This window comes from Mesorhizobium mediterraneum, assembly GCF_002284565.1.
GTDB classification, from domain to species: domain Bacteria; phylum Pseudomonadota; class Alphaproteobacteria; order Rhizobiales; family Rhizobiaceae; genus Mesorhizobium; species Mesorhizobium mediterraneum.
This window is the reverse complement of the sequence record NZ_NPKI01000032.1, coordinates 220,000-274,095: the sequence shown is the minus strand read 5'-3', so window position 1 is coordinate 274,095 and position 54,096 is coordinate 220,000. Positions and strand designations below refer to the sequence as shown.

Sequence of the window (54,096 nt, the reverse complement as noted above, 5' to 3'; positions counted from 1 at the left end):
GTCATGTACGAAGGCGTCAATGTCGGCGACAAGGACTTCTCGGCGCTGATCGCCAAGATGAAGCAAGCCGGCGTTTCCATCATCTATTGGGGTGGTCTGCACACCGAAGCCGGCCTGATCATCCGCCAGGTGGCTGACCAGGGCCTCAAGGCCACGCTGGTTTCCGGCGACGGCATCGTGTCGAACGAGCTGGCCTCAATCGCGGGCGACGCGGTTGCGGGCACGTTGAACACGTTCGGCCCGGATCCGCGTCTGATCCCGGCGAACAAGGAACTCGTTGAGAAGTTCCGTGCGCAGGGCTTCGAGCCGGAGGCCTACACGCTCTACTCCTACGCCGCCATGCAGGCTATCGCGGGAGCCGCCACAGCCGCCAAGTCGAACGATCCGATGGAAGTTGCCAAGGCTCTCAAGGCGAATGGCCCGTTCAAGACGGTGCTGGGCGATCTTTCCTATGACGCGAAGGGCGATCCGACGCTGCCTGGCTACGTCATGTACGAATGGAAGAAGGGCGACGACGGCAAGTACACCTACATCCAGAAAATGTAAGCCTGTCGACGACGGCAGTTCCGGAATGCCCGGCGCTTCGCGCCGGGCATTTTTCGTTTGATGTGTTACCCGTTGTTAAAGCGTCCTTTGCGCATTCGAGGGAAACACGCGGCGCTCAGAGCAAAAAGAATCGATTTAAATCGGTTTAATCGCCGCCCGATTTTGTTTGCGCTGCAGCATTTTCGCGTTAATCATGGCGCCAGTTTCCTTCCCCGTCAGCGTCCGGAGCCTTGTCCTTGGCAATTTCGAAGATCCTTGTCGCCAACCGGTCCGAAATCGCCATCCGCGTCTTCCGCGCGGCCAACGAACTCGGCCTCAAAACCGTGGCGATCTGGGCCGAGGAGGACAAATACTCGCTGCACCGCTTCAAGGCCGACGAAAGCTACCAGGTTGGGCGCGGGCCGCATCTGACCAGGGATATGGGACCGATCGAAAGCTATCTGTCGATCGAGGAGGTGATCCGCGTCGCCAGGCTTTCGGGCGCCGATGCCATCCATCCGGGCTATGGGCTGTTGTCGGAAAGCCCCGAATTCGCCGAAGCCTGCGCCAAGGCCGGCGTCGTCTTTATCGGACCCAAGCCGGATACGATGCGCAGGCTCGGCAACAAGGTCGCCGCGCGCAACCTGGCGATCGAGGTTGGTGTGCCGGTGGTCCCCGCTACCGAGCCGTTGCCGGACGATATGGAGGCGGTGAAGGCGCTCGCCAAGACGATCGGCTATCCGGTGATGCTGAAGGCATCGTGGGGCGGCGGCGGCCGCGGCATGCGCGCCATCCGCTCGGAAACCGATCTCGCCCGCGAAGTGACGGAGGGCAAGCGCGAAGCGAAAGCCGCCTTCGGCAAGGACGAGGTCTATCTCGAAAAGCTGATCGAGCGCGCCCGCCATGTCGAGGTGCAGGTGCTGGGCGACACACACGGCAATGCCGTGCACCTGTTCGAGCGCGATTGCTCCATCCAGCGCCGCAACCAGAAGGTGGTCGAGCGCGCGCCGGCGCCGTATCTCGAAATGTCACGGCGCGAAGAGCTTTGCGATCATGCGCTGAAGATCGCCCGCGAGACGAGCTATATCGGGGCCGGCACGGTCGAGTTCCTGCAGGATGCCGACACCGGCAAATTCTACTTCATCGAGGTCAACCCTCGCATCCAGGTCGAGCACACCGTCACCGAGCAGGTGACGGGCATCGACATCGTCAAGGCGCAGATCCACATCCTCGATGGTTTCGCCATCGGCACGCCTGAATCGGGCGTGCCGGCGCAGAAGGATATCAGGCTCAACGGCCACGCGCTGCAGTGCCGCATCACCACGGAAGATCCCGAGCACAATTTCATTCCCGACTATGGCCGCATCACCGCCTATCGCGGCGCCACCGGTTTCGGCATCCGCCTCGATGGCGGCACCGCCTATTCGGGCGCGGTTATCACCCGTTTCTACGATCCGCTGCTGGAGAAGGTGACGGCCTGGGCACCGACGCCGGCCGAGACCATCGCCCGCATGAACCGGGCGCTACGCGAGTTCCGTATCCGCGGCGTGGCGACCAACCTTACCTTCCTCGAAGCGATCATCAATCACCCGAGTTTCGCCGACAATTCCTACACGACCAAGTTCATCGATACGACGCCGGAACTGTTCGCCAGCGTGAAGCGGCAGGACCGCGCCACCAAGCTGCTCAACTACCTGGCCGACGTCAGCGTCAACGGCCATCCCGAGACGCGCGGCCGGCCGCAGCCGAAGGCGGATGCGGCGGCGCCCATGGTGCCCTATCTCAACGGCAATGTGCCTGATGGCAGCAAGCAGAAGCTCGACGCGCTGGGGCCGGAGAAATTCGCGGCCTGGATGCGCGCGCAGAAAGAGGTGCTGGTCACCGACACGACGATGCGCGACGGGCACCAATCCTTGCTCGCGACGCGCGTGCGCACATATGACATCGCCGGCATTGCCGGCACCTATGCGCGCGCGCTGCCGCAGCTTTTGTCGCTCGAATGTTGGGGCGGGGCGACCTTCGACGTCGCCATGCGCTTCCTCACCGAAGACCCATGGGAACGGCTGTCGCTGGTGCGCGAGGCAACGCCCAATTTGTTGCTGCAAATGCTTTTGCGCGGCGCCAACGGCGTCGGCTACACCAACTATCCCGACAATGTCGTCCAGCATTTCGTCAAACAGGCCGCCGCCGGCGGCATCGACCTGTTCCGCGTCTTCGACTGTTTGAACTGGGTCGACAACATGCGTGTCGCCATGGACGCGGTCGGCGCCGAGGGCAAGCTGATCGAAGCGGCGATCTGCTACACCGGCGACATACTCGACCCGGCGCGAGCCAAATACGACCTCAAATACTATGTCGCGCTGGCCAGGGAGTTGCAGGCGGCCGGCGCCCATATCATCGCGGTCAAGGACATGGCAGGGCTCTTGAAGCCGACGGCGGCGCGCGCACTGTTCAAGGCGCTGCGCGAGGCGACCGATCTGCCGATCCACTTCCACACGCACGACACGTCAGGCCTGTCGGCGGCGACGGTGCTGGCGGCGGTGGACAGCGGTGTCGACGCCATTGACGCGGCGATGGACTCCTTGTCGGGCAACACCTCGCAGCCTTGCCTGGGCTCGATCGTCGAGGCGCTGAAGGGCACCGAGCGAGATCCGGGCCTCGACCCGCAATGGATCAGGAATATCTCGTTCTACTGGGAGGCGGTGCGCAACCAGTATGCCGCTTTCGAAAGCGACCTGAAAGGGCCGGCCTCGGAGGTCTACCTGCACGAAATGCCGGGTGGGCAGTTCACCAACCTCAAGGAACAGGCGCGCTCGCTCGGTCTGGAGACGCGCTGGCATGAAGTGGCGCAGACCTATCACGACGTCAATCTGATGTTCGGCGACATCGTCAAGGTGACGCCGTCGTCCAAGGTTGTCGGCGACATGGCGCTGATGATGGTAAGCCAGGACCTGACGGTTGCCGATGTCGAAAATCCAGCCAGGGACATCGCCTTCCCGGACTCGGTCGTTTCCATGCTGCGCGGCGATCTCGGCCAGTCGCCCGGCGGTTGGCCGGAGGCGCTGCAGAAGAAAGTGCTGAAGGGCGATAAGCCGATCACCGTGCGACCTGGCTCTCTGTTGAAAGCAGCCAATCTCAAGGCCAGCCGCAAGGAGATCGAGGACAAGGTCGAGCGCAAGCTTAGCGAATTCGAATTCGCCTCGTGGCTGATGTATCCTAAGGTCTTCTCCGATTTCGCCGCAGCGCAGGAAACCTACGGGCCAGTCAGCGTGCTGCCGACGCCGACCTATTTCTACGGCATGAGGCCTGAAGACGAGATCTTCGTCGACATCGAGAAGGGTAAGACGCTGGTGGTGCGGTGCCTCGCCATCGGCGATGTCGACGAGAAGGGCATGGTCACTGTGTTCTTCGAGCTCAACGGCCAGCCGCGCCGGATCAAAGTGCCGGATCGCGCGCATGGCGCTTCCGCCGCCAAGGCGCGGCGCAAGGCCGAGCCGGGTAACGAGGCGCATGTCGGCGCGCCGATGCCGGGCGTGGTCTCGGCACTTGCCGTCGCCGCCGGCCAGGCGGTCAAGGCCGGCGACGTGCTTTTGTCGATCGAGGCGATGAAGATGGAGACGGCATTGCATGCCGAGCGTGACGGCACAATCGCCGAAGTGCTGGTGAAGGCCGGCGACCAGATCGACGCCAAAGATTTGCTGATCGCCTTCGGGTAAGGTGCGTTGACATTCAGGTGATGCCGGCCTGCAAACGCCAGCTGCCTGCGCTTCCGGTGCTCACGTACTTAAGTACGCTCCGCTCCGGTTCTCGGCAGCCACCGTTTTCGGCTCGGCCTGACCTGAATCTCAACACACCTTGGGGTGTGCCTAACCCTTCATGCCGCATCGATAACAGCTTGACCGGTCGCCCCCGGTCGGGCATCGAACCGCTGCAAATTCGCCGCGACACGTTCCTGAGTCGCGGCATGGAAAACGACGCGGAGAAAAAAATGGCCGACGACATCACCGAGACCAGCCAGACTGTTGCCGCCGGCCAGCTGCGTGCCTTCATCGAGCGCATCGAGCGGCTCGAAGAAGAGAAGAAGACGATCGCCGACGACATCAAGGAAGTGTTCGCCGAGGCCAAGGGCACCGGCTTCGACACCAAGGCGATGCGGTCGATCATCCGGCTGCGTAAGAAGGACCAGGCCGAGCGGCAAGAGGAGGAAACCATCCTCGACCTCTACAAAGCCGCGCTCGGCATGGTGTAAGGCTGGTAACAGCCCTGGGCGGCGGTTGCGGCGCCATCAACGGGGTCGAACCATGAGCGAATTCGACTTTGGCGTCCGTCGCGCCTCTGAATTCCGCCAACGCGGCTTCTGGACGCTGTTCGCGGAACGGCATCCGGAAGAAAGGGCTCTGATGGCGCGGCGCGGACCCTGGTTCTGGCAGCGCGGGCTGCCCGACTTCGCCTTGGTCCTTTCCATGTATGTCGCGCCGGCGCAGAACCATGTCGGCGTCTTCTTCGGCCGCAACGAGAAGTTCGGTGCCACGCAAGCCTGGTCGCGGTTGAAGCCGTTCCAGCCGGCGATCGAAGGCAGATTGAAACTCAGGCCGGAACAGAGTTGCGAGGGCCTCGGCATCAATTCGATGTGGCGGGTGAACTGTTTTGCCGAGGACAATTGGCCGGCCATGGCCGACTGGCTGGTGACGGAAGCATCGCGTTTCGAATGCGCCGTAGCCGAGGTTCTGGGAGACGATGGCGCAGCCGGTTCGTGACTTCACCTGCCTGTTGGCCGCTTGAGCTAGTTCGGCTTCGGCGTGTCGCGGCCGATCGCATCGATATGCTGTTGCAGCGCCAGATGGTCGAGCGCACCCATCGGCAGATTGGTGAACAGCGAGATGCGGTTGTTGAGCATGCGATAGGCATCGGCAAAGGCAAGGTGAAGTTCGGCTTCGGCGCCGTCTGCCTTGGCTGGGTCCGGTATCGACCAGAGTGCGGTCATCGGATGACCCGGCCAGATCGGACAGGATTCGTTCGCGGTGCTATCGCAAAGCGTGAAGATGAAGTGCATCTCCGGCGCGTCGGGCTCGGCGAACTCGTCCCAGCCTTTCGAACGGGCAAAGCTCGTATCGTAGTTGAGGCTTTCGAGCAGTTGCACTGCGTAGGGATTGACCTTGCCCTTCGGCCGCGAGCCGGCGGAAAAGGCCTTGAACCTGCCGACACCAATCCGATTGAGGATGGCTTCGGCCATAATGGATCGCGCCGAATTGGCGTTGCAAAGAAACAGCACGTTGTAGACATTATCGCTCATCTCAAGACCTCCTTGACAGGCGACTGGATGATGGGGGCGGCAGATTCCGGCAATTTATCTCTGCCAAGATGCCGGCAAGGGCGACGTAGAAAGGTTTCACGACCGTTTGATGACGATCTGTCAAATCATATGCTTGCGTGCCGATGATCGACTTGCGTTGACAGGCTTGCTGCGTTCGACATTCCTGCGGCTGTCGATAGAGAGAAGGCCGCGTCGATGAGTGCTCAAAAACCCCTGGAAGGCGAAGGCGGTGAGGCAAGCCGCGCTCTGGGCTTCTTCCGCTCGCGCTGGCAAGGCATGGCCCCGCTCGATCGGCTGTTCTGGCGCGATCTTGTCCTTGTCGGCACGGCGATCAACATCGCAGTGTCGGTGCTGGCGCTGATCTTGCTCGGGCTAAAGCTGCCGCTCGCTCTCGTTCTGGCGGTGCATTTCGCGCCGGTGCCGTACAACTTCTTTCTGACTTTTGCGGTGTGGCGGATCGCCGAGAAATCCCCCAGCATCAAGGCTTCGCTGATGACGCTGGGGGCTGTGCTGTGGCTGATACTGGTGGTGGTGGTCTGACAGGACAGTGCTGCCAACGTCGAATTCCAGTCAGGCAGCCGGCTCGAATTTCAGCGCGACGCCATTGATGCAATAGCGCAGGCCGGTCGGCGGCGGACCGTCCTCGAAGACGTGGCCGAGATGGCTGCCGCAGCGAGCGCAGTGGCATTCTGTGCGGACCATGCCGTAGCTGCGGTCGACGGTCGTCTCGACCGAACCGGGCACCGGGTCGTTGAAGCTCGGCCAGCCGGTGCCGCTCTCGAATTTCAGCTTGGACTCGAACAAGGGCTGGTCGCAGCCGACACAGGAAAAGGTGCCGGCGCGCTTCTCGTGGAGCAAGGCGCAACTGCCTGGCCGCTCGGTGCCGTGGTTGCGCATCACCGCATATTGCTCTGGCGACAGGCGCGCGCGCCATTCGGCATCGGTGCGGGTGACTGGGTAGGTATGGCTATCCATTTTTTGCCTCTTAGCTCATGCCGCTATTTGGGTTGCCTTCCCAAGTTCGCCTAAAATAGGCATTCGTTACGGCGTTTGCCCATATTTTCGATGCCGCGAAGAATTCCTCAGGCGATCGCCGCGAGATACCGCGCAACCGACGCTGCAAATGCCGCCTTTGCGTCTCCGAGGACGTTCTGGTTCCACCATGCGCCATAGATATGGTCGAACGCGAAAGGCTCCAGCGCGGCCTTGATGCCGAGCACTTTCGCCGCATTGAGCGGGATGTAGTTCGGGTAGCTGTACATGAAGCTGACATGGCGGCGCGTAGGCGTCACCTGCAAGATGTCGCCGGCCAGGATGGCGTCGCCGCCGTCGCGCTTCCAGTGCAGCACCTGGCCGCCGGCAAAGTGACCACCACAACGGATAAGTGTCAGCGAGGGATTTAGGGCACGCGTCTCGCCCTCCCAGCTGATAACAGCCGGATGCGGTCGCATGATCCACTTGCGATCATCGGTGTGCAGGTAGATCGGCACGCCGCCAAACGCTTCGCTCCACTCGACCATTGCCGAATAATAATGGCAGTGCGAAATGGCGATCGCGGCCAGGCCGCCCCGCCGGTTGATTTCGGCCACCGCCTCGTCATTGACCATCGAGATACAGTCCCACAGCACATTGCCGTGCGGCGTTTGCGCCAGCAACGCACGCTGACCGATGGCGAAGCGTGGCTCGATGCCGAAGGCGAGCACGCCGGCGTCGTCTTTCATCACGATCCGATGCCCGGCGGCGAGCTCTTCCGGCGTGATCCAGGCCTGGCCCTCCCAACGCACATATTGCCGCTCGTCCTCACAAATCGGGCAGTGGTCCGGCGGCGCGGCTGCTGCCGCGAACTGGACGCCACATTGCAGGCAGAGGAAACAGGTCATCGGTCTTCCCGTCTTGCGTTCCGAAAGCCCGCTCAGTGCTTCCTTGAAAGCTGTTTCGTCGCGGCTTCGAGCCCTGCGAGCGTCAGCGGAAACATGCGGCCGCCGAAGATGTCGCGGATCATGGCGATCGAATGAGTATAGCCCCAGTGCTTCTCATTTTCCGGGTTGAGCCATACCGCGTTCGGCCATTGCTGCAGCAGACGGCCAAGCCAGACGACGCCGGCCTCCGGGTTCCAGTGCTCGACCGAGCCGCCGGGATGCGCGATCTCGTAAGGGCTCATCGAGGCATCGCCGACGACGATCACCTTGTAGTCCAGACCGTATTTGTGGAGGAGGTCGAAGGTCGGAATCACCTCCGCATGGCGGCGGCGATTATCTTTCCACACGCCTTCGTAAAGGCAGTTGTGGAAGTAGAAATATTCGAGCTGGCGGAATTCGGCGCGGGCAGCCGAAAACAGCTCTTCGACGCTTTTGATGTGATCGTCCATCGAGCCGCCGACATCGAAGAACATCAGCAGCTTCACGGCATTGCGCCGCTCGGGCCGTGTCTGCACGTCGAGATAGCCATGTTCAGCCGTGGCGTGGATGGTGCCGGGCAGGTCGAACTCCTCCTCGGCGCCTTCGCGCACCCAGCGGCGCAAGCGCTTCAGCGCGATCTTGATGTTGCGGGTGCCGAGCTCGACGGCATCGTCGAAATTCCTGAATTCGCGCTTGTCCCAGACCTTCACCGCGCGGCGGTTGCGGCTTTCATGCTGGCCGATACGAACGCCTTCAGGGTTGTAGCCATAGGCGCCGAAAGGCGAGGTGCCGCCGGTGCCGATCCATTTCGAGCCGCCCTGGTGACGGCCCTTCTGTTCTTCCAGCCGCTGCTTCAGCGTTTCCATCAGCTTTTCGAAACCGCCGAGCGCCTCGACCAGCTTTTTCTCCTCATCGGTCAGGTGCTTTTCGGCAAGCCGGCGCAGCCATTCCTCGGGAATGTTTTCGACGTCGACCGCGTTTTCGCCCGCCAGCGCTTCGACCCCCTTGAAGATATGCGAAAAGACCTGGTCGAAACGGTCGATGTGGCGCTCGTCCTTCACCAGGGCTGCGCGGGCGAGATAGTAAAAACCCTCGACATCATAGTCGACCAGACCTGCCTCCAGTCCTTCCAGCAGCGACAAATATTCCCGGAGCGAGACGGGAACCCGCGCTGCCTTCAGTTCGAGGAAGAAGGGGATGAACATCGCATCAAACCAAGGGAGATGGTAAGACGCGGAACCACCGCTTGGCCGGCAATAAATAGAGATCGACAAGATCCTGTCGGCCGAGCTGTAAAAGTTCCTGCAGGAAAGTACCTCGGTCACTGTGGTGGTCGCGATAAAAATTGGCTAGTTCGACCAGTTTGGGAGGCGTTTCGACGACTTCGTCGGCGATGTTGTCGCCGATCGCCCCTGCAACAGCGGCAAGCGAACCAACCAGTTCTCCAAAATACGCTGGAGCACAAAGGATTGTCTCAATGTGCTCAAGCTCGTGAAGCTCATAATTCAGCTTCCCACATAGGCGGCTGAGATAAGCGTATTGGTAGCGTGGATGGGATGGTTCCAGCAGAAACGCGACTTCCTTGCCATCGACATCACGAGATTGATTGCCAAAATTGTAGACCCAAGCCTCGGGATTAGCAGGCTCGCGCTCTCGCCATTCGCACCAAATCGGCCCGATCAGCGTCTGCAACATTTGTTCAGGCATCTGCCAGTTGTCTGGAGCTGGCCAATAGTCCCACGACCCCTCAATTGCACCAATGAGATGCTGGGCTATCGAAAGGCGTATTTCAAACGGGTCAGCTATGATTTGACCAATAAAGACATCAAGCTGCGAAAACGACTGCTTCCTCAGCCCGCGTTCACGCAGCTCCAGATATCTTATGTAGCTGGCATAGAGCGGCTCAAATTCGCTTTCTTGCAAAGCGGTACGGACGCGTTCCAGCGCTTCAAACCGATCAGCGTTCCAAGTCAGCTTTGCTCGCTGAGCCGGCGATTTCATTACAGCAGATCATACTCGATGAAACCGGTCCTGCGCGCCACGTGGTCGTAGAGTTTGCGCGCGGTGGTGTTGGTTTCGTGCGTCATCCAGTAGACGTTCTTGACGCCGATCTTGCCGGCTTCCTGCTTCACCGCCTCGATCAGGGCGGCGCCGACGCCCTTGCCGCGCACATCAGCATCGGCGAACAGGTCTTGGAGATAGCAGTTGTTTACCTGGGACCAGCAGGAGCGATGGTAGAGGTAGTGCGTCAGGCCGACCGCCTTGCCGTTGAGGGTGGCGATGAAACCTTTCGGCTCGAACTCGCCTGCCGTGAACAGGCGCTTCCAGGTGACGGCGTAGACGTCCTCCGGCAGCTTGGTTTCGTAAAAGGTGAGGTAGGCGGTCCACAGACGCTGCCAGTCGGCATGGTCAGATTGTGCAAGTGGGCGGACGGTGATCTCGGTCATTTCATTTCCCTCTGAGGTCTGCAACCCGATCCATCCAACAGAATCGGGATCAGGAATATCTTTGCCTATCCTGCTGGCAAATTATACTCGCGAAAAGCGGTCGCGAGCATACGCAGCGCCTCTCGTGCCCGCGGCGCCAAAGCGTGCGAGTGCAAAACGATCTCCGAAGACGGAATTGGCGGCAGGCCGAGTTTGCGGCCCACGTCGACAAGGCCGGGGGGAACGACACGGTGGGCGAGGGCGGAAATGGCGAAGCCGGCCGATACCGCGATGTTGACGGCCGCGCCGCCACCGCCCACGAAAGCCTCACTCCAGGCGATGCCTGCCCTATCCAGCGTCTCAACCGCCCTCAGGCGGTCTGGGCAATTGCATACGGTGCTCAAAAGGGCCAGGCGCAATGGCGTTCCGGGTCGCCATTCGAAGGCAGGGGCCGCGAACCAGCCATAGTGGGTGCGCGACAGGGCTTCGCCGCGTCGGATGTCATCTTCCTGGTGCACGATCACAGCGTCGAGCTCGCCGCGATCGAAAGCTCCTTCCAGCATGGAGCTGGTGTCGATCCTTATGTTGAGCGCGAGCGACGGATCATGGGCATGAAGCTGGGCTATCAGTGTGGAAAGCTTAGGCCCCGCGACATGATCGACAAAACCGAGAGCAAGCCGACACGGCGCTGCGGAAAACTCCGCGACGGCGCGTTCATGGGCGGCAAGGAATTCACGGGCCGCGGGAAGGAAGACCGCTCCCCTTGCGGATAGAGCCACACGGCGCGGGGTTCGTTCGATCAAACGCGCGCCGAGCTTTTCTTCGAGCCGGCGCAGCTTGACGCTGATCGTCGCCTGGGTGCTCCCCATCGCGGCAGCTGCCCGGGTGAAGCTCTGCAGGTCGGCCACCATGACGAAGGTGCGCACGGCGTCGACATCAAGGCTAGCCATTGCCATCATTCCATTTTGTCATTTCTGAAATAGAAACGCATAGCCTTTTTTCATAGTCAAGGCTCGTCTATGTCATGTCGGCCGCAGTTTGAAGGGCGCCGCTCGCAGCCCCTGTGAATGCTCCGATGGAAAGTGATCGATATGACGTTTCAAATTGACCGAAATACCGTTGCGCTTGCGGGCGCCTGCCTTGCCTCGCTGCTGTTCGGCCTCGAAATCTCCAGTGTGCCGGTGATCCTTCCGAAACTGGAAAGCGTGCTCGCCGCCGACTTCAAGGATCTGCAATGGATCATGAACGCCTACACCATTGCCTGCACCACTGTGCTGATGGCGACGGGGACATTGGCCGACCGTTTCGGCCGCAAACGCGTGATGGTGATCACCACCGTCGCCTTCGGCTTCGCCTCTCTGCTATGCGGCCTCGCACCGAGCGCTCCACTTCTGATCGTCGCGCGCTTTCTGCAAGGCCTTGCAGGCGGCGCGATGTTCACTTGCAGCGTGGCGGTGCTGTCCCACCAGTTCCAAGACGGCAGTGAACGCGGCAAGGCCTTCGTTGCGTGGAGCGTCGTCTCGGGCATCGGGCTTGGTTTTGGTCCCGCCATTGGCGGATTGATCGTAACGCTGTCGAGCTGGCAGTGGGTGTTCCTCATCCACGTGCCACTCGCTATCCTTGCCCTGGTCTTCATCGGCGCCGGTGTCACCGAATCATCCGATCGCAACGCCCAGAAGCTTGACCGGACCGGCATCCTGACGCTCTCGCTTGCGGTGTTCGGCTTCTCCTATCTGATCACGCAAGGGGCCGATCTCGGCTCTGGCGCCCGCATCGGTGTGACAAGCGCGGCCGTGCTGGCCTTCATCGCGTTCCTTGTTGCCGAAAAGATCAATCCCTATCCGATGTTCGATTTCTCGGTATTCCGCATTCGCCAATTTTCGGGAGCGATCATGGGCGGCATCGGCATGAATTTCAGCTACTGGCCGTTCATCATCTATCTGCCGATCTATTTTTCGGGAGTTCTCGGCTACGACAGCACCACGACCGGCCTGTTGCTGCTCGTCTACACGCTTCCCCTGATGCTGATGTCCTCGATCGCCGAGCGCTTGCGCGCCCGCTATCAGGCGCGGGTGGCGATCCCGCTCGGGTTGCTGACACTGGGGATCGGTTTTATCGCCATGTGGATAGGTTCCGGGCTCGACGGAGCCAACTGGCTGACCATGCTGCCCGGCACGTTGATTGCCGGCATCGGCATCGGCCTGACCAATTCGCCGACCACCAACACCACGACCGGCTCAGTGTCGCCGGATCGTGCCGGCATGGCTTCGGGCATCGATATCAGCGCGCGCTTGATCACGCTCGCCATCAATATCGCGGTGCTGGGTCTGCTGTTGACGCAGGGGATTGTTTCTTATCTGCGGGACGCATTTGGCACGACCTTCGACCCGAATGAACTGCAGACGCTGGCGGAAAAGATCGCCGCCGGAAATCTCGACGGCCTCTCGCAACACTCGCCCAAGCTGGCGACCCTCGATCCGTCCGGCACCATCGTGCATGCCGCCCTGGTCAACGGTTTTGGCTGGGTCATGCTCTATAGCGGGATCGGCGTTCTTGTTCTTGCCGTGATCAGCTTCATCATCTTCGGCCCCAAAAATGTCGCGCTACAGGAGGCAAGAGGCCATCATCCTGCTCACAGCGCAGGCGAAGCCCGCTCATAGCAACGCCTTCTAGCTCGGCGTCAGAGGCCGAGTTCTTGCGGCTCAGGATGACCGTTCCTCACCCCTGCCTTCGCGCCATGAAAGCCAGTCGCTCGAACAGATGCACGTCCTGTTCGTTCTTCAAAAGCGCACCGTGCAGCTTGGGCAGCGCGTTCTTTGGGTCGGCGCGCAAATCCTCGGGCGCGATGTCGTCGGCGACCAAGAGCCTGATCCAGTCCAATGCCTCGGAGGTCGACGGCTTCTTCTTCAGGCCCGGCACATCGCGGATCTCGTAGAACTGGGTCAGCGCGGCACGCACCAGGTTCTGCTTGATACCGGGATAGTGCACGTCGACTATTCTGTGCAGCGTCTCGACGTCGGGGAAGCGGATATAGTGGAAGAAGCAGCGGCGCAGGAATGCGTCCGGCAGTTCCTTCTCGTTGTTGGAGGTGATGATGACGATCGGGCGCACCGCGGCGCGAATCGTCTCGCCGGTCTCGTAGACGAAGAACTCCATCCGATCGAGTTCCTGCAACAGATCGTTGGGGAATTCGATATCGGCCTTGTCGATCTCGTCGATCAGAAGCACCACCTTCTTGTCGGCGGCGAAGGCGTCCCACAGCTTGCCGCGCTTGATGTAGTTCCTGATGTCGTTGAACCTGATATCGCCGAGCTGGCTGTCGCGCAGCCGCGAGACGGCGTCATACTCGTAGAGGCCCTGCTGCGCCCTGGTGGTCGACTTGACGTGCCATTCGATCAGTTCGAGGCCGAGCGCTGCGGACACTTGCCTGGCCAGTTCAGTCTTGCCGGTGCCAGGCTCGCCCTTGACCAGCAATGGCCGCTCCAGCGCGATCGCCGCGTTGACCGCCACCATCAGATCCTTGTCGGCGACATAGGCCGCCGTGCCTTCGAAACGCATTCTTGCTCCTCAGTTTTCATGGCAACCGTAAGGAGACAGCCCAGCCTGTGCAAGGCGCAGCGGCGAGGGCGCGGCAAAACCTCGTGCCGACGCAGTTCCCAGGCAGGCCATCGTGACGAATTAAGCCGCCGAACATGGTCGTGTCTCTGGCGCTTGGCCGACCGCCGGCCTATATTGGTTGCGACGGTCTGCGCTTCCCGGCAGGAGAACATTTTCCCCGGGGCCTTAATGATCCCTAGGGAGCTGTCCCTGGGAAGACCCGTGGGTTTTCTCATACGGCGCCCACCTACTTTGTAGGTTCCCGGGATCGCTCTCTCCACCGGTTGTGTGGATCGTCACTCGACCCAAAGGATTCACTCGCGTTTCGGTGGATCATGCGGTGGAAAACGTCGCTCCCAAAACCTCAACCAGATCCGACCTTTTCTACCTTGGCTCCATGATTTCTCCCAAAGAACTGAAAAAAAATTTGCGACGCGAAGCGCTCAGGCGACGCGACGCGCTCGATCCGTTCTGGCGGGTGGAAGCGGCGCTCGAAATGGCCGAGACGGCGCGGGATAACATCGCCATAGAGCCGGGCCAGATCGTCTCCGGCTTCTGGCCGATGCGCTCGGAGGTCGACGTCCGGCCGCTGATGTTCGCCTTGCGCGAAAATGGGGCAAGGCTTTGTCTGCCGGCCATTCTCGACAAGACTACCATCGTTTTTCGCGAACTGGTGCGTGGCGCGCCGATGGTCGAGATGGGCTTCGGCACGGTCGGACCGCACGAGGAGGCGGAGGTGCTTGATCCCCAGGTGATGCTGGTGCCGCTCGCGGCTTTCGACGCGCGCGGCCATCGCATCGGCTATGGCGCGGGCTACTATGACCGCGCGATTGCACGTCTTGCCGACAAGGGGCAACCGCCCCGGCTGATCGGCATTGCTTTCGACTGCCAGGAGGTGGCGCTGGTGCCGGACGAGCCGCACGATGTGATCATTCCGGAAATACTCACCGAGAGCGGGTTGCGCCGGTTCGCGCCGAAATTGTAGATAAGTTCCTGGACGCATGGTCTTTTGCGAAAGTCATGCAGGTTTTTTGCTTTGCTGACCTTTGGTTCTGGATCATGTTTAGATGAGACTTCTCTTCCTCGGCGATATGGTCGGCAAGACGGGACGTACGGCGGTGTGGGAACAACTGCCCGGCTTGATCTCGGATTTCAAACTCGACTTCGTTATCGTCAATGGCGAGAACGCCGCCGGCGGCTTCGGCATCACCGAAGAGATCTTTCGCGAGACGATTTCGGCGGGCGCCGATGTCGTCACCACCGGCAACCATGTGTGGGACCAGCGCGACGCACTGGTTTTCGCACCGCGCGAAGAGCGGTTCCTGCGTCCGTCCAATTTCCCCAAGGGCACGCCGGGGCGCGGCTCCGGCGTCTACATCGCCAGGAACGGTGCGCGCGTTCTGGTCGCCAACATCATGGGCCGGGTGTTCATGCATCCCGAACTCGACGATCCATTCCAGGCCGGTGAGCGCGAGCTTGCCGCCTGTCCGCTCGGCGAGCAGGCCGATGCGGTGGTCATCGATTTCCATGCCGAGGCGACCTCTGAAAAGATGTGTTTTGCGCATTTCGTCGATGGTCGCGCCAGCCTGGTCGTCGGCACCCACACGCACCAGCCGACCGGAGACCATCATATCCTCAATGGCGGCACCGGCTACATCTCCGACGCCGGCATGTGCGGCGACTATGATTCATCGCTCGGCATGGATAAGGAGGAGCCGCTCAACCGGTTTTTGTCGAAGGTGCCGAAAGGACGCTTCGAGGCGGCGACCGGCCCGGCGACTTTGTGCGGCGTCGGCGTCGACATTTCGGATCGCAGCGGGCTGACCGAGCGGATTGCGCCGTTTCGTCGCGGGCCGCGGCTCGAGGAAACGGCGCCATCTTTCTGGTCGTGATATTGATATCAACGCCTGCGATACCTAACTGCCGGCGACACTGCTCTAGATCGTAAGAGGGGACGACCTCCATGCAGCTCATCGAATTCCTGGCGCCACATTTCGCTTTTGTCTCCGATCCGACCGCATGGGTCGCGTTGCTGACGCTGATCGTGCTGGAGGTCGTGCTCGGCATCGACAATCTGATCTTCATCTCGATCTTGACCAACAAACTGCCGGAGGCACAACGGGCCCGCGCCCGGCGGCTCGGCATTTCTGCCGCGCTGATCATGCGGCTGGTGCTGCTTGCCACCATCTCGATCATCGTCCAGTTGACGGCGCCGGTATTCACCGCTTTCGGCCATGGTTTTTCCTGGCGCGACCTGATCCTGATCGCTGGCGGCCTGTTCCTCGTCTGGAAGGCGACCAAGGAGATCCACCACACGGTCGATCTCGAGGATCATCAGGACACGATGATGGGCCAGACGCTGCAGCTTTCACTGGCCGGCGCGATTTTCCAGATCCTGCTGCTCGACCTCGTCTTCTCGATCGATTCGATCATCACCGCGGTCGGCATGACGGACGAGATTGCCATCATGTACATCGCCGTCATTGTGGCGGTCACCGTGATGATGCTGGCGGCCGGGCCGCTCGCCGACTTCATCGCCAAGAACCCCAGCATCGTCATGCTGGCGCTCAGCTTCCTGCTGATGATCGGCATGACGCTGATCGCCGACGGCATGGGCTTCCATGTGCCGAAGGGCTACATCTACGCCGCCATGGGTTTTTCCGCCCTTGTCGAGGGTCTCAACATGCTGGCGCGACGCCGGAGGAAGGCAAAGGCTGGCGGGCACTGAGATCGGGCGCTTAGGGACGCCGGTGCGTTTTAACTCGCAGGCACCCCCTTCGGGTGACGGTCGCCGATCAGGCCAAGCGTCAGGCCTTGCTCCAGCCACGCCTTGGCGCCGGCGAGCACCAACGCGAAGCCATCGGTCGAGCCGATCGCCTGCTTGACCTGCTCGTCGGCACTGCCGGCAAAGCCGAAATTGCGAACTTCGACGAAGGTCGTGCCGCCGGGCATCTCGGTAAAGGTCCAGACCACCGTGGTCGGCGGATCGCTCCATTGCATGACGATCTTTTCGTTCCTGACGAATTCGCTGACCGTGACCGGCGTCGAGACGCCGTACATGCGCCATTCCCAGCGAACCTCCTTGCCGCTGTCCAGCCTGCCGCTGCCATGAGTGAACCAGAATTTCGTCGTGATCGCCGGATCGACGATGGCTTCGAACATTTCTGCGACCGGCCGCCGGATCAGCATGCCGGCTTCGGCGGTCGGTGTCTCACGGATTTCCATATCGTCCTCCTTTCCGAACAGGCCTCCGTCACCAGGCGTCGGGTTCGCGCACCATGTGAACGATGTTGGCCGGGTTGGTGATCCAACCGCCACGAAAACCCTCACCCAGCGCCTCAATGGCGTCGCAGCGCACGATACCGGCCTTGGCGAGATGATCGGCTGCGGCCGGAAAATCGTCGGTGAACAGTTCCAGCCAGATTTCGGCCTGGCTCAGCATCGGCGCTTCGTCGATCCATAGGCGATTGGGGCCGAGTTCGAAGCCGATAGCCGGCGCCTTGGCCGTGAACGGCTTCAGGCCGACGACGTCCCGGTAGAAGGCGATCGTGTCCTGGTACTGGTGTGGCGGCACTTTCATGGCGATGTTGATGCCGCCGGTGATCTTCGCAGTCATCCTTCCTCCGTCTTCTCAGATATTGTCTTCGCTGGCCGGCTCGCCCTTCATCTCGCTGCGGTAATAGCCGTCGCGCAAATTGATGCCGTATTCGACATAGGCCTTCATGCAGGCCAGCATCTGCGACCAGCCCTCGCAATTGAGGTAAGACTTCTTCAGACCGACGGCGTCCTCGTGCCAGCCGGTCTCGGCGATGGTGACGAAGGTGCCGCCGTCATCCAGCGGCTCGAAATTCATCTCGATGCGCGTCTTGTAAGCCGGCTTGCCGTCGGCGTCGGTGGCGTCCCAGCGCAGCACGATGCGGCTGTCTTTTTCCACCTGGTCGACCTCGACCGGGACCTTGCCCCACCAGACGACGCCGGCGCCTGCCACCAGCGGCGCGCTGGCGCCGCCGATCGTGGTGAAATAGCCGCTGAGCTTGGTCGGATTGACGACTGCGTCGAAGACCTCGGCGACCGGTTTGCCGATGCGGCCCGAAACTCTGAATCCAAGAGACATATCCACAGCTCCTTCCTTGATCAGGCCGATATTATGTTATAAAAATATAACATGTCAAGCAAAGCGCAGGACGACAATGTTTTCAAGGCGCTGGCGCATCCGCGCCGGCGTGCGCTGCTGGACGAGCTGAAGGACGCGCCGCGGACCACCGGCATGCTGTGCGATGCCTTTCCAGACATGGACCGCTGCACCGTCATGCTGCATCTGAAAGTGCTGGAAGAAGCCGACCTAGTCGTGGCGCGGCGCGAGGGCCGCGAACGCTGGAACCATCTCAACGCGCTGCCGATCAAGCAGATCCACGACCGCTGGATCAGCCAATACGCCACGCACGCGATCAGCATTCTCGACCGGCTGAAATCCGATCTGGAAGAATGAATGGCCGCAGGAATGCAGCTGGCGGGCGCATTGCGCGCCACCGTTACGGCGCGGCTGGACGAATTGAGCCGATTTATCTATAAGCCGGCCATTCCGACATAGAGCGCCGTACGTCCATCCGGACGCACCAGGGACGTTCTGAAATTTTGAATTCGAGCATTTTGGCAAAAGGCGAGGTGACTACCTTGCTGCAGAATGCTCTGCCAAGAAGACGACAGGGGTGCCATGGCTGGCCATTCACAGTTCAAGAACATCATGCACCGCAAGGGCCGCCAGGACGCGGTGCGGTCGAAAATGTTTTCCAAGCTGGCGCGCGAAATAACCGTCGCCGCCAAGAGCGGCACGCCGGATCCGTCGATGAACCCGCGCCTGCGCTTGGCCGTGCAGAACGCCAAGGCGGTGTCGATGCCGAAAGACAATATCCAGCGCGCCATCAACAAGGCATCGATGGGCGACGCCGAGACTTACGAAGCCGTGCGCTACGAAGGCTACGGACCCGGTGGCGTCGCGCTCATCGTCGAGGCGCTGACCGACAACCGCAATCGCTCGGCGTCGAATGTGCGCGCCGCCTTCACCAAGGCCGGCGGGGCGATGGGGGAAACCGGCTCGGTGTCGTTCATGTGGGACCGTGTCGGCGAGATCTTCTATCCGGCGTCAGTCGGCAGCGCCGAGAAGGTCATGGACGCGGCGATCGAGGCCGGCGCCGACGACGTCCAGTCAGACGAGGAAGGCCACACGATCTATTGCGCCTTCGAGAATCTCGGCGAGGTGTCGAAGGCGCTGGAAGGCGCGCTCGGCGAGGCAGAGTCGGTGAAGCCGATCTGGAAGCCGCAGACCAACATTGCGGTCGACGAGGAGCGGGCACAGTCGCTGATGAAGCTGGTCGCGACGCTCGAGGACGATGACGACGTGCAGAGCGTCTACGCCAATTTCGAGGTCGACGACGAGACCATGGCGAAGCTCAGCGCGGCATGAGCGGAACTCAGCCAGACATGAGCGGACCTCAGTCCGAGATATGAGCGGAGCTCAATCTGACATGACCGAAAAGCCGCTGCCGACCATCCGCATCACCTATTGCACGCAGTGCCAATGGCTGCTGCGGGCCGGCTGGATGGCGCAGGAGCTGCTCTCGACCTTCGGAACGGATCTGGGCGAGGTCACGCTGGTGCCCGGCACCGGCGGCATTTTCACCATTTCCTGCAACGACACGCTGGTCTGGGACCGCAAGCGCGACGGCGGCTTTCCCGATGCCGCAAAGCTCAAGCAGCTGGTTCGCGACGTCATCGATCCGGACCGCGATCTCGGCCATGCCGACCGGAAGGGCCATAAGTCAAAAGACCCCACATCAAAAGACTCTGCCTGACGTAGGGTCTTTTGCGTTTCTACCCCTGCATTCACCGCCATCCCATGATGAAGCAGCCCAGAGCTGCGATGGCGGTGATGGTGCGGACATGGTTCCACATCACCCAGTCCCTGAGATAGGTGGTCCACACGGCGGCGCCGATGGCGCTTGCCGGATCGACGGCGGCCAGAGCGTTGTTGAGCGGCACGTTGAAAATCATGGTCACGATCAGGTTGCCGACGAGATAGATCAGGGCGCCAGCGAGAAGCCACAACGAACCCGGCTGGTTCCAGCCGAGGATGGCGCCGACGGCGAGGACAAGGCAGATCAGCCCTGTGCCGAAAAGCGCGGTCATGAACATCGGCGTCACCGCGGTGACGTTGATCGAATTCATCGCGGCGATGCCGCCCGCGGCAGGCATGCGGGCGAGGCCCGGCATGACGAAGCTGGAGAAGGCGAAGAAGACACCAGCGACGACGCCGGAGCCGAGCGCGGCGATGAAGGTGAGGGTGGGAAGCAGTTTCATGATCATGTCAGTTGCTCCAGATGCCGGTAGCGGCGGTTTCGGTTAAATAGGCGGAAAAATCTTTTGGGGCGCGGCCGAGCACGCGCTGGACGCCGTCAGTCAGCGCCTCGTTGCGGCCGTCGAGCACCTCGATGAACAGCTCGTTGAGCAGCCAGGCGAACTCGGCCGGCAGCTCGTACCCGGCTATCGCTGCAGTGAACTCGGCATGCGAAATCCTGACAAACCGGATGTCGCGACCGCTCGCCTTGCCGATCTCGGCGACCGCGTCGGCGAAGCTCAGCAGCCGTGGCCCGGTCAGCTCGTAAAGCTGGCCGATATGGCTTTGCTTGGTAAGCACCGTCACGGCGGCGTCGGCAATGTCGTCAGCGTCGACGAACGGTTCTCCGACATTGCCGACCGGCAAAGCCACCTCCCCGGCGAGCAGCGGATCGAGCAAAAAACTCTCGCTGAAGTTCTGGGAAAACCAGGCGCAGCGCAGGATCGTCCAGTCGGCGCCTGAGACTTTCAGCATCTCTTCGGCACGTTGCGCTTCCGTTTCGCCGCGCCCCGACAGCAGCACCAGCCGGCGCACACCGCGCTCCACGGCAAGGTTGGCGAAGGCGCCGACCGCTTCGGCCGCACCGGGCACCGCAAGATCAGGATAGTAGCTGATGTAGACGGCGCCGACACCATCAAGCGCAGGTTCCCAGGTCGTGTCGTTTTCCCAGTCGAAGGGCGGCGTGCCCGAGCGCGAGCCGATCCGCACCGGCAGGCCCTGCGCCGCCAGCTTGTCCGCGAGACGACGGCCGGTTTTGCCTGTGCCGCCGAGGATCAAAGTCGGTTTTTTCGCTGTGTCGTTCATGGTGGTTCTCCTTGCTTGAAAACATGAGTTTTCCTCACATTTGCAAAACGTGATAAACCCTCGTATTTTGTGAGTCAAGCCAGTTTGTTGGTCAATTTGTTGGATCATTCGCCAGGAGACAGTGATGGAAGGCTCGACCGTATCGGGTTCACAGGATGGCCAGATCGCGTTGCCGCGCCGGGCGCCAAGCCAACAGCGCAGCCGCGAGCGGGTCGAGCGGATGCTGGCTGCCGCCTCCGCGCTGATCGCCGAGCAAGGCAGCGATGCCATGCGCATGGGCGAAGTGGCGGAACGGGCCGGCGTGTCGATCGGATCGCTCTACCAGTTCTTCCCGGACAAGCGGGCGATCATCTGGGCGCTGGCCGAGCGTTACACCGCCGAAAGCCAGGCCTGCATCTCAGCGGCGCTGGCAGATGTCATCGATGCCGAAGGCCTGCGGCGGGCATTTTCGGAGCTGGTGGATATCTATTACCGGCTGTTCCTAGCGTCGCCTGTCATGCGCGACATCTGGTCGGGCACGCAGGCCGACAAGGCGCTGCGCGAACTCGAGCTCGCCGACAGCCGGGCCAACGCTGACTTCCTCACCGCCGTGTTGAAGCGGCTGCGGCCTGCCGCCGATCCGGCGGCGTTGGAAACGACGGCATTTCTCATCTGGCAGATGGGCGAGGCCACCATGCGGCTGGCAATCTCGGTCGAGCGGCAAGAAGGCGACGACCTGGTCGCCGCCTACAAGCGCATGGCGCTGCGCGAACTGGTCAGCGAATAGGCCGCATTTCGGCAACAAAAAAACCCGCCACGAGGGCGGGTTTCTTCGATCCGAGAAAGGCCTGCGGCTTAGAGGCCGAAACCTTCGAAACGCTTCTTGAACTTCGACAAGCGGCCGCCGCGATCGAGCAGGGTCTGCTGGCCGCCGGTCCAGGCCGGATGGGTGGTCGGGTCGATGTCGAGGTTCATCGTGTCGCCTTCCTTGCCCCAGGTCGAACGGGTCATGTATTCGGTGCCGTCGGTCATGACGACCTTGATGGTGTGGTAGTCGGGATGGATGTCGGTCTTCATTGTGCTATTCCTGGTTCGCCGGCGCTGACGGGCATAAAGCCTGCGTCGATGCGCCCCTTTTTAAAACTCGAAGCCGCAGCTATTGAGGAGCCACGGCTTCTAAAACGGTCGGCGAGCCTATACATCAGCCGGAATTGAATCACAAGGCCGCGGTAAGCGCATATTGAGGCGCATACCCATAAGAGCCAGAGGAAACGGTCATGGCGCACACTAGCGGCGATGCAGACGAGCGTAGGCGCTCGCTCAAGCCGCTGCGGCGCCTGTTCCCCTACATCACCCGCTACCGGAAAATGGTCATTGGCGCGGTCGTCTCGCTGACCGTCGCGGCGGCGACGACGCTGGCGCTGCCGCTGGCGGTGCGGCGGATGATCGACCACGGCTTTTCCGCTTCCGATTCCAGTTTCATCGCTGAGTATTTCGCCATGCTGGTGGTGATGGCTGCCTTGCTCGCTGCGGCGTCAGCCAGCCGCTACTATTTCGTCATCACGCTCGGCGAGCGCGTCGTCGCCGACATCCGCAGCGATGTGTTCCGCCATGTCACGACGCTGTCGCCATCCTTCTTCGATACCGCCCAGTCGGGCGAGATCGTGTCGCGGCTCGCCGCCGACACGACGCAGGTCAAGTCGGCGGTCGGTGCCACCGCTTCGGTGGCGCTGCGCAACGTCATCCTCGGCCTCGGCGCCGTGGCGATGATGGTCTTCACCAGCCCGAAACTGTCGGGCCTCGTCATCGCCGCCATTCCGGTGATCGTGCTGCCGCTCGTCGCCTTCGGCCGTTCGGTGCGGCGCAAATCCCGGCTGGCGCAGGACACGCTGGCCGACGCCACGGCCTATGCCAGCGAGCAGATCGGCGCGGTGCGCACGCTGCAGGCCTTCACCAACGAGAAGCTCGTCACTGGGCATTTTTCATCTGCCGTGGAAACCGCGTTCGAAGCGGCGCGATCCTCGATCTTTGCCCGCTCCTTCCTCACTTTCTTCGCCATCTTCATGATCTTTTCCTCGGTGGTGGCGGTGCTGTGGTTCGGCTCGCGCGACGTGCTTGACGGCACGCTGTCGCCGGGCACGCTCGGCCAGTTCCTGCTTTATTCGGTGTTCGCCGCCGGCGCCCTCGGCGCGCTGTCAGAAGTGTGGGGCGAGCTTTCCCAGGCGGCGGGTGCTGCCGAACGGCTGACCGAGATCCTGGCCGAGAAGCCCGCGATCCAGGCCCCCGCGCATCCGAAACTGCTGCCGGCGACGGCCAGAGGCGCAATAAGTTTCGACGACGTATCGTTCTCCTACCCCGCTGGGCCCGACCGCGCCGCCGTCCACGGCCTGAGTTTCCAGGTCAAGCCCGGCGAGACGGTGGCGATCGTCGGCCCCTCCGGCGCTGGCAAGAGCACTGTCTTTTCGCTGCTTCTGCGCTTCTATGATCCCGAGACGGGCAAGATCATGATCGACGGCGTTAACGTGCGCGAGGCCGACCCCGTCGCCATACGAGAGCGCATCGCCATCGTGCCGCAGGATGTCACCATTTTCGCGGCCAGCGCACGTGACAACATCGGCTTCGGCCGTCCGGACGCCAGCGACGCCGAGATCGAGGCGGCGGCCAAGGATGCGCTTGCCGACGAATTCATCCTCAAACTTGAGAAAGGCTACGACAGCCAGGTCGGCGAGCGCGGCGTGACGCTGTCCGGCGGCCAGCGCCAGCGCGTGGCGATTGCCCGCGCGATTCTGCGCGATGCGCCGATCCTTCTGCTCGACGAGGCGACCTCGGCACTCGACGCCGAAAGCGAGACGCTGGTGCAGACGGCGCTGGAACGGCTGATGCAGGACCGCACCACGATCGTCATCGCCCACCGGCTGGCGACGGTGCTGAAGGCCGACCGGATCCTGGTCATGGATGGCGGCTGCATCGTCGAGGAAGGCACCCACCAGAGCCTCGTCGCCAAGGGCGGCATCTATGCGCGGCTGGCCAAGCTGCAGTTCGAGACCGGGGCGAGTGCTTTCAGAGGTGCTGCCGAGTAGACAGGGGTATCTGCGCCGCGATTCTACTGCCGCCTCACGCCGCTCCATACCGCTTGCGCAAGTGATCGGTGAAGTGTGCGGCGTTCAGTTTTTCACCTGTCGCCCGTTCGAGCAGCTCCGGCGTCGACCAGCGCGAGCCTTGCCACCAGATCTTTTCGCGACGCCAATTGTTGATGGCGCTGAAGTCTCCCTTGGCGAGATCCTCGTCGGCGGAGGGATGGTCTCTGGTCAGCGCCGCCCATTGCTGCGCCGCCATCATGGCGCCCAGCGTGTAGGACGGGAAATAGCCGAAGGCGGCACCCGGCCAGTGCACGTCCTGCATCGGCCCGTCGGCCGGGTTGTCCGATGTCGACAGGCCGAGATAGTCGCGCATCTTGGCATCCCAGGCCTCTGGCAGGTCGGCGGCCTCCAGCCGCCCCGAGACAAGCTCCTGCTCCAACTCGTAGCGCAGGATGACGTGCAGCGGATAGGTGACCTCGTCGGCGTCGACGCGGATCAGGCCGCGCTCGACCCGATGCACATGCGGCAGGATGTCGTCGATCGACCACGTTTCGCCGAGGTGCCTTTCGACCACCGGCAGCGCCCAGCGCCAGAATTCCGGATTGCGACCGATCTGCTTCTCGACGAATAGGCTCTGGCTTTCATGCACGGCCATGCCGCGCGCCTTGCCGAGCGGCCAGTGCGCCCACGCCTTCGGCAGGTTCTGTTCGTAAAGCGCGTGGCCGGTCTCGTGCAGCACGCCCATCAGCGCCGACAGGAAGTCGGTCGTCTTGTAGCGGGTGGTGATGCGCACGTCGCTCGGCACGCCGCCGCAGAACGGATGATGCGACACCGAAAGCGAGCCGTGCGTCAGGTCGAAGCCGACCGCCGCCATCATGGCGAGGCCAAGCTCGCGCTGCTTTTCGATCGCATAGCTGCCCGAAAGTGGCTTCAGCGGGCGCTTCGTCAGCCGCGCCTCCTGCACGGCCAGTGCCTCCGGTACGAAATCCCTGAGGAAGGTCTTCAACTCGGCGAAGACCGGCGTGATGTCGGCGACGCGGTTGCCGGGATCATATTGCTCCATCAGCGCGTCATACGGATCGAGGCCGAGCACGTCGGCGCGAAGCGCTGCTTCCTCGCGCACCAGCGCCACGACGCCTTCGAGCGCCGGCAAAAACCCTGCCCAGTCGTTTTTCGCGCGCAGGTCGCGCCAGAGCTGCTCGGAGCGCATGCGCGCCGTCGTTTGGCGCTCGACGAATTCGACCGGCAGGCAGGTCAGGTTGGTGTATTGCCGCCGGAACTCCTTGACCGCTGCCTGCTGTTCCTCGTTCAGCGTTTCCTGCTCGGCCGCCGCGATCCAGTCGGCGATCTCCGGCGCGGTCGCTCTGGCGTGATGCATGCCGGCCAGCGCCGACATCGCTTCGGCGCGCTTTTCGCCGCCGCCGACGGCCATATGGGTCGCCTCGTCAGCACCGAGAATGGCGAGCGCATGTTCCAGCGCTTCGAGCTTGTGGCCGAGGTCGTCGAGTTTTTGAAAGGACATGGCAGGTTCCGCTGAATTTGAACGGCGGGAAAAGATACCAATGCGTCGGCATTGGCAACCCTGAAGGCCGTTTTGCGACGGGGCGCTTTGATCGCGCCATACCTCGACGTGATCCGGCGGAAGCAAGGGCATCCTGCGGAAGCGAGGACGGCGTGATCAATATCGCCTCGCCGGCCTTTGCGCGTCCCAAAAGGATGCGCGGCGCTGTCATGAAAGAGGCGCCCGCGGGGCAAAAACCCCGAGGGCGCCGGGCAGTCCATTCCTCGATATGATCAGCCGTTTGGATTTCCGCCATCGGTGTAGTCGCCGATGTTGGAGGCGTTACCAGTGTCGAACAGCAGCGCCTGGTCGACATTATCGAGCCGGCGCAACAACTGCCGGTATTGCGCGCCCGGTATCCTGCCATGATCTGTCGTAGCCAGTCTTTCAAAGGCCTGGCTGATATGGGCCGCTCGCATGTGCAGCCTTTGTGCCTCGGCCGGCGTGATCGTGTTCTCCTGCCTCGCGTCCGCGATGCCCTTGTCCACGCCCTGAACCTGATCGATCAAGCTTGTCACGCGCGGACCGTAGAAAACGGTCGGCGTCGCCTCGTCGAGGGCGCCTTTGTGATGTCCGGCGGCGTAGGCGCCCGCGAACGGAACGGCGATGAGAAATGCGGTGAGGGTTGCAGTCCTGAGAGTCTTGAAAGAGCGCACGGCGGCGTCTCCTTTTATCGGGGAAGACGGCGGCTTGGGCCGCTCCGCCTTCCAGTCGCGGGCCGTCCGGTTCCGTCGCGTCGCGATGAGGGAGGGCATCGCCGGCGGTTCTCGGCCTTGCAACGGAAGCTAGGAGCGGGCCGCAGCAAAGTGTAATTAAAAAAAGATAATCTTTTCAGGCCTTGTTGACCACGAACCGGCGCCCTAGCTGGCGCCGCTCCGCCACAAATCGCCCCCCGGACCGATGTCTGGTGTCCCGCATTCCCCACAGCATGCGAGATAAAAGCCTGCCGACAAGCAACGAAGGCCCGCATCAGCGGGCCTTCGTTGCGGAAGGGATCATGCGCAAAATCAAAGGATCATGCGCAAGATCAACTGCGGCGCTGTAATGGATGATTTCAGCCCCTTGGATAATTTTGGCCGTAGCCGTTTGGATAATATCCGCCATCGGCGCCGTTGCCGATAAGGAAGGCGCTGCCGGTGGCAGCCCGCAGCTTTTGGCTCACATCATCGAGCTGCGCCAGCAACTGCTGATATTGCGTGACCGGTATCGTTCCATCTCGCGCCGCCCTCTGGGCGGCCCGATCAAGTTGGGTGATCTGCGTGCGCAAGTCACGCGCCTCGCCCGGCTCGAGCTGGTTCGCCTGCATGGCGGGCCCGGATACCCGTATCCACGCTCTGGATCTGATTGATCAAAGCTGTCTCACGCGGGCCGGCGTAGGCGCCAGCAAACGGAACGGCGACGAGAAGTGCGGCAAGCGTTGCAGTCCTGAGGCTTTTGGGCCTGAGGGTTTTGGGAGTGAAAGAGCGCATGGTTGCGTCTCCTTTTACTGGGGAAGGCGGCGGTTGGGACGCTCACCTTCCGGCCGTGGGCCGTCCGGTTCCGTCGCGTCGCGATGGGCGGTTCCACCGCCGGCGGTTCTCGGCCCCTTGGTACAACCTAGGAGCGGTTCTCGGCAAAGTGTAATCAAAAAAAGGTAATCTTTTCAGACCTTGACGGTCTGCGCTGGCACGCTAAATCCGCGCGTTCGCCCTGAGCCTGCCCGGTCTGAATCAACGCTCGGTCAGTTTCAGCTCGATGCGGCGGTTCTTGTTGCGCGCGTCTTCGGTGTCGGCGGGGTCGAGCGGCTGGAATTCGCCGAAGCCGGCAGCAACCAGCCGGTTGGCCGGCACGCCGTTCTCGATCAGGAACTTCACCACCGAGGTCGAGCGCGCAGTCGACAATTCCCAATTGTCGCGATAGCGGCCGGTGCCCGATAGCGGCTTGTCGTCGGTGTGGCCGTCGACGCGCAGCACCCAGCTGATCTCCGGCGGGATCTCCTTCTGCAGGTCGATAATGGCGTCGGCGAGCTTCTTCATCTCGACCTTGCCGGCGTCGTTGATCACTTCGGAGCCTGTTGGGAAAAGCACTTCCGACTGGAAGACGAAGCGGTCGCCGACGATGCGGATGTTCTCGCGGTCGGCGAGGATTTCGCGCAAGCGCCCGAAGAAGTCGGACCGGTAGCGGTTCAGTTCCTGCACACGTTGCGCCAGTGCGACGTTCAGGCGGCGGCCGAGATCGGCGATCTTGGTGTTGGACTCGCGATCGCGCGTTTCGGACACGTTGAGCGCTTCTTCGAGCGCTCCGATCTGCCTGCGCAGCGCTGCGATCTGCTGGTTGAGGATTTCAACCTGGCTCAGTGCCTGCTGGCTGATCTGGCGCTGGCTGTCGAGTTCGCCCGAAAGTGCCGTGGCGCGCTGGTTGGCCGCGTCGCCGGCACCCGCACCTTGCGCCAGCAATTGCTCGAGCCGGCTCTTTTCCGCCTCCGACGCCGACAGCGACGCCTGCAAATTGGCGAGCGAATCTTCCTTGTCCTGCGTCGTCGAGCGCTCCAGCGCCAGAAGCTGGGTCAGTTCGTTGATCTGCAAATTGAGGCGGTTGAGCACCGTGTCCTTGCCGGAGATTTCGCGACCGAGCAGGAACTGCGCCAGCACGAAGACCGTGAGCAGGAACATGATCGCCAGCAGCAACGTCGACAGCGCGTCGACGAAGCCCGGCCAGTAATCGATGCGGCGATCGTTACGCCGGCCCCTGGCGAGAGCCATGCTAATGGACTCCAGGCTTCTTCAGGGCGTCGGCGATCTTCTCCAGCGTGGTGCGCATCGCCTTCTGCTCGTCCGATTGGGCCTCGACCCAGTCGCGCATGATCTGCTGCTCCGAGCGCATGTTCTTGACCAGGCCCGAAATGCCGTCGGCAAGGTTGGCCATGGCGGTGGCGACGCGCGGATTGGCGCCGCCGCCATTCTCCTGCATGTTGCGCAGTTTTTCAGACAGGACGCGGATCTCGTCGGAGGATTCGGTCTTGGCCGGATCGGCGACGACGATGTCGGACGACAGGTCGGTGACCGAGGACAGCCAGTTTTCGAGCTCGGTGTAGAAGCGCGTCTGGGCGCGGCCAGCCTGCAGGTCGAGGAAGCCGAGCACCAGGGAGCCGGACAGGCCGAACAGCGAGGACGAGAAGGCGGTGCCCATGCCGGCCAGCGGCGCGGAAAGCCCCTGCTTCAGCGATTCGAGCACGGCGGCGGCATCGCCGGTGCCGGGATCGAGCGACTCGATGGTTTCGCGGATCGAGCCGATCGTGTTGAGCAGGCCCCAGAAGGTGCCGAGCAGGCCAAGGAACACCAGCAGCCCGACGAGGTAGCGCGAGGTGTCACGGGTCTCGTCAAGGCGGGTGGCGATCGAATCGAGCATGGTGCGCATCGAGCTGGTCGAGAAGGCGATCGTCGACGAGCGGCCGATCATCGCCTTCATCGGCGCCAGCAGCACCGGTTCGGTGGTTTCGGAGCCGGCCCGAAATGAGTTGACCCAGCGCACTTCGCGAAACAGCCGGCCGACCTGCACGAAGGCCAGCAGGATGCCGACGACAAGCACGCCGATGATCAGGCCGTTGAGGCCGGGATTGGTGACGAAGGCGCTCGAGATCTGACGGGTCAGGATGGCGGCGATGAAGGCGACGATCATCAGGAAGATGACCATGGTCAGGAGAAAGACCTGCGGGCTCGACAATTTGTGCGGGTCGTACATCAGAACGTCGGAGCGTTTGCCCATGCCGAAAGATTTGAAAAAAGTCATCCGTGTGCCGTTTCCGATGCCGCCGATCACGTTGAGCGCGACTCTAAACGGAATTATGACGAAATTGAATGGCGTGTGGCAATATTGCCGACCGGATCATTGGCGTTAGAGTCGATTGATGACCAGGCAGTCGACCATGGCTGCCAGATGCAGGCCGGCGCCGGTGACGACAAAGCCGTGCCACAGCGCAGTGTGGAAGCGCAGGCCCTTCCAGGCGAAGAAGATGACGCCGCAGGAATAGACGATCCCGCCGGCAACGATCAGCGCGATCGATGTCGTCGGCAATGTCTGGACGAGCGGCTCGACAAGAACGATGCCGCTCCAGCCGATGGCGAGATAGAAGACGATCGCCAGCCGGTCGAAGCGGCCGGGAAGAAGCACTTTGATGGCGATGCCGATCGCTGCAGCAGCCCAGACCAGGACGATCATCGAGATGGTCAGCGGCGAGCCGTCGAGCTGCGCGAGGAAGGGCGTATAGGTCGTGGCGATCAGCAGGTAGATCGCGGCATGGTCGAAGCGCCGCAATATCCACTTGGCTGGCGACGACACCGGCCACAGATTGTAAGCCATCGACACCGACAGCACGGTGAGCAGCGAAACCACGTAGAAAGCGGCGGCAATGTATTCGCCCGGACCGGTATGGAAGGCGGCCAGCGCCAGCAGCGCCGAGCCGGCGGCAATGGCCAGCACGATGCCGACCGCATGGACAATGCCGTCGGCGATCATTTCGGCGCGCGAATAGTGCCAGCGTCCCATAAAGGGGATTTCGATCTGGGATTCTGGCCCGATGTCCGTCATGAACAATCCTGCATCACCTCTTATCTGGGCGGATGCAGGATAGTATTTCAAGCTTTGGTTGCGGTTTTGCGACTGCGGCGGTTCAGCGCGCCAAGTCCGCTAGAGCCCGATCCGATAGAATCGGGATGGGCTCTATCTTTTTGATCTAGCGCGGCGCCACCGGCTTCCGGACGGTCTTCAACAGCGCCCGCTGAATGATCTCGTTGCCGGCGACGACCGAGCCGCCATCCAGCATGTTCTGCCCGCCGGCGAAGTCGGAGATGAAGCCGCCCGCCTCGCGGATCAGCAGGATGCCGGCGGCAACGTCCCAGGCCGACAGGCCGGTTTCCCAGAACCCGTCCATGCGGCCGGCCGCGACGTAGGCGAGATCGAGCGAGGCGGAGCCGAGGCGGCGCACGCCCGAGACTTCGGCCATCACGTTGCGCAGCTCGACCAGGAAATTGCCGTGCTGGCCGCGGCCGAGATGTGGCACGCCGCAGCCGATCACAGTATCGATCAACTTGGTGCGGCCGGCGACCCGCAGGCGGCGATCATTCATGAAGGCGCCGCCGCCGCGCTCGGCGGTGTAGAGCTCGTCCATCGCCGGATTGTAGACGACACCGGCAACGATCTGGCCCTGGCGCTCCAGCGCGATCGAGATAGCGAACATCGGAATGCCGTGCAGGAAATTGGTGGTGCCGTCGAGCGGGTCGACGATCCAGCGGTGCTGGCCGTCGTCGCCTTCGATCAGGCCGCGCTCCTCCATCAGGAAGGCATAGCCCGGCCGCGCCTTCGACAACTCGGTGAAGAGGATGTCCTCGGCCTTGCGGTCGGCCTGGCTGACATAGTCGCCCGGGCCCTTCATCGAGACTTGCAGGTTCTGCACTTCGCCGAAATCGCGCGACAGCGAGCGGCCGGCCTTCATGGCGGCCTGGACCATGACATTGAGGATCGCGGAACGCGCCATTGTGCTTCTTCCTGCTGCGCTTCTTCCTGCTGCCGGCGCCTTAGTCGGCGCGGCGCACGTAAGTGATTTCGTTGGTGTCGACGATGATGCGCTCGCCCGAACCGATGAAGGGCGGCACCAGCACGCGGATGCCGTTCTCAAGTATCGCCGGCTTGTAAGACGAGGCCGCGGTCTGGCCCTTCACCACCGGATCGGCCTCGGTGATGGTCAGCGTTACCTGGTCGGGCAGCGAAATGCCGATCGGCCTTTCGTCATAGAGCTGGACCGTCACCATCATGCCGTCCTGCAGGAAGGCGGCGCGGTCGCCGACAAAGTCCTTCTGCAATTCAAGCTGCTCGTAGCTTTCGGTATCCATGAATACCAGCGCTTCGCCCTGCTCGTAGAGGAAGGAAAAGTCCTTCATCTCCAGCCGGATCTGTTCGACGGTTTCGGCGGAGCGGAAACGCTCGTTGAGCTTGGTGCCGTTGATCAGGTTCTTCAGCTCGACCTGGTTATAGGCGCCGCCCTTGCCGGGCTTGACGTGATTGGTCCTGACCGCCACCCAAAGGCCGCCATCATGCTCGATGACGTTGCCGGGACGGATTTCGTTGCCATTGATCTTGGCCATGAGGATGTGATCCGGGATGAGATTTTCGCAATGAAAGCGATTTGGTGCCTCCAAGACCACAAATCTCCGGGAGAGGCAAGGGAGTGGCGGGCGCACAGCCATCCCGTGGCGCTCTACGGCAGGCGGTTGGCCTTCTGCAGTGCCTGCTTCGTCTGGTCGTCGGTCAGGCCCTGCAGAAAATCGTCCATCTGCGGGTCGATGAGCCCGGCACGGCGGGCGACGACGTACCAGGCGCCGGCAAGGATCGGATCCGGATCGGTGCCGATGCCGCCCATGTAAAGCTTGGCGAGGCGGTTCTGGGCGGCGACATTGCCGCCTTCGGCGGCCTGCTTCATCCAGCCGAAGCCGGACTTCAGGTCGCGGGCGCCACCACGTCCTTCGATCATCCAGGCGGCGAGATCGATCTGTGCCGTATCGTAGTTCTGCCGTGCTGCCTGTGCCAGCAGGCCTCGCGCCTGGACATCGTCGCGCGGCTTGCCGCCGACGCCATTGGCATAGACCTGCGCCATCGCATACTGCGCGTCGGCAAGGCCGGTAGCGGCGGCGCGCTGATAGTAGGACACGGCCTTTGCGATGCCGGCATCGCCGGGATCCTGCTGGACCAGCAGCTGCGCGAAATTGAACTGCGCCAGACGATTTCCGGCCTCGGCGGCGGCCTGCATCAGCGCGTAGGCCCCCTTTTCGTCCTTCTTGACGTAGCGGCCGTCGAGCAGCATCAGCGCATACTGGAACTGCGAGTCCGGTACGCCCTGCTCGGCGGCAAGCGCGTACCACTTTGCCGCCTCCGCCGCGTTGACCGGCATGCCAAGACCGCGCGACAATATCTCGGCGACTAGCGTCTGCGCCGCCGGATCGCCGTTCTGGGCGCGGGCCAAGGCGAGGTTGTAGGCCGTCTTGTAAAGGCCGCGCTGGAAGGCGCCATAGGCAGAATCCGACGGCTTTGCACCAAAGCGATCCGGATTGATGGCGTCGGCCGACGGCAGCGGGGCCGTGGTGGCAGGCTGCGGCAGCGGCGTGGCGATCGGCTTGTCCGTCTTTGCACCGACGTTGGGTTTGGCTTGCGGCAATGGGACGGTTTCCGCCATGGCGGTCTGCACCGCGAGCGCCACAAGCAAAGCACCGAAAAGGATTGTCCGCGTGGGCACGTCAGTCCTCGAAACGCGGCGCGGCCTCGTCGAGCAGCGTATTGGCGCTGGCGACTGCCATCTTTGGATCGACGCCTTCGGCAAAGATGGCGCTGGACAGCGCCACGAATTCGGCGCCGGTGGCAGCCACCGCTTCCACCGAGGCGATGTCGGACCCGGCCATGACGATACAAGGAATCTGGATCACATCTGCCCACCATTGCCCCAGCGACAGGTTGCGTGGGTGCGGCTCCGGCTTGTTGTCGTAGCCGAAACGGCCGAAGAAGATGTAGTCGGGCCTGAGCTCACCGAGTTCCAGCGCATCGTCGCGGGTCTTGGCGCCGCCGGTGCCGACCATCATTTTTTCCTGAAAACGTTCGATCGTCTCGGCGAGTTCGGCCTTGCCGACCTCGATATGGATGCCGTCGGCCTGAACGCGGCCGGCGATGCGGGTGTCGCCGGCAATGACGACGGCAACGCCTGCCGCTTGCGCCGCCGGCACTATCTGTTCCGCGAAGGCCTGGAAGGAGGCCTCGTCCATGCCGTTCTCGGGCAGGATAAGCGAGGCGACGTCGCCGCCCTCGAACGCCGCAACGATGCGCTCAGCCGACACGCCCGGCGGCGTGATCAGCACGATGCGGCAGCGATTTGGAGGCGTTGCGTCGTTCATTGGTTTTCGATCCCGGTTTTCGCCTATGCCGGGCGAAGATGGTTGCATTGCGGCATAGAGCAAAGTGCCGGCCTTGAACAGGCGGGCGGGGCAGGATCATTGGCGCAGGATTGTCGTCCGGCGACGTTCTTGCCTCACTTGATTGCCTGAGTGCTCCCGGCTGGGGTCTTCGATTTCCACAGCGTCCAGCCAAGATTCATGCCGGCGGCGGCGATCAGGATGGCGGCGGCGCCGACGATCTGGGCCGGATGCAGCCGGTGGCCGAAGGCGACGACATCGACCAGGATCGCGACCACGGGGTAGATGAAGGACAGCGACCCCTGCAGATGCGTCGGCAGTTTCTGAATGGCGCCGTACATCAGGATGTACATCAGACCGGTATGGACGACGCCAAGCGTCGCCAGCATGCTCCAGCTCCACGCATCGGCGGGAAGTTGGGAAAAATTGGCGAAGGGTGCCAGCATGACGACGCCGACGCAGACCTGGATCAGGGCGATCAGGTGCGGTGGCGTGCCTTTGAGCTTCTTGGTGACGATGGCGGCGACGGCCCAGAAGAAAGCCGCACCCAGCGCCATCGCGATACCGGTAAAATAATCCGTGCCGACATTACCTGTATTGGGGCCTGCATCGGAGCCGGCATCAGGCGAGCCTTGCACGATCAGCAGCATGCCGGCAAAGGCGATGCCAAGCCAGGCCAGCTTTGTCATGGTCAGCCGCTCTGAGAAGAAGAGCGCGCCAAAGCCGACCAGCATGAAGGGCTGCGTGTTGTAGACAGCCGTGGCGATCGAGATCGAGGCGCGGGAAAACGAGCTGAACAGGAGCAGCCAGTTGACGACGATGGCAGCACCCCCCAGAGCCGCGATCGCCACGATGCGCAGTGACAGCCTGCCGCGCAGCAGCCCCAAGGCAGCGCAGATGATCAGCAGCGTTATCGCGCCGAAGGCACAGCGCCAGAAGACGACGTCCATGATGGGCTGGCCCGACATGACGACGAACCATCCGATCGTGCCCAGGATCGTCATTGCGGCCGTCATTTCGATCGTGCCACGCACCGTCCTGTCCATGAAATACCCCTGAGATCTGTTGAGACTTGATAATCTCACATGGTTCCGGCGCTTTCCATGATTTGCAGAAGGTGTTATCCCTGCTTTGCCTAATTAAGTGAGGCAAATCTCGTTTTCGATTGAGGATCGTAAAATGCTGGACGACCTGGACAAAAAGCTCCTCGACATCCTGATCCGGGATTCACGAACCTCGCTGAAGGAGTTGGCCCAGCAGGTCGGGTTGTCGTCGCCAAGCGTTTCGGAGCGGCTCCGACGTCTCGAGGATCGCGGCGTTATCAGGGCTTTCACCGTCGAGATCGATCCCCAAGCGCTCGGCTACACCTTGCAGGCGATCGTTCGCATCCGGCCCTTGCCGGGCAAGCTGCATATCGTCCAGAAGCTGATCGAGGAGATCCCGGAGTTTGGCGAATGCGACAAGGTGACGGGCGACGATTGCTTTGTTGCCCGGCTGTTCGTGCGCTCGATCGGCGATCTCGACAAGCTCCTCGACCGTATCGCCGACAAGGCCGAAACCAGCACAGCCATCATCAAGGCGCAGCCGATCCGGAGGCGCCCGCCACCGCTCGACATGCCAAACATCTGACAGGCTCCGCCGGCTGACGGGCTCAGGCGCATTGCGTTCGTATTTTGCGGTCGCGGCGTGCACATTTCTGGTCTATTCCCGAGGCCAACCTTCCCTCCAACTGCTCCCCTCCGATGTCAGGCCTGCTTCTCGATCCGTGGTTCTATGCCGCCGCCATTCCAGCCGTCATCCTGGTCGGTCTGTCCAAGGGCGGCTTTGGCGGTGCGGTCGGCTTCGTCGGCGTGCCGCTGATGGCGCTGGCCATGCCGCCGGTGCAGGCCGCCGCCATCCTGCTGCCTATACTGTGCCTGATGGACATCGTCTCGGTGTGGACATGGTGGCGTGTCTACGACCGCAAGATGCTTATAGACATGATGCCAGGCGCGGTGATCGGCATCGGCCTCGGCTGGCTGACCGCGGCGCTGGTGACAGCGGAAATGGTGCGGCTGATCGTCGGCGCCGTGGCGATTATCTTCGTGCTTCGCTGGGTCTATCTACAGATGCGGCACGGTGCAAACCACTCAGCCGAGCCCAACCGCGCCGCTGCCGCTTTCTGGGGGACGGTCGCCGGCTTCACCAGCTTCGTCGCCCATGTCGGCGGCCCACCATTCCAAGTGTATGCGCTGCCGATCCGGCTCGATCCGAAAGTGCTGTCGGGCACCGCCGCAATCTTCTTTGCCGCCACCAATGCTTTGAAGCTCATCCCCTATTTCGCGCTCGGACAGTTCGACACCACCAACCTGACCGCGTCGGCGGTTCTGGTACTGCTGGCGCCGCTTTCGACCATCGCCGGCGCCTGGCTGGTGCGGCGGATGCGGCCGGAACTGTTCTACCCCTTCACCTACGCGACCGTGGCGGTCGTCGCGGTCAAGCTTCTGTGGGACGGGATCGCCGGCCTTCTATAGATCGCCGTGGCCGAGTTGCCGTCAGCTTCACGGCAAAGTTCGGGCGGCACTCGGCACCGGCATCGTTCAACGATTGCGCAAGCGCGTCACGCTGTTTTCTGCTATTCTGACAGCGCCGGGAAGGGTCGGGCGCCACGCGACATCGTCCAGAAACATTGCCGATGCTAATGCGCCGATGCCGGGGACCCCGGTGGCGGGTCGACCGCCTGAATTCAACCCATTCCCATAACGGGAAAAGGCAAATCGGGGGATACTATGCAAAAGGTAGCACGAAATTTCTTCACGCTGGCCGTCATCTACGCGATGTTCGGGATGGCGCTTGGCCTTGAGATGGCGATCAGCAAAGACCATGCGCAGATGCCGACCCACGCCCACATCATGGTGGCCGGATGGCTGATGTCGGCGGTGTTCGCCTTCTTTTACCATCTGTTTCCGGCAGTCGGGCAAAAGACGCTCGCTACTGTCCATTTCTGGTTGACGGCAATCAGTGGCATCGGCCTGTTGAGCGGCCTTTACATCATGCTTGGCGGAAACCCGGCGATCGAGCCACTGGTGGCAACGTCCTCGATGGGCTTTTACGCGGGATTGCTGCTGTTTGCCTACATCGCACTGCCGGTGGTTTGGAAAGCCGAGCGGCTTCCTGAGGCGCAAAAGGCCTGAGCCCAAAGGGTTGAGCCCGGGCCTGAGCATGTGCTGTTACGGCACAGGCGGGCGGCGCTAGCTCAAAAAATATCCGCGCCGTTAAGGCTTCATTAAGCTTTACAGGCGTTTACTATGTGCATCCAGTGATCTGGATTCTTACCGAGTGGTTGGAGCCACTTTGTTTGACGCCTCCCTGTTAAACTCCTGAGAGCCGCCTTATCCGCGGCTCTTTTTTTGCCCGCAATCCGGATTGCCCGGGCGTCTGCGCTGCCGTTAACCGTTTGTTAAACATGTGCTTGCCTTCACCCGCTCCGAAGCGCATTTTCAAGCCTCGGTTATATAGGGTGCAGGACGTGACGGCGATGACGCCGATTCGGCCGGCTGTAAGGCAAGTGCAGGGCGTATCGATGAACGAGACTTCGAAGGGAAGCGCGAAAACCATCAAGCTGGCGGAGCGCCGGGTTTTCTCCCAATCCTTCAAGCCGCTCTACCAGGAAGGCATGGGCCTGGTCGAGCAGGCGGCCGAATATCTGGACGGCAAGGGCCGGGCCGAGGCGAAGAAATTGTCCAGGCTGGCGGCGACGCTCTATGCGGCCGAGTCGATGCGACTGACCACAAGGCTGATGCAGGTCGCTTCCTGGCTGCTCTTGCAGCGTGCGGCGAATTCCGGAGAGATGACCCGCGATCAGGTTGCTTCCGAAAAATCCAAGGTGCGTCTCGACACCGCTTCCGCCAACAACGATGCCGCAGGCTGGGTCGAATTGCCCAAGGATTTTCTTGACCTCATCAACCGTTCGCTGCGCCTGCAGGCGCTGGTGCGTCGCATGGACGAGGAAATCTACGGCGGCGCCGTGCCTGACGTGTCGCCATCCGGCCGCCGCGTCAATCCGGTTTCCGATCAGATCACGCTGCTCAACACGGCTTTCGCCCGCGGCTAAGAGACTGTTTGGAAACTCTACAGCGCCGCTCGTCCTTTGGACGCGACGCTGTAGCGCTTTTGATTTTGCGCATGATCCTTTCCGAAATCTTTCCGATTTTCGGGGTCATGCGCGGGCTCACGGACCCAAATGTCCGCTGCGCTCCGGTTCTCGAAACCGCCACCATATGACGCGCCGGAGCGACTTTCGAAACAGTCTCTTAGGGGCTCTCCTGGGGACGTAGCGGACCTGTTTCTGGTTTGTTCACATTTCGCTGGCATCGCTGTCCGCTAGGGGTAGACTTGGCGGATGGGGGAAGCGATTCGCATCATCGGCATTGATCCGGGGCTGAGGCGCACCGGCTGGGGCATCGTCGAGAGCCTCGGCAATTCGCTGCGCTTCGTCGCCTCCGGCACCGTGCGTTCCGACGACAAGGCGGCGCTGGCGACGCGTCTTTGCCAGTTGCATGATGGGCTCGCCGAGATCCTGCATGCCGCCATGCCGCACGAGGCGGCGGTCGAGCAGACTTTCGTCAACAAGGATGCGGCAGCGACGCTGAAGCTCGGCCAAGCGCGCGGCATCGCCATGCTGGTGCCGGCGCGGGCAGGCCTGGTCGTTGCCGAATATGCGCCCAACGCCGTCAAGAAGGCGGTGATCGGCGTCGGTCATGGCGACAAGAAGCAGATCCACATGATGGTCAAGGTGCTGATGCCGAAGGCGACTTTCGATACCGACGATGCCGCCGACGCGCTGGCCATTGCCATCTGCCATGCGCATCACCGGCAGAGTGTTGCCTATAGGATGGCGCTCGCCTATAGCGACGAGCGTCCATTTGGACGCACAAAGCACGTTCTAGCACTTTGAATCTACGCATCGTGCTTTCCGAAAATCGATTCCGATTTCGGAACGATACGATAAGTTTGTTCTTGACTTGTTCTCAGGGTTGGCAATAAGTAATACCTGAGAGGTATTACCATGCGGGTGACAACCAAAGGACAGGTGACGATCCCGAAAGAGATACGGGATCGCCTGGGCATCGGCCCAGGCTCGGAGGTGGAGTTCTTGCCCACTGACGATGGAGTTCGTGTCGTTGCGGTCAACGAAAACGTTTCCGAAGAGGAGGCTTCCCGTAGCTTCAGCCGGCTGCTCGATCAGATGGCCGGCACGCTGGATCTGGGAGGGATGACGGCAGACGAGTACATCGAGTGGCTGAGGGGTCCACGTGAAGATCTCGACATTGATTGACACAAATGTCCTGATCGACGTTTGGGGTCCTGCCGGACGGGAGACGAAGTGGTCGGCGTCGGCGATCACCGCATGCCGGCGCGATGGCGCACTCGTTATCAACACAATCGTCTGGTCCGAACTCGCGCCGCTGATAGCGACGGAAGCCGCACTTCGTAAAGCAGTCGAGACGCTCAAGATGGATCGCGAACTCTTGCCATGGGAAGCGGCGTTCCTTGCCGGCGTCACGCATTCCCGCTATCGCCGCGCAGGGGGGCTCCGCGAACGAACGCTGCCGGATTTCTTTATTGGAGCCCACGCCGTCGTTGCGGGACATCGTCTGCTGACACGCGATGCCGCGCGCTATCGCAGCTACTTCCCGGACCTCGACATCATGTCTCCGGAAACCTATCCATGAGGGCCTTGCATCCATGAGAGCCTTGGCATGATCGGCAAGCTCAGAGGCACGCTGGACGAGATCGACGAGGATTTCTGCATCGTCGATGTGCACGGCGTCGGCTATGTCGCCCACTGCTCGGCGCGCACGCTTGCCGCTTTGCCGGCACCCGGCGAGGCGGTGGTTCTTTTCATCGAGACCTATGTGCGCGAGGACATGCTGCGGCTCTACGGTTTCCAGTCGGTGCTCGAGCGCGAGTGGTTCCGGCTGTTGATGAGCAATGTGCAGGGCGTCGGCGCCAAGGTGGCGCTGGCCATCCTGTCGACGCTGGCGCCGGCCGATCTCGCCAATGCCATCGCGCTACGTGATATTGCCATGGTTAGCCGCGCGCCGGGCGTTGGCAAAAAGGTGGCCGAGCGCATCGTCACCGAACTGAAGAATAAGGCGCCGGCCTACGCGGGCACTGCCTCCGGCACCATCGGCCTGAAGCAGGAGCTCGGCGAAGGCGTCGCGCCGGCGCCGATCACCGACGCCGTCTCGGCGCTGGTCAATCTCGGCTATTCGCGCGATACCGCCGCCAATGCGGTGGCGGCAGCGCTGAAAAGCGCCGGTGGGGACGCGGATGCGTCGAAGCTGATCCGCTTCGGGCTGAAGGAACTGGCGCGGTGAGTCTACGCTTGTCCAGCTCCCTGCCCTGTGCAAGGAAGGCGGCATGAGCCTTTCGCCACGCCTCATTGCTCCCGACAAGCGCGGCGAGGATGCCGAGCAGACCTTGCGGCCGCAGACGCTCGGCGAGTTCGTCGGCCAGGCGGCGGTGCGGGCCAATCTCAAAGTGTTCATCGAGGCCGCCAAGGGCCGCAGCGAGGCGCTCGACCACGTGCTGTTCGTCGGCCCGCCCGGCCTCGGCAAGACGACGCTGGCGCAGATCATGGCGCGCGAGCTCGGCGTCAATTTCCGCTCGACCTCCGGTCCGGTCATCGCCAAGGCTGGGGATCTCGCAGCGCTGCTCACCAATCTCGAAGATCGCGACGTGCTGTTCATCGACGAGATCCATCGGCTCAATCCGGCGGTCGAGGAAATCCTCTATCCGGCGATGGAGGATTTCCAGCTCGACCTGATCATCGGCGAAGGGCCGGCGGCGCGCTCGGTCAAGATCGATCTTGCCCGCTTCACCTTGGTCGCCGCAACCACCCGGCTCGGTCTTTTGACCAATCCGCTGCGCGACCGTTTTGGCATTCCGGTTCGTCTCAATTTCTACTCGGTCGAGGAACTGGAGCAGATCGTGCGGCGCGGCGCCCGCATCCTTGCCATGCCGCTCGGCGACGATGGCGCGCTGGAGATCGCGCGGCGGGCGCGCGGCACGCCGCGCATCGCCGGCCGGCTGTTGCGCCGCGTGCGCGATTTTGCCTCCGTCGCCGGCGACGGTCATGTCGATCGCCAGATCGCCGACGAGGCGCTGACGCGGCTCGAGGTCGATGCACTCGGCCTCGACGCGCTCGACCGCCGCTATCTCTCGATGATCGCGCGGAATTTTGGCGGCGGGCCTGTCGGCATCGAGACCATCGCTGCAGGGCTCTCCGAGCCGCGCGATGCCATCGAGGACATCATAGAGCCCTATCTGATCCAGCAGGGTTTTATTCAGCGCACGCCGCGCGGCCGCGTGCTGACCGCCAATGCCTGGCGGCATCTCGGCCTCGACGCGCCGAAGGACCTTGCGCAGCAGCAGATCAGCCTGTTCCAGGAAGAGTAGCGTCCGCGCGGCCCTTCGTTCCTGCGCAAAATCTCCTAATCCCGGTCAGCTTGCCGGCGCATTTGCGGGCTCTAACGCCTCGCGCTGTGGGACCGTCGATCCCACGAACGACGGAGCTGAGCGATGATCACCAGACGTGGCTTCCTGCGCCTCATCGGCGGTTCGTTCTTATCCGCCGTGTCGCTCAGCGCTTATGCGGTTGGCCTGGAGCCGATGTTGCTGACGCATGTAAAGCGCTATTCATTGACGCCGCCAAACTGGCCTGCAGGATTGCGGCTTCGCGTTGTCGCTCTCGCCGATATTCATGCTTGCCGGCCATGGATGACGCCGGAGCGGATTAGGTCGCTTGCCGAACGGGCGAACACCCTGCAGCCGGATCTGATTGTCCTGCTTGGCGACTATGCATCCGGCACGCGCCTGGTGACGGACTGGGTGGATTCCTCTGAATGGGCGCCGGCCTTGTCCGATTTGAAGGCGCCGCTCGGCGTGTGGTCGATCCTCGGCAATCATGACTGGTGGGAGGACCTTTCCGCGCAAAAGGCCGGGTTCGGGCCGACGGTGGCGCGCAGGGCGCTCGAGAGCGCTGGCATCCCGGTCCTGGAAAACGATGCCGTCCGCCTTGAAAAGGACGGGCATGGCTTCTGGGTCGCCGGGCTTGCGGACCAACTTGCGCTGCGGCCGGGCAAAGCCTGGGGCCGCAGCAGATTCAAAGGGCTGGATGACCTGCATGGCACGCTGGCAAAGGTGAGCGACAAGGCTCCCGTTATTCTGCTCGCGCATGAGCCCGACATATTTCCGAAGGTCCCGTCACGGATATCGTTGACCCTTTCGGGCCATACCCATGGCGGACAGGTGCGGCTGCTCGGCTATTCTCCGGTCGTGCCATCCCGCTTCGGCAACCGTTTTGCCTATGGCCATGTCGTGGAGGAGAGCCGCAACCTGATCGTCTCCGGAGGGCTCGGCTTCAGCATCCTGCCGGTGCGTTTTGGGGTGCGCGCCCAGAGATTCTTTCGATCGAACTGGGTTCAGCCTGAACCGCTTCAATGAAGCGACTTGATCATCTCCATCACATCCGGCTCGGCTTTTTCTCTGTCAAAAGCGTCGACGATGCCGAAGGCGCCGCCATAGCTCCAGACCGACCAAGAGAAGCCATGAGCTTCGGCGCGCGCGACCATGTCCCTGACATAAGCGGCGCGGTATTTGGCCGGCATCACATAGGCATTGCCGTATTCCTGGAGGATCATGCCGAACTCGCCGAGCGTGATGTTCTGCGGCTTGATGCCGTTGGCCTTTGCCCATGCCTCGACCTTGGTGAACGGCGCATCCATCATCTCGCGCAGCTTCTCATCCGTGTCCATGCTGGCGACCTGCTCGTCGAGATAGGCAAGCAGCCCGCTCTGCCGCGTCCATGGCGCCTCGGCCTTGATCCTTGCTCGGATCGTATCGAGCGTAACATCCAGCTGGGCGCGCGGGACGGCGGTGAGCGGATAGGGCAGGCCGGTCACGTAGGGGATGAAGTCGCCGGCCCAGGTCGCACCCTGGTGGGTGAGCAGGAACGGATCGTAGGAGTGGAAGGTCCAGATGATGTTGTCGTCCGGGATCACCTTCGGATCGATCTTTGCCAGCGATGCCGCATTGGAATAGCAGGCGCCGGTCAGGATCAGGGTGAGCTTGGTGGCCGACGAACGCGCAGCGGCGAACAGTTTCTGCTGGCGCTCCGGCCAGAGGCTGGTGACGTCGCTGTCGCAGTCGACGACCGGCTCATTCATCGGCTCGAAGGCGACTTGGCGCGGATCCTCATCGGCCAGCGTGCGCGCCATCTTGCGCACCATTTCGACATAGGCTTCGAACACTTTCGGGTCGTCCATCACCTCGCCCATGCCGATCTTGCGGCTGCTGCCGCTGGGGATCAGATGCATGTCGACGATCACCTTCAAGCCGGCACGATTGATCATGCGCACCGAGTCCAGCACGCTGGCATAGAGCTCGTCGCGCAGCGCCAGCGTCTCGCCCGACAGGAACGGCGACGGATCGACCGGCATGCGCAGGAAATCGAAGCCGGCGCCCTTCAGCGCCTCGAGGTCATCATCGCCAAGGAACTTGCGCCATTCCGGATAGGGCAGGATTGCCTGCCGGTCGCCCCATTTGTCCTCGCTCGGCCAAGTCGTCCATTGGTCGAGATTGAGGCCGCGCTTCACCGAAAAGCTCGCCGCCTGGCCCGGCAGCGCCAGCGCGGTCAGCACAAGCAGCGCCGCCATCAAGGTCTTGATCATCGCCGTCAACAGTGCCATCGGGTTCATGCGCCAAGCTCAAGCTAATGCGTGTCGCCCAAAAGTGTGTAGCGGCTTTGGGACAACGACACGCACGGAAACAACTACCTAAAGCGCGTCGCGCTTTAGGTGCCCGGTCAGGCCCAAAAAGGAAAGCGCGATGGACGATCATGGTGAATCGGCGGCGCTCGGCGCCGGGCTTTCCGGCGCGCTGACGGAATTCGGCCACCGGCTGATGGCACGGGTCTATTATGCCGACACTGATTTCTCCGGCGTCGTCTATCATGCGCGCTATCTCGAATTCTTCGAGCGCGGCCGTTCCGACTATCTCAGGCTTGCCGGCGTTCATCACACCGAGCTCGCCGAGGGCAAGCACGGCGAAAGAATAGTCTGGGTGGTGCGGCGCATGGAGATCGATTTTCGCGGATCCGCCCGCATGGACGACATCCTGACCATCGAGACGCGAACCGAGGACATTTCGGGCGCCCGCATCTTCATGGCGCAGCAGCTGAAGCGCGGCGGCGAGGTGCTGGTCGAGGCGCGGGTCGAGGCGGCGATCGTCGGCGAGAATGGCCGGCCAAGACGTTTCCCGAAGGAATGGATCGCGGCCTTCATGCCCAAGGCAAATGGATAAATTACTGACGCCGATGATCCGCTGACGATGCCTGGCGGCATGCCCAAGGCGCGGCAATGCGCCGCGCTGTACGTCCTAACCCATCCTTAACCATAACGGTTCATGAAGAGAGTGGTGAAGATTGGAGGAATCCAGCGCCTTCCTTTCACCAACATTTGCCCCGAAAAGGCCGCCAACGGTGCATTTTGGGGTTATTCCGGAAGCTTTGCGCGAACGGACCACAAGGGATGCCCATGGGCCAGCCGCCAGCCGTGCCCGGAAAATCTTAAGGACGTAACCATGGAAAATATCGCACTCGCCGAACCGGGCGCGCATTTGTCGATTTGGGCGCTGTTCATGCAGGCCGGCTGGGTGGTCAAGCTGGTCATGATCGGGCTGCTCTGCGCCTCGATCTGGACCTGGGCGATCATCGTCGACAAGCTCGTCGCCTATGGCCGCATGCGGCTCGCGCTCAATCGCTTCGAACAGGTGTTCTGGTCCGGGCAGTCGCTGGAAGAGCTTTATCGCACGCTCGCAGATCGCAAGACCACCGGCATGGGCGCCATCTTCGTCGCCGCCATGCGCGAATGGAAGAAGAGCTTCGAGAAGGGCGCGAAATCGCCGCTTGGCCTGCAGAACCGCATCGACAAGGCGATGGACCTGGCGCTGACCCGCGAAATGGAAAAGCTGGAAGGGCGGCTTGGTTTTCTCGCCACCACCGGCTCGGCAGCGCCCTTCATCGGCCTGTTCGGTACCGTCATCGGCATCATGACCTCGTTCCAGGCGATCGCCGCATCCAAGAATACCAGCCTGGCGGTGGTCGCGCCCGGCATTGCCGAAGCGCTGCTGGCCACCGCCATCGGCCTGCTCGCGGCCATCCCCGCCGTCATCGCCTACAACAAGCTGTCGTCGGACGCGAGCAAGATCGCCGTGCGCATGGAGGGATTCGCGGACGAGTTCTCCGCCATACTCTCGCGCCAAATCGATGAAAAAGTCGCGCAGAAGACCTGAGGAACAATCATGGGAATGTCTGTAGGCGCGGGTGGTGGTGGACGCGGTGGTCGTGGCCACAGGCGGCGCGGCCGCCATCACGCGATGATATCGGAAATCAACGTCACGCCGATGGTCGACGTGATGCTGGTGCTGCTGATCATCTTCATGGTCGCCGCACCATTGCTGACGGTTGGCGTGCCGATCGACCTGCCGGACACGCAGGCCAAGGCGATGAACGTCGATACGCAGCCGATCACCGTCTCGATCAATCCGGCCGGCCAGATATACCTCCAGGAGACCGAAATCCCGATCGAGGAGTTGGTGGCGAAACTGCAGGCGATCTCGAAGACTGGCTATGACGAGCGCATCTTCATCCGTGGCGACAAGTCGACAGACTATGGCACGGCCATGAAGGTGATGGCCCGCATCTCGGCCGCGGGCTACAAGAACATCGGCCTGGTTTCGCTGCAGGAACAGGATCAGTAGACGCAAGATGAGGACGGGCCTCACCACATCGGTTATCTTGCATACGGTAGCGTTGGCCTTCGGGCTGTTCACGCTGTCGTCGCCGCCTGCCATGCCCGCGTCCGACGTGGAATCAGTGTCGGTCGAGATCGTGCCGATGGAAGCAACCGCGCAGATTCTGCAAGGCGACAAGAAGGCCGTGATGCACGAGAAACCGGCGCCGGTGCCCACACAGCGCCCCGACATCGTTCCCGATGCCCAGAAAGTCGGCGAAAACAGCGTCGACACCGACAAGCCGATAACGCCGGAAGCCAAGCCCAACCCCGTGGATCTGGCTGAGGCGCCGCCGCCCGCGCCGACACCGAAAGAGAAGCCAAAGCCCGAGGATGTGCCGAAGCCGAAGGAACAGCCCAAGCCTGTTCCGGCGACGGAGGTCGCACCGGTCCCGCAGCCGAAGGAAGAGGTCAAGCCCGAGCCGGTCAAGCAGGCGGAGCCAAAGCCGACACCGGCCAAGGAGCCGGCGCCGACGCCGCCGCAGGACAAGACCGCCGCCATCGACCCGAAGCCCGAGGTCAAGCCGGACGCCGTCGCCGAAGCAATAACGAAAGAGCAGCCCACCGAGACGACGCAGCTTCCGGACTCTGCGCCTGCGCCGCAGGCGCGGCCGAAGCCGCAGCCGGCCCAGGCCGAAAGCGCCAAGGCGCCGGAGCGGAAGGACGCCGACAAGCCAGTCAAGGAAGCGTCATCCAAGCCGAAGTCGGAAGACAAGCAGTTCAACGCCGACGAGATTTCCGCGCTGCTCGACAAGCGAAAGCCGTCCGGCGGCGGCGCCAAGCGTTCAACCCAGCAGGCATCGCTCGGTGGCGACAAGGACCAGGGCCAGAAGCTTTCAAGGTCGGAGCAGGGGGCGTTGGAGGCCCAGCTTGGCGGTTGCTGGACGCTGCCGGCGGGGCTCGAGGGTTCGGAGAATTTCGTCGTCGTGGTCCGGTTCAACCTGGACGCCTCCGGCAAGCTGGACGGACGGCCGTCCGTCGAACAGTCGAGCGGAAACCGCCCGTTCGACGAAAGTGCCGTTCGTGCGGTTCAGAAATGCGATGTGGCCGGCCTGCAGGTTCCCGCGGGCAAACAAGACATCTGGGCCGACGTTCGGGTCACCTTCGACCCGAGAGAGATGCTGGGCCTGTAGGCCTAGCGCCCCTAAAATCATTGAAGAGAAGCGAGAAGACATGAAATCCATCCTCAAGCCGCTCCTGATGATCGCAGCGATGGCGCTGGGTATGACTGCCGCCGCCACTTTGCCGGCGCGGGCGCTCGTTGAGCTCAACGTCAACAAAGGCAATGTCGAGCCGCTGCCGATCGCCATCACCGATTTCCAGGGCGGCGATGCGCTGGGTGCGGAGATTTCCGGCATCGTCAGCGCAGACCTGAAACGCTCCGGCCTGTTCGCGCCGATCGACAAGAGCGCCTTCATCGAAAAGATCTCGAACCCGGATGCGACGCCCCGCTTCGAGGATTGGAAGGTGATCAATGCCCAGGCGCTGGTCACCGGCAGCGTCAGCAAGGAGGCCGACGGCCGCGTCCGCGCCCAGTACAGGCTGTGGGACACCTTTGCCGGTCAGCAGATGTCGGGCGAGCAGTTCTTCGCCAACGATGCCAATACAAGGCGCGTCGCCCATATCATTGCCGACGCCATCTATGAGCGGCTGACCGGCGAGAAGGGCTATTTCGACACGCGCGTCGTCTTCATCGACGAATCGGGCGCAAAGAATGCGCGCAAGAAGCGCCTCGCCATCATGGACCAGGACGGCGCCAATGTCCGCTACCTGTCGAACGGCAAGTCGATCGTGCTGACGCCGCGTTTCTCGCCGAACCGGCAGGAAATCACCTACATGTCCTATGAAAGCGGCCAGCCGAAGGTCTATCTGCTGCAGATCGAGACCGGGCAGCGCGAGCTGGTCGGCGACTTTCCCGGCATGACCTTTGCACCGCGCTTCTCGCCCGACGGCCAGAAGGTGATCATGAGCCTGCTGCGCGACGACGGCAATTCCAACATTTTCGCCATGGATTTGAGAAGCCGCTCGACGACCAGGCTCACCAATTCGGCGGCCATTGACACCTCGCCGTCCTATTCGCCTGATGGCAGCAAGGTGGTGTTCACTTCCGACCGCGGCGGCCGCGCGCAGATCTATGTGATGGGCGCCGACGGTTCGGGCCAGACCCGCATCTCCTTCGGCGACGGCGTCTATTCGACGCCGGTGTGGTCGCCGCGCGGCGATCTGATCGCCTTCACCAAGCAGACCGCCGGTGAATTCCAGATCGGCGTCATGCGCATCGACGGTTCGGGTGAGCGCATCCTTTCAACCGGCTTCCAGCAGGAGGGGCCGACCTGGGCGCCCAACGGCCGGGTGCTGATGTTCTTCCGCGATTCAGCCGGCGGTCCGAAACTCGTTTCGGTCGATCTCACCGGCCGCAACGAACAGTCGATCCCGACCGCGAATTTCGCGTCGGATCCAGCCTGGTCGCCGCTGCTCGAGTGAGAGGAATTGGAGAAATGAAGAATTGAAGAATTGAAGAGATGAAGAAAACGGGATTCCTCAACTCTTCAATTCACTCCTTTCCACGGCTTGGTCGCGTTTTAGCCGCATTTCCGCCTAGGGTCCGCGCACATTGTGGACCCCTTGGGCGGCCCCTGGCAAAACGGCTGCGGACGGCAGCCGAAACCAAATTTTAACCGTGTTTCTTGAACGCCGGTTAACCCAAACGTGGTTACTGGACGATCAACGAAATCACTCGAATTGCGAAGGAGAGGCGGCATGGGCCGTATCGCAGCACTTACCAGAAACCCGGTGATGATCGCGCTGGTGGCGTCGCTCGCCATCGCCGGTTGCGCCTCGAAGAAGACCCCGAACAGCGCCGCCGATCTCGGCCTCAGCGGCGCCGGCGCGGCAACGCCCGGATCGGCCCAGGACTTCACCGTCAACATCGGCGACCGTATCTTCTTCGACACGGATTCGTCCTCGATCCGCGCCGACGCGCAGACGACGCTTTCGCGCCAGGCGCAGTGGCTGAACCAGTATGGGCAGTATGCCATCGTCATCGAAGGCCATGCCGACGAGCGCGGCACGCGCGAATACAATCTGGCGCTCGGTGCCCGCCGTGCCGCCGCCACCCGCGACTTCCTCGTCGCCAGGGGTGTTTCCGGCCAGCGCCTGAAGACCATTTCCTACGGCAAGGAACGTCCGGTCGCGGTTTGCGACGACATCTCCTGCTGGTCGCAGAACCGCCGCGCCGTCACCACGCTCAGCGGCGCCGGTTCTTGATCGGCAATTCCTGATCGGCAGAAATGCAACACATATATGCGAAAGGCGGCGACGGCCGCCTTTTTCATGTCCGGCACCCGGATATGAGACTTGAAACAAAATTTGGCCGAAGTCCTGCGTCCTGCTAAGAGCCAAGGCGCCTGACGGTCCCACTCCGATCGGAAGGCATGCAACAGGCAAACAATTTCACGGCGAGAGGCACATGCATTTCAGATCGGTCTTGAGCGGCACGCTTGCGCTGCTGCTCGTATCAAGCGTCGCCGCACTTGCTGCCGGTACCGGGGCAAGCGGCAACGAGCAACAACCGTCGAAAGGCGGTTTTTCCTTCCACCTGCCGACGCTCGGCATTTTCGGTGAAAAGAAAAAGCCGGATCAGGTTCAGTTCGCACAGGATGGCACCGGCACTACCGCACTGCAGGAGCAGCTCCGGCAAATGAACGGCAAGATCGAGGAGCTCAACTTCCAGGTCCTGCAGATGCAGGAGCAGATCCGCAAGCAGCAGGAAGACAACGAGTTCCGCTTCCAGCAGCTGGAAGGCGGTTCGCAAGGCGCGCCGCAACCAGCGGAGCAGAAAAAGTCGGACGCCACCACCAACACCGACAGCAGCGTCGCCGAGGCTCCGGCGACGCATGCGCCGGCCGATGCGGGCACACCGCCCGCCGGCGCCCAGGGCGAGGACGTCATCGTCGAATCGCCGACTGGCGAACCCGGCAGGGTGATCCCGGGCACGCCTCCGAAGACGTTCGGCACCATCACCGTCGACAAGAACGGCAATGTAGTCGACGCCGACGGCAACACGCAGGCACATGCACCGGCGCAGAACACCGCCCCAGCCACTAACGATCAAGCCGGCACGCAGGCCGGCAAGTCCGACAATACGGTGGTTGCGGCGCTGCCTGCCACCGACGACCCGGAGGAACTTTACCGCAACTCCTACCAGTTCATCTTGTCGGGCGACTACAGCACTGCCGAACAGGGCTTTCGCGACCACATCGCCCGCTTCCCCAAGGACGCCAAGGCGGCGGACGCGCATTACTGGCTGGGTGAGTCACTGCTCGGCCAGCAGAAATACCGCGACGCGGCCGAGACTTTCCTCGCCGCCAGCAAGGACTATCCGAAGGCCAAGAAGGCTCCCGACATGCTGCTGAAGCTCGGCGTGTCGCTGGTCGGATTGAACCAGCGCGACGTGGCCTGCGCCACTTTCGGCGAGATCGGCAAGCGCTATCCTAACGTTTCCGGCACGCTCAAGGAACGTGTCAAACAGGAAAGGGCGCTCGCGGCGTGCTAGTTTTTCTCTTGCATGTCGTTGCCCCAAAACCGGGCCCACTTTTGGGCGACATGCATTGATGCTCGAAACCGAGCCTGACCTTTCGGTTTTTTCGCAGATCGACTTTACCAACGGCGCTGTTGCGGCCGTGTCCGGCGGCAGCGACTCGACCGCCCTTCTCCTTCTCATCAAAGATCACCTCGACCGCAGCGCGCCCGCAACGAAATTGCTGGCTGTGACGATCGACCACAATCTGCGGCCGGGCTCGGCAGCGGAAGCGCAAGCCGTGGCCAGGCTTTGCGCCGCGCGCGGCATTGCCCACCGCATCATGGTCTGGTCCGGGCGCAAGCCGTCGACCGGCCTGCCGGCTGCCGCGCGAGAGGCGCGCTACCGGCTGCTGGCCGAGGCAGCGCAGGCGGAGGGCATCGGCCTGATCCTGACCGGCCACACTGCCGACGACCAGGCCGAGACCGTGCTGATGCGGCACGCGCGCCAGGAGGGGCCGCGAGAGGCAGGGCGAGGCCTTGCCGGCATGGCGCCCGCAACCCTTTACGACTGGCGGATCTGGATCGCACGGCCGCTTCTCGGCACACGGCGTGCGGCGCTGCGCGAAGTCCTGCGGCGCGCGAACGTCGGCTGGGCCGAAGACCCGACCAATGACGACGAGGCTTTCGAGCGGCCGCGCATCCGCGCAGCACTTGCCGATGGCAATGGTGCGCAGGAAGACGCGATGGCGCTGGCCGCACGGGCTGCCGTGGAGCGCGAACAGCTTGGCCATCGCGCGGCCGCGTTGATCCGTGGCTTTGCCAGCAGGCCCGCCGATGGCCTTATCCGTCTCGATCCGGGTTTTGCGACGGCCGGCGACGACCTCGCGGCCGTCTATGCGCTGCGCATCCTGCTGGCGACTGTCGGCGGCGTTGCCTTTCTGCCCGACCAGGCTCGCAGCGAGGCGCTGTTTGCCCGGCTGAGGCCCAGGCCATCTTGCGTGATGCCATTTTATGCTAACCCGTTTTGCGCCACATTGTCGCGGACGGTGGTCGATGCACGGCGTGCCGGCATTTTCCTGCGTCGCGAAACCCGCAACCTGCCGCCCGCTGCTCCTGCCGTGGACGATGCACTCTGGGACGGCCGCCGGAGGATCACATTGGGCGACGAGCCAGATGCATTTTTGATCGCGCCGCTCGGCGCGGCTCGTGCCGCAAAACGTGAAATTGCCGAAGACGGCACGCCGCCAAGCCTTGTCCGCGCGGCCCTGGCGGCCGAGCCGGTGTTGTGGCGCTCAAGTGAACATCCAGGCGAAAGCCTTGGTCCGGTGCAGGACAGCCCGGCCTTGCCACGAATGGCGGTATGCCCGGTCGTCGCGCCCTTTGCCCGCTTCCTGCCGTCCTTCGACCTGGCGCCGGCCGGAACTGTCGCCGCGCTGATCGGCGCGCCGCTCCTCCCTACCACGCCTTTCAGCGGCCATACTGCCGGTTGATGATGGGCGAAAGCTTAACCGCGACATGCTGTTCTGCTTGGCAAGGGAGGACGCCATCCCTATGTTAGACCCAAGTTTCCTCTCACGACGCGTGTCCGCCAGCGGACGCCAACGGGACAATTGATGAATCCGAATTATCGCAATCTCGCGCTCTGGGCGATCATAGCGGTCCTGCTCATCGCTCTCTTCAATCTGTTCCAGACGCCGCAGACGCGCGGAGCGGCGAGCGATGTCCCCTATTCGCAGTTCCTGCAGGATGTCGCGGCCGGCCGGGTCAAGACGGTGACCATCGCGGGTGCCCGCATTTCCGGTACCTATACCGACACCTCTACCGGCTTCCAGACCTATTCGCCTGGCGATCCGTCGCTGGTTTCGAGGCTGCAGGACAAGAACGTCACCATCAATGCGCGCCCTGAATCCGACGGCTCCAATTCGCTGTTCGGCTATCTCATCTCCTGGCTGCCGATGATCCTCATCCTTGGCGTCTGGATATTCTTCATGCGCCAGATGCAGTCCGGCTCCGGCCGCGCCATGGGCTTCGGCAAGTCGAAGGCCAAGCTTTTGACCGAAGCGCATGGCCGCGTCACCTTCCAGGATGTCGCCGGCGTCGACGAAGCCAAGCAGGATCTGGAGGAGATCGTCGAATTCCTGCGTGATCCGCAGAAGTTCCAGCGGCTTGGCGGCAAGATTCCGCGCGGCGTGCTGCTTGTCGGCCCTCCCGGAACCGGCAAGACGCTGCTTGCCCGCTCGGTCGCCGGTGAAGCCAACGTGCCGTTCTTCACCATCTCCGGCTCGGACTTCGTCGAGATGTTCGTCGGCGTCGGCGCGAGCCGCGTCCGCGACATGTTCGACCAGGCCAAGAAGAATGCGCCCTGCATCATCTTCATCGACGAAATCGACGCGGTCGGCCGCCATCGCGGCGCCGGCCTCGGCGGCGGCAATGACGAACGCGAGCAGACGCTGAACCAGTTGCTGGTCGAAATGGACGGCTTCGAATCCAACGAAAGCATCATCCTGATCGCCGCCACCAACCGACCGGACGTGCTCGACCCGGCGCTGCTCAGGCCCGGCCGTTTCGACCGCCAGGTGGTGGTGCCGAACCCCGACATCGTCGGCCGCGAGAAGATCCTGAAGGTGCATGTGCGCAACGTGCCGCTGGCGCCCAATGTCGACCTCAAGGTGATCGCACGCGGCACGCCGGGCTTTTCCGGAGCCGACCTGATGAACCTCGTCAACGAATCCGCCCTGATGGCAGCACGGCGCAACAAGCGCCTTGTCACCATGGCCGAGTTCGAGGACGCCAAGGACAAGATCATGATGGGCGCCGAGCGCCGCTCGTCGGCCATGACCCAGGCCGAGAAGGAACTCACCGCCTATCACGAGGCCGGCCACGCCATCCTGGCGCTGAACGTGCCGTCGGCCGATCCGCTGCACAAGGCGACCATCATTCCGCGCGGCCGGGCGCTTGGCATGGTCATGCAGTTGCCGGAAGGCGACCGCTATTCGATGAGCTACAAATACATGATCTCGCGCCTCGCCATCATGATGGGTGGCCGCGTCGCCGAGGAGTTCAAGTTCGGCAAGGAGAACATCACCTCGGGCGCCTCCTCGGACATCGAGCAGGCAACCAAGCTGGCGCGCGCCATGGTCACGCGCTGGGGCTTCTCCGACAAGCTCGGCCACGTCGCCTATGGCGACAACCAGGAGGAAGTGTTCCTCGGCCATTCGGTGGCGCGCACGCAGAACGTCTCGGAAGAGACGGCGCAGATCATCGACGCCGAAGTGCGCCGGCTGATCGACGAGGCCTATTCGACGGCGAAATCCATCCTGACCAAGAAGAAGAAGGAATGGATCGCGCTGGCGCAGGGGCTGTTGGAATATGAGACGCTGTCAGGCGAGGAGATCAAGCAGTTGATCGCCGGCCACAAGCCCGCCCGCGATCTCGGCGACGACACGCCGCCGAGCCGTGGCTCGGCCGTGCCGAAGTCCGGCAGCCGACGCAAGAAGGGTCCGGAGCCCGAAGGCGGCATGGAGCCTCAGCCGTCAAGCTAGGGTCCGGCCCAAGAGGTTGATTTCGAAAACGCCGCGGCTTGGACCGCGGCGTTTTTTGTTCAGGAGGTGGAGAGGACTGCGGAATTGTCCGCGACCTGTACCCGACCTGCAACGTTGGCGATCGGCGAAAGCCGGTGTGGCGGCCAATCTCCCCCCTCGTGGGGGAGATGTCCGGCAGGACAGAGGGGGGCACTGTCCCGCCGGCATCTTGGGGCTAGGGCGAACTTCACTCTGGCTGTTAGTTCGAATTTCCCTCATCGCCTCGGTTTCGCCGAGCCACCTCTCCCCCTTTTCGGGGAGGCGAGGAATCCAAACTAGAATGAAAGCAGCGATCCTTCGCGCCCCCCTCTGCCCTGCCGGGCATCTCCCCCACGAGGGGGGAGATTGGCAGCGTCGTCGATGGCGCCTCCTTGCAACGCAAGAGTGGCCTCTCCTGAAGCGGCGAACAAAAAAGCCCGCGAACCTTGCGGTTCGCGGGCTTTCGTTCAGATGCTGCTATCTATCAGCTCTTCAGCGCGGCATTGCACAGGCTGTAGAAGCCGCCGCCCTTCTGGATCCACTTGAGGCCGCCCAGCGCGTTGGCGTCCTTGTTGGCGTAGTACTGATCGAGGCAGGTATGCATACGGCCTTTGGCCGGGGTCTCGGTGCTATATTTCTGGGAGATCGCCTTCGGAAACTTCACACCTT

59 protein-coding genes, 1 other RNA gene and 1 pseudogene (2 of these 61 cut by a window edge) are annotated in these 54,096 nt (G+C 62.4%); 34 read left to right on the top strand and 27 right to left on the bottom strand.

The features are described from left to right. The 4 genes from CIT25_RS25140 to CIT25_RS25125 all read left to right on the top strand — a co-directional run. A protein-coding gene (locus CIT25_RS25140; protein ID WP_095487475.1) for a branched-chain amino acid ABC transporter substrate-binding protein crosses the window boundary here: on the top strand, positions 1-546 show its end. The gene continues 573 nt to the left of window position 1, outside the view; only the last 546 of its 1,119 coding nucleotides appear in the window; its start codon lies off the left edge, out of view; its stop codon occupies positions 544-546. Between the two features lie 236 nt (positions 547-782). Further along, the gene (pyc, locus tag CIT25_RS25135) at positions 783-4,241 is read left to right on the top strand and encodes a pyruvate carboxylase (protein ID WP_095487473.1); all 3,459 of its coding nucleotides are present in this window, start codon (positions 783-785) and stop codon (positions 4,239-4,241) included. Positions 4,242-4,513: 272 nt separating this feature from the next. Beyond that, positions 4,514-4,774, top strand: coding sequence for a DUF2312 domain-containing protein (locus tag CIT25_RS25130; RefSeq protein WP_023800031.1), 261 nt, complete (start codon positions 4,514-4,516; stop codon positions 4,772-4,774). 52 nt (positions 4,775-4,826) lie between these two features. Then, positions 4,827-5,282 carry a hypothetical protein gene (locus CIT25_RS25125; RefSeq protein WP_095487471.1) on the top strand — a complete coding sequence of 152 codons (456 nt, stop codon included), beginning with the start codon at positions 4,827-4,829 and terminating at the stop codon, positions 5,280-5,282. 26 nt (positions 5,283-5,308) lie between these two features. On the opposite strand, the gene CIT25_RS25120 is transcribed toward CIT25_RS25125, so the two are convergent. Continuing rightward, complete coding sequence (locus CIT25_RS25120) at positions 5,309-5,818, bottom strand: arsenate reductase ArsC (protein WP_095487469.1); 510 nt, start codon at positions 5,816-5,818, stop codon at positions 5,309-5,311. A 216-nt stretch (positions 5,819-6,034) separates the two neighbouring features. On the opposite strand from CIT25_RS25120, the gene CIT25_RS25115 reads away from it, so the two are divergent. Further along, a complete protein-coding gene (locus CIT25_RS25115; protein WP_095487467.1) occupies positions 6,035-6,379 on the top strand; it encodes a hypothetical protein in 345 nt (114 codons plus the stop codon). 30 nt (positions 6,380-6,409) lie between these two features. On the opposite strand, the gene msrB is transcribed toward CIT25_RS25115, so the two are convergent. The 6 genes from msrB to CIT25_RS25085 form a co-directional block, all read right to left on the bottom strand. Further along, positions 6,410-6,814: a peptide-methionine (R)-S-oxide reductase MsrB gene (msrB, locus tag CIT25_RS25110; RefSeq protein ID WP_095487465.1), complete on the bottom strand. Its 405-nt coding sequence runs from the start codon at positions 6,812-6,814 to the stop codon at positions 6,410-6,412. Between the two features lie 107 nt (positions 6,815-6,921). Further along, the gene (locus CIT25_RS25105) at positions 6,922-7,719 is read right to left on the bottom strand and encodes an MBL fold metallo-hydrolase (protein ID WP_095487463.1); all 798 of its coding nucleotides are present in this window, start codon (positions 7,717-7,719) and stop codon (positions 6,922-6,924) included. 32 nt (positions 7,720-7,751) lie between these two features. Continuing rightward, positions 7,752-8,942, bottom strand: a complete 1,191-nt coding sequence (locus tag CIT25_RS25100; RefSeq protein WP_095487461.1) for a vWA domain-containing protein — start codon at positions 8,940-8,942, stop codon at positions 7,752-7,754. A gap of 4 nt (positions 8,943-8,946) precedes the next feature. Beyond that, a complete protein-coding gene (locus CIT25_RS25095) occupies positions 8,947-9,738 on the bottom strand; it encodes a hypothetical protein (RefSeq protein ID WP_095487459.1) in 792 nt (263 codons plus the stop codon). Further along, positions 9,738-10,184 (bottom strand): GNAT family N-acetyltransferase, encoded by a 447-nt coding sequence (locus CIT25_RS25090; RefSeq protein WP_095487457.1) that lies wholly within the window; start codon positions 10,182-10,184, stop codon positions 9,738-9,740. The genes CIT25_RS25095 and CIT25_RS25090 overlap by 1 nt, the downstream gene beginning before the upstream one ends. 65 nt (positions 10,185-10,249) lie before the next feature. Next, complete coding sequence (locus CIT25_RS25085) at positions 10,250-11,113, bottom strand: LysR family transcriptional regulator (protein ID WP_095487700.1); 864 nt, start codon at positions 11,111-11,113, stop codon at positions 10,250-10,252. A gap of 141 nt (positions 11,114-11,254) precedes the next feature. On the opposite strand from CIT25_RS25085, the gene CIT25_RS25080 reads away from it, so the two are divergent. Beyond that, positions 11,255-12,823 carry an MFS transporter gene (locus CIT25_RS25080; protein WP_095487699.1) on the top strand — a complete coding sequence of 523 codons (1,569 nt, stop codon included), beginning with the start codon at positions 11,255-11,257 and terminating at the stop codon, positions 12,821-12,823. Between the two features lie 58 nt (positions 12,824-12,881). Here the strand turns inward: CIT25_RS25080 and CIT25_RS25075 are convergent, their stop codons facing one another. Beyond that, on the bottom strand, positions 12,882-13,721 hold the full coding sequence (locus CIT25_RS25075) for an AAA family ATPase (protein ID WP_095487455.1): 840 nt from the start codon (positions 13,719-13,721) through the stop codon (positions 12,882-12,884). A gap of 182 nt (positions 13,722-13,903) precedes the next feature. On the opposite strand from CIT25_RS25075, the gene ssrS reads away from it, so the two are divergent. From ssrS to CIT25_RS25055, 4 genes are all read left to right on the top strand, one after another. Next, positions 13,904-14,059: non-coding RNA, 6S RNA (ssrS, locus tag CIT25_RS25070), on the top strand. A gap of 98 nt (positions 14,060-14,157) precedes the next feature. Continuing rightward, complete coding sequence (locus tag CIT25_RS25065; protein ID WP_095487697.1) at positions 14,158-14,745, top strand: 5-formyltetrahydrofolate cyclo-ligase; 588 nt, start codon at positions 14,158-14,160, stop codon at positions 14,743-14,745. An 82-nt stretch (positions 14,746-14,827) separates the two neighbouring features. After that, complete coding sequence (locus CIT25_RS25060; protein ID WP_065011231.1) at positions 14,828-15,652, top strand: TIGR00282 family metallophosphoesterase; 825 nt, start codon at positions 14,828-14,830, stop codon at positions 15,650-15,652. Between the two features lie 71 nt (positions 15,653-15,723). Beyond that, the gene (locus CIT25_RS25055; RefSeq protein WP_095487453.1) at positions 15,724-16,488 is read left to right on the top strand and encodes a TerC family protein; all 765 of its coding nucleotides are present in this window, start codon (positions 15,724-15,726) and stop codon (positions 16,486-16,488) included. Between the two features lie 29 nt (positions 16,489-16,517). On the opposite strand, the gene CIT25_RS25050 is transcribed toward CIT25_RS25055, so the two are convergent. The 3 genes from CIT25_RS25050 to CIT25_RS25040 are packed head-to-tail and all read right to left on the bottom strand — an operon-like array spanning position 16,518 to position 17,874. After that, a complete protein-coding gene (locus CIT25_RS25050; RefSeq protein ID WP_095487451.1) occupies positions 16,518-16,985 on the bottom strand; it encodes an SRPBCC family protein in 468 nt (155 codons plus the stop codon). 28 nt (positions 16,986-17,013) lie between these two features. After that, positions 17,014-17,376: a hypothetical protein gene (locus tag CIT25_RS25045; protein WP_095487449.1), complete on the bottom strand. Its 363-nt coding sequence runs from the start codon at positions 17,374-17,376 to the stop codon at positions 17,014-17,016. Positions 17,377-17,391: 15 nt separating this feature from the next. Then, the gene (locus CIT25_RS25040) at positions 17,392-17,874 is read right to left on the bottom strand and encodes an SRPBCC domain-containing protein (protein WP_095487447.1); all 483 of its coding nucleotides are present in this window, start codon (positions 17,872-17,874) and stop codon (positions 17,392-17,394) included. Between the two features lie 51 nt (positions 17,875-17,925). On the opposite strand from CIT25_RS25040, the gene CIT25_RS25035 reads away from it, so the two are divergent. The 3 genes from CIT25_RS25035 to CIT25_RS25025 all read left to right on the top strand — a co-directional run bounded on the left by CIT25_RS25035 (position 17,926) and on the right by CIT25_RS25025 (position 19,612). Next, entirely contained in the window at positions 17,926-18,249 is a 324-nt protein-coding gene (locus CIT25_RS25035; protein WP_095487445.1) for an ArsR/SmtB family transcription factor, read from the top strand. A gap of 225 nt (positions 18,250-18,474) precedes the next feature. Next, a complete protein-coding gene (locus CIT25_RS25030; protein ID WP_023800014.1) occupies positions 18,475-19,224 on the top strand; it encodes a YebC/PmpR family DNA-binding transcriptional regulator in 750 nt (249 codons plus the stop codon). A 61-nt stretch (positions 19,225-19,285) separates the two neighbouring features. Then, positions 19,286-19,612, top strand: coding sequence for an Rdx family protein (locus CIT25_RS25025; RefSeq protein ID WP_095487443.1), 327 nt, complete (start codon positions 19,286-19,288; stop codon positions 19,610-19,612). A gap of 31 nt (positions 19,613-19,643) precedes the next feature. Here CIT25_RS25025 and CIT25_RS25020 read toward each other — a convergent pair whose 3' ends face one another. Then, the gene (locus tag CIT25_RS25020) at positions 19,644-20,123 is read right to left on the bottom strand and encodes an anthrone oxygenase family protein (protein WP_095487441.1); all 480 of its coding nucleotides are present in this window, start codon (positions 20,121-20,123) and stop codon (positions 19,644-19,646) included. 1 nt (position 20,124) lies between these two features. Continuing rightward, on the bottom strand, positions 20,125-20,958 hold the full coding sequence (locus CIT25_RS25015; protein ID WP_095487439.1) for a Rossmann-fold NAD(P)-binding domain-containing protein: 834 nt from the start codon (positions 20,956-20,958) through the stop codon (positions 20,125-20,127). A gap of 124 nt (positions 20,959-21,082) precedes the next feature. Between CIT25_RS25015 and CIT25_RS25010 the strand changes: the two genes are divergently transcribed. Then, entirely contained in the window at positions 21,083-21,724 is a 642-nt protein-coding gene (locus CIT25_RS25010; RefSeq protein WP_095487437.1) for a TetR/AcrR family transcriptional regulator, read from the top strand. 68 nt (positions 21,725-21,792) lie between these two features. Here the strand turns inward: CIT25_RS25010 and rpmE are convergent, their stop codons facing one another. After that, on the bottom strand, positions 21,793-22,014 hold the full coding sequence (rpmE, locus tag CIT25_RS25005; RefSeq protein ID WP_006327661.1) for a 50S ribosomal protein L31: 222 nt from the start codon (positions 22,012-22,014) through the stop codon (positions 21,793-21,795). Positions 22,015-22,214: 200 nt separating this feature from the next. Here rpmE and CIT25_RS25000 point away from each other — a divergent pair, with 200 nt between their 5' ends. Continuing rightward, the gene (locus CIT25_RS25000; RefSeq protein WP_095487435.1) at positions 22,215-24,017 is read left to right on the top strand and encodes an ABC transporter transmembrane domain-containing protein; all 1,803 of its coding nucleotides are present in this window, start codon (positions 22,215-22,217) and stop codon (positions 24,015-24,017) included. A 34-nt stretch (positions 24,018-24,051) separates the two neighbouring features. Here the strand turns inward: CIT25_RS25000 and CIT25_RS24995 are convergent, their stop codons facing one another. The 11 genes from CIT25_RS24995 to CIT25_RS24945 all read right to left on the bottom strand — a co-directional run bounded on the left by CIT25_RS24995 (position 24,052) and on the right by CIT25_RS24945 (position 34,555). Further along, positions 24,052-25,539, bottom strand: coding sequence for a carboxypeptidase M32 (locus CIT25_RS24995; protein ID WP_095487433.1), 1,488 nt, complete (start codon positions 25,537-25,539; stop codon positions 24,052-24,054). 272 nt (positions 25,540-25,811) lie between these two features. After that, on the bottom strand, positions 25,812-26,234 hold the full coding sequence (locus CIT25_RS24990; protein ID WP_095487695.1) for a hypothetical protein: 423 nt from the start codon (positions 26,232-26,234) through the stop codon (positions 25,812-25,814). A gap of 398 nt (positions 26,235-26,632) precedes the next feature. Beyond that, entirely contained in the window at positions 26,633-26,845 is a 213-nt protein-coding gene (locus CIT25_RS38315; protein WP_342587117.1) for a hypothetical protein, read from the bottom strand. 442 nt (positions 26,846-27,287) lie between these two features. Next, the gene (locus tag CIT25_RS24980) at positions 27,288-28,319 is read right to left on the bottom strand and encodes a peptidoglycan -binding protein (protein WP_095487431.1); all 1,032 of its coding nucleotides are present in this window, start codon (positions 28,317-28,319) and stop codon (positions 27,288-27,290) included. 1 nt (position 28,320) lies between these two features. Continuing rightward, entirely contained in the window at positions 28,321-29,346 is a 1,026-nt protein-coding gene (locus tag CIT25_RS24975) for a MotA/TolQ/ExbB proton channel family protein (RefSeq protein ID WP_095487693.1), read from the bottom strand. A gap of 105 nt (positions 29,347-29,451) precedes the next feature. Then, complete coding sequence (trhA, locus tag CIT25_RS24970; RefSeq protein ID WP_095487691.1) at positions 29,452-30,144, bottom strand: PAQR family membrane homeostasis protein TrhA; 693 nt, start codon at positions 30,142-30,144, stop codon at positions 29,452-29,454. Between the two features lie 145 nt (positions 30,145-30,289). Then, positions 30,290-31,090 carry an inositol monophosphatase family protein gene (locus tag CIT25_RS24965; protein ID WP_095487429.1) on the bottom strand — a complete coding sequence of 267 codons (801 nt, stop codon included), beginning with the start codon at positions 31,088-31,090 and terminating at the stop codon, positions 30,290-30,292. Between the two features lie 40 nt (positions 31,091-31,130). Continuing rightward, positions 31,131-31,697: an elongation factor P gene (gene efp, locus CIT25_RS24960; RefSeq protein ID WP_095487427.1), complete on the bottom strand. Its 567-nt coding sequence runs from the start codon at positions 31,695-31,697 to the stop codon at positions 31,131-31,133. 113 nt (positions 31,698-31,810) lie between these two features. Further along, the gene (locus CIT25_RS24955; protein ID WP_095487689.1) at positions 31,811-32,782 is read right to left on the bottom strand and encodes a tetratricopeptide repeat protein; all 972 of its coding nucleotides are present in this window, start codon (positions 32,780-32,782) and stop codon (positions 31,811-31,813) included. Positions 32,783-32,843: 61 nt separating this feature from the next. Then, the gene (locus tag CIT25_RS24950) at positions 32,844-33,491 is read right to left on the bottom strand and encodes a thiamine phosphate synthase (RefSeq protein WP_095487425.1); all 648 of its coding nucleotides are present in this window, start codon (positions 33,489-33,491) and stop codon (positions 32,844-32,846) included. Positions 33,492-33,625: 134 nt separating this feature from the next. Continuing rightward, positions 33,626-34,555, bottom strand: coding sequence for a DMT family transporter (locus tag CIT25_RS24945; protein ID WP_095487423.1), 930 nt, complete (start codon positions 34,553-34,555; stop codon positions 33,626-33,628). A 133-nt stretch (positions 34,556-34,688) separates the two neighbouring features. Here CIT25_RS24945 and CIT25_RS24940 point away from each other — a divergent pair, with 133 nt between their 5' ends. The 10 genes and pseudogenes from CIT25_RS24940 (at position 34,689) to CIT25_RS24895 (ending at position 41,986) form a co-directional block, all read left to right on the top strand. Further along, entirely contained in the window at positions 34,689-35,138 is a 450-nt protein-coding gene (locus CIT25_RS24940; protein WP_095487421.1) for an Lrp/AsnC family transcriptional regulator, read from the top strand. Between the two features lie 113 nt (positions 35,139-35,251). Further along, positions 35,252-36,022, top strand: a complete 771-nt coding sequence (locus tag CIT25_RS24935; RefSeq protein WP_095487419.1) for a sulfite exporter TauE/SafE family protein — start codon at positions 35,252-35,254, stop codon at positions 36,020-36,022. 255 nt (positions 36,023-36,277) lie between these two features. Further along, positions 36,278-36,682, top strand: coding sequence for a hypothetical protein (locus CIT25_RS24930; protein ID WP_095487417.1), 405 nt, complete (start codon positions 36,278-36,280; stop codon positions 36,680-36,682). A 389-nt stretch (positions 36,683-37,071) separates the two neighbouring features. Continuing rightward, the gene (gene rcdA, locus CIT25_RS24925) at positions 37,072-37,602 is read left to right on the top strand and encodes a protease adaptor protein RcdA (RefSeq protein WP_095487415.1); all 531 of its coding nucleotides are present in this window, start codon (positions 37,072-37,074) and stop codon (positions 37,600-37,602) included. A 288-nt stretch (positions 37,603-37,890) separates the two neighbouring features. Further along, positions 37,891-38,445: a crossover junction endodeoxyribonuclease RuvC gene (gene ruvC / locus CIT25_RS24920; protein WP_095487413.1), complete on the top strand. Its 555-nt coding sequence runs from the start codon at positions 37,891-37,893 to the stop codon at positions 38,443-38,445. A gap of 111 nt (positions 38,446-38,556) precedes the next feature. After that, on the top strand, positions 38,557-38,826 hold the full coding sequence (locus CIT25_RS24915; protein WP_095487411.1) for an AbrB/MazE/SpoVT family DNA-binding domain-containing protein: 270 nt from the start codon (positions 38,557-38,559) through the stop codon (positions 38,824-38,826). Then, positions 38,804-39,223 (top strand): type II toxin-antitoxin system VapC family toxin, encoded by a 420-nt coding sequence (locus CIT25_RS24910; protein WP_095487409.1) that lies wholly within the window; start codon positions 38,804-38,806, stop codon positions 39,221-39,223. The genes CIT25_RS24915 and CIT25_RS24910 overlap by 23 nt, the downstream gene beginning before the upstream one ends. Before the next feature lie 27 nt (positions 39,224-39,250). After that, the gene (ruvA, locus tag CIT25_RS24905) at positions 39,251-39,871 is read left to right on the top strand and encodes a Holliday junction branch migration protein RuvA (RefSeq protein WP_095487407.1); all 621 of its coding nucleotides are present in this window, start codon (positions 39,251-39,253) and stop codon (positions 39,869-39,871) included. A gap of 43 nt (positions 39,872-39,914) precedes the next feature. Continuing rightward, a complete protein-coding gene (gene ruvB, locus CIT25_RS24900; RefSeq protein WP_095487405.1) occupies positions 39,915-40,952 on the top strand; it encodes a Holliday junction branch migration DNA helicase RuvB in 1,038 nt (345 codons plus the stop codon). 123 nt (positions 40,953-41,075) lie between these two features. Then, positions 41,076-41,986: pseudogene (locus CIT25_RS24895) on the top strand (metallophosphoesterase). A 6-nt stretch (positions 41,987-41,992) separates the two neighbouring features. Here the strand turns inward: CIT25_RS24895 and CIT25_RS24890 are convergent. Further along, complete coding sequence (locus tag CIT25_RS24890; protein WP_095487688.1) at positions 41,993-43,243, bottom strand: glycoside hydrolase family 5 protein; 1,251 nt, start codon at positions 43,241-43,243, stop codon at positions 41,993-41,995. Between the two features lie 139 nt (positions 43,244-43,382). Between CIT25_RS24890 and ybgC the strand changes: the two genes are divergently transcribed. The 9 genes from ybgC to ftsH all read left to right on the top strand — a co-directional run bounded on the left by ybgC (position 43,383) and on the right by ftsH (position 53,409). Further along, positions 43,383-43,856: a tol-pal system-associated acyl-CoA thioesterase gene (ybgC, locus tag CIT25_RS24885; RefSeq protein WP_095487403.1), complete on the top strand. Its 474-nt coding sequence runs from the start codon at positions 43,383-43,385 to the stop codon at positions 43,854-43,856. Positions 43,857-44,135: 279 nt separating this feature from the next. Further along, the gene (gene tolQ / locus CIT25_RS24880; protein WP_095487401.1) at positions 44,136-44,846 is read left to right on the top strand and encodes a protein TolQ; all 711 of its coding nucleotides are present in this window, start codon (positions 44,136-44,138) and stop codon (positions 44,844-44,846) included. Between the two features lie 9 nt (positions 44,847-44,855). Continuing rightward, positions 44,856-45,314, top strand: coding sequence for a protein TolR (tolR, locus tag CIT25_RS24875; protein WP_095487399.1), 459 nt, complete (start codon positions 44,856-44,858; stop codon positions 45,312-45,314). A 7-nt stretch (positions 45,315-45,321) separates the two neighbouring features. After that, a complete protein-coding gene (locus CIT25_RS24870) occupies positions 45,322-46,479 on the top strand; it encodes an energy transducer TonB family protein (RefSeq protein ID WP_095487397.1) in 1,158 nt (385 codons plus the stop codon). Between the two features lie 67 nt (positions 46,480-46,546). After that, a complete protein-coding gene (gene tolB / locus CIT25_RS24865; RefSeq protein WP_425351756.1) occupies positions 46,547-47,830 on the top strand; it encodes a Tol-Pal system beta propeller repeat protein TolB in 1,284 nt (427 codons plus the stop codon). Between the two features lie 276 nt (positions 47,831-48,106). Then, positions 48,107-48,613 carry a peptidoglycan-associated lipoprotein Pal gene (gene pal / locus CIT25_RS24860; RefSeq protein WP_095487393.1) on the top strand — a complete coding sequence of 169 codons (507 nt, stop codon included), beginning with the start codon at positions 48,107-48,109 and terminating at the stop codon, positions 48,611-48,613. A gap of 202 nt (positions 48,614-48,815) precedes the next feature. After that, positions 48,816-49,901 carry a tol-pal system protein YbgF gene (gene ybgF, locus CIT25_RS24855; RefSeq protein ID WP_095487391.1) on the top strand — a complete coding sequence of 362 codons (1,086 nt, stop codon included), beginning with the start codon at positions 48,816-48,818 and terminating at the stop codon, positions 49,899-49,901. A gap of 58 nt (positions 49,902-49,959) precedes the next feature. Further along, positions 49,960-51,357, top strand: a complete 1,398-nt coding sequence (gene tilS, locus CIT25_RS24850; protein WP_095487390.1) for a tRNA lysidine(34) synthetase TilS — start codon at positions 49,960-49,962, stop codon at positions 51,355-51,357. A gap of 123 nt (positions 51,358-51,480) precedes the next feature. Further along, positions 51,481-53,409: an ATP-dependent zinc metalloprotease FtsH gene (gene ftsH / locus CIT25_RS24845; RefSeq protein WP_065011263.1), complete on the top strand. Its 1,929-nt coding sequence runs from the start codon at positions 51,481-51,483 to the stop codon at positions 53,407-53,409. A gap of 502 nt (positions 53,410-53,911) precedes the next feature. Here ftsH and CIT25_RS24840 read toward each other — a convergent pair. Continuing rightward, a protein-coding gene (locus CIT25_RS24840; protein WP_095487388.1) for a hypothetical protein crosses the window boundary here: on the bottom strand, positions 53,912-54,096 show its 3' portion. The gene runs 796 nt beyond the window's last position; 185 of the gene's 981 nt are visible here — the last part of the coding sequence; the start codon falls outside the window, past its right edge — the gene reads right to left on this strand; it ends in the stop codon at positions 53,912-53,914.

What these genes read in the sequence shown, in the direction of transcription:
- CIT25_RS25125 (WP_095487471.1), top strand. Translation starts at nt 4,827, where the DNA reads ATGAGCGAATTCGACTTTGGCGTCCGTCGCGCCTCTGAATTCCGCCAA.
- CIT25_RS25040 (WP_095487447.1), bottom strand. Translation starts at nt 17,874, where the DNA reads ATGTCTCTTGGATTCAGAGTTTCGGGCCGCATCGGCAAACCGGTCGCC.
- CIT25_RS24975 (WP_095487693.1), bottom strand. Translation starts at nt 29,346, where the DNA reads ATGACTTTTTTCAAATCTTTCGGCATGGGCAAACGCTCCGACGTTCTG.
- ruvA (WP_095487407.1), top strand. Translation starts at nt 39,251, where the DNA reads ATGATCGGCAAGCTCAGAGGCACGCTGGACGAGATCGACGAGGATTTC.
- msrB (WP_095487465.1), bottom strand. Translation starts at nt 6,814, where the DNA reads ATGGATAGCCATACCTACCCAGTCACCCGCACCGATGCCGAATGGCGC.
- ruvC (WP_095487413.1), top strand. Translation starts at nt 37,891, where the DNA reads ATGGGGGAAGCGATTCGCATCATCGGCATTGATCCGGGGCTGAGGCGC.
- CIT25_RS25130 (WP_023800031.1), top strand. Translation starts at nt 4,514, where the DNA reads ATGGCCGACGACATCACCGAGACCAGCCAGACTGTTGCCGCCGGCCAG.
- CIT25_RS24930 (WP_095487417.1), top strand. Translation starts at nt 36,278, where the DNA reads ATGCAAAAGGTAGCACGAAATTTCTTCACGCTGGCCGTCATCTACGCG.
- CIT25_RS25000 (WP_095487435.1), top strand. Translation starts at nt 22,215, where the DNA reads ATGGCGCACACTAGCGGCGATGCAGACGAGCGTAGGCGCTCGCTCAAG.
- tolQ (WP_095487401.1), top strand. Translation starts at nt 44,136, where the DNA reads ATGGAAAATATCGCACTCGCCGAACCGGGCGCGCATTTGTCGATTTGG.
- ybgC (WP_095487403.1), top strand. Translation starts at nt 43,383, where the DNA reads ATGGACGATCATGGTGAATCGGCGGCGCTCGGCGCCGGGCTTTCCGGC.
- CIT25_RS25015 (WP_095487439.1), bottom strand. Translation starts at nt 20,958, where the DNA reads ATGAACGACACAGCGAAAAAACCGACTTTGATCCTCGGCGGCACAGGC.
- ftsH (WP_065011263.1), top strand. Translation starts at nt 51,481, where the DNA reads ATGAATCCGAATTATCGCAATCTCGCGCTCTGGGCGATCATAGCGGTC.
- CIT25_RS25115 (WP_095487467.1), top strand. Translation starts at nt 6,035, where the DNA reads ATGAGTGCTCAAAAACCCCTGGAAGGCGAAGGCGGTGAGGCAAGCCGC.
- CIT25_RS24890 (WP_095487688.1), bottom strand. Translation starts at nt 43,243, where the DNA reads ATGGCACTGTTGACGGCGATGATCAAGACCTTGATGGCGGCGCTGCTT.
- CIT25_RS25035 (WP_095487445.1), top strand. Translation starts at nt 17,926, where the DNA reads ATGTCAAGCAAAGCGCAGGACGACAATGTTTTCAAGGCGCTGGCGCAT.
- tolR (WP_095487399.1), top strand. Translation starts at nt 44,856, where the DNA reads ATGGGAATGTCTGTAGGCGCGGGTGGTGGTGGACGCGGTGGTCGTGGC.
- CIT25_RS25055 (WP_095487453.1), top strand. Translation starts at nt 15,724, where the DNA reads ATGCAGCTCATCGAATTCCTGGCGCCACATTTCGCTTTTGTCTCCGAT.
- CIT25_RS25080 (WP_095487699.1), top strand. Translation starts at nt 11,255, where the DNA reads ATGACGTTTCAAATTGACCGAAATACCGTTGCGCTTGCGGGCGCCTGC.
- CIT25_RS24995 (WP_095487433.1), bottom strand. Translation starts at nt 25,539, where the DNA reads ATGTCCTTTCAAAAACTCGACGACCTCGGCCACAAGCTCGAAGCGCTG.
- ybgF (WP_095487391.1), top strand. Translation starts at nt 48,816, where the DNA reads ATGCATTTCAGATCGGTCTTGAGCGGCACGCTTGCGCTGCTGCTCGTA.
- rpmE (WP_006327661.1), bottom strand. Translation starts at nt 22,014, where the DNA reads ATGAAGACCGACATCCATCCCGACTACCACACCATCAAGGTCGTCATG.
- CIT25_RS25075 (WP_095487455.1), bottom strand. Translation starts at nt 13,721, where the DNA reads ATGCGTTTCGAAGGCACGGCGGCCTATGTCGCCGACAAGGATCTGATG.
- CIT25_RS24940 (WP_095487421.1), top strand. Translation starts at nt 34,689, where the DNA reads ATGCTGGACGACCTGGACAAAAAGCTCCTCGACATCCTGATCCGGGAT.
- CIT25_RS25050 (WP_095487451.1), bottom strand. Translation starts at nt 16,985, where the DNA reads ATGGAAATCCGTGAGACACCGACCGCCGAAGCCGGCATGCTGATCCGG.
- CIT25_RS25030 (WP_023800014.1), top strand. Translation starts at nt 18,475, where the DNA reads ATGGCTGGCCATTCACAGTTCAAGAACATCATGCACCGCAAGGGCCGC.
- CIT25_RS24935 (WP_095487419.1), top strand. Translation starts at nt 35,252, where the DNA reads ATGTCAGGCCTGCTTCTCGATCCGTGGTTCTATGCCGCCGCCATTCCA.
- CIT25_RS25065 (WP_095487697.1), top strand. Translation starts at nt 14,158, where the DNA reads ATGATTTCTCCCAAAGAACTGAAAAAAAATTTGCGACGCGAAGCGCTC.
- CIT25_RS24945 (WP_095487423.1), bottom strand. Translation starts at nt 34,555, where the DNA reads ATGGACAGGACGGTGCGTGGCACGATCGAAATGACGGCCGCAATGACG.
- CIT25_RS25105 (WP_095487463.1), bottom strand. Translation starts at nt 7,719, where the DNA reads ATGACCTGTTTCCTCTGCCTGCAATGTGGCGTCCAGTTCGCGGCAGCA.
- rcdA (WP_095487415.1), top strand. Translation starts at nt 37,072, where the DNA reads ATGAACGAGACTTCGAAGGGAAGCGCGAAAACCATCAAGCTGGCGGAG.
- CIT25_RS24955 (WP_095487689.1), bottom strand. Translation starts at nt 32,782, where the DNA reads ATGGCGGAAACCGTCCCATTGCCGCAAGCCAAACCCAACGTCGGTGCA.
- CIT25_RS25090 (WP_095487457.1), bottom strand. Translation starts at nt 10,184, where the DNA reads ATGACCGAGATCACCGTCCGCCCACTTGCACAATCTGACCATGCCGAC.
- CIT25_RS24950 (WP_095487425.1), bottom strand. Translation starts at nt 33,491, where the DNA reads ATGAACGACGCAACGCCTCCAAATCGCTGCCGCATCGTGCTGATCACG.
- CIT25_RS24980 (WP_095487431.1), bottom strand. Translation starts at nt 28,319, where the DNA reads ATGGCTCTCGCCAGGGGCCGGCGTAACGATCGCCGCATCGATTACTGG.
- CIT25_RS25095 (WP_095487459.1), bottom strand. Translation starts at nt 9,738, where the DNA reads ATGAAATCGCCGGCTCAGCGAGCAAAGCTGACTTGGAACGCTGATCGG.
- pal (WP_095487393.1), top strand. Translation starts at nt 48,107, where the DNA reads ATGGGCCGTATCGCAGCACTTACCAGAAACCCGGTGATGATCGCGCTG.
- CIT25_RS24870 (WP_095487397.1), top strand. Translation starts at nt 45,322, where the DNA reads ATGAGGACGGGCCTCACCACATCGGTTATCTTGCATACGGTAGCGTTG.
- efp (WP_095487427.1), bottom strand. Translation starts at nt 31,697, where the DNA reads ATGGCCAAGATCAATGGCAACGAAATCCGTCCCGGCAACGTCATCGAG.
- ruvB (WP_095487405.1), top strand. Translation starts at nt 39,915, where the DNA reads ATGAGCCTTTCGCCACGCCTCATTGCTCCCGACAAGCGCGGCGAGGAT.
- CIT25_RS25120 (WP_095487469.1), bottom strand. Translation starts at nt 5,818, where the DNA reads ATGAGCGATAATGTCTACAACGTGCTGTTTCTTTGCAACGCCAATTCG.
- CIT25_RS25060 (WP_065011231.1), top strand. Translation starts at nt 14,828, where the DNA reads ATGAGACTTCTCTTCCTCGGCGATATGGTCGGCAAGACGGGACGTACG.
- CIT25_RS25045 (WP_095487449.1), bottom strand. Translation starts at nt 17,376, where the DNA reads ATGACTGCGAAGATCACCGGCGGCATCAACATCGCCATGAAAGTGCCG.
- tilS (WP_095487390.1), top strand. Translation starts at nt 49,960, where the DNA reads ATGCTCGAAACCGAGCCTGACCTTTCGGTTTTTTCGCAGATCGACTTT.
- tolB (WP_425351756.1), top strand. Translation starts at nt 46,547, where the DNA reads ATGATCGCAGCGATGGCGCTGGGTATGACTGCCGCCGCCACTTTGCCG.
- trhA (WP_095487691.1), bottom strand. Translation starts at nt 30,144, where the DNA reads ATGACGGACATCGGGCCAGAATCCCAGATCGAAATCCCCTTTATGGGA.
- CIT25_RS24915 (WP_095487411.1), top strand. Translation starts at nt 38,557, where the DNA reads ATGCGGGTGACAACCAAAGGACAGGTGACGATCCCGAAAGAGATACGG.
- CIT25_RS24965 (WP_095487429.1), bottom strand. Translation starts at nt 31,090, where the DNA reads ATGGCGCGTTCCGCGATCCTCAATGTCATGGTCCAGGCCGCCATGAAG.
- CIT25_RS25085 (WP_095487700.1), bottom strand. Translation starts at nt 11,113, where the DNA reads ATGGCTAGCCTTGATGTCGACGCCGTGCGCACCTTCGTCATGGTGGCC.
- CIT25_RS25025 (WP_095487443.1), top strand. Translation starts at nt 19,286, where the DNA reads ATGACCGAAAAGCCGCTGCCGACCATCCGCATCACCTATTGCACGCAG.
- CIT25_RS25020 (WP_095487441.1), bottom strand. Translation starts at nt 20,123, where the DNA reads ATGATCATGAAACTGCTTCCCACCCTCACCTTCATCGCCGCGCTCGGC.
- CIT25_RS25100 (WP_095487461.1), bottom strand. Translation starts at nt 8,942, where the DNA reads ATGTTCATCCCCTTCTTCCTCGAACTGAAGGCAGCGCGGGTTCCCGTC.
- CIT25_RS25010 (WP_095487437.1), top strand. Translation starts at nt 21,083, where the DNA reads ATGGAAGGCTCGACCGTATCGGGTTCACAGGATGGCCAGATCGCGTTG.